This window comes from Cryobacterium sp. TMB1-7 (assembly GCF_004402435.1).
GTDB classification, from domain to species: Bacteria; Actinomycetota; Actinomycetes; order Actinomycetales; family Microbacteriaceae; genus Cryobacterium; species Cryobacterium zongtaii.
The window spans coordinates 1-54,452 of sequence record NZ_SOFZ01000034.1 but is presented as its reverse complement, the minus strand read 5'-3'; the positions used below and the strand labels follow the sequence as shown (position 1 = coordinate 54,452).

60 protein-coding genes (1 of these 60 running past the window's edge) are annotated in these 54,452 nt (G+C 68.4%); 29 read left to right on the top strand and 31 right to left on the bottom strand.

From position 1 onward, the window contains the following. The 3 genes from E3O60_RS18065 to E3O60_RS18060 all read left to right on the top strand — a co-directional run. Positions 1–648: the end of a catalase gene (locus tag E3O60_RS18065; RefSeq protein ID WP_103479666.1), read on the top strand. 855 nt of this gene lie to the left of the window's left edge; the window shows 648 of its 1,503 coding nt (coding positions 856–1,503); its start codon lies off the left edge, out of view; its stop codon occupies positions 646–648. Between the two features lie 120 nt (positions 649–768). After that, positions 769–936 carry a hypothetical protein gene (locus tag E3O60_RS18620; protein ID WP_165787969.1) on the top strand — a complete coding sequence of 56 codons (168 nt, stop codon included), beginning with the start codon at positions 769–771 and terminating at the stop codon, positions 934–936. Between the two features lie 70 nt (positions 937–1,006). Next, positions 1,007–1,945, top strand: a complete 939-nt coding sequence (locus tag E3O60_RS18060; protein WP_103479665.1) for a siderophore-interacting protein — start codon at positions 1,007–1,009, stop codon at positions 1,943–1,945. Here the strand turns inward: E3O60_RS18060 and E3O60_RS18055 are convergent. The 6 genes from E3O60_RS18055 to E3O60_RS18030 all read right to left on the bottom strand — a co-directional run bounded on the left by E3O60_RS18055 (position 1,905) and on the right by E3O60_RS18030 (position 7,029). Further along, a complete protein-coding gene (locus E3O60_RS18055) occupies positions 1,905–2,315 on the bottom strand; it encodes a Fe-S oxidoreductase (RefSeq protein ID WP_103479664.1) in 411 nt (136 codons plus the stop codon). The two genes, E3O60_RS18060 and E3O60_RS18055, sit on opposite strands and share 41 nt — an antisense overlap. Continuing rightward, the gene (locus tag E3O60_RS18050; protein ID WP_241993308.1) at positions 2,315–3,796 is read right to left on the bottom strand and encodes an NAD(P)/FAD-dependent oxidoreductase; all 1,482 of its coding nucleotides are present in this window, start codon (positions 3,794–3,796) and stop codon (positions 2,315–2,317) included. Before E3O60_RS18050 ends, E3O60_RS18055 begins: the two co-directional genes overlap by 1 nt. Positions 3,797–3,844: 48 nt before the next feature. After that, positions 3,845–4,636: a crotonase/enoyl-CoA hydratase family protein gene (locus tag E3O60_RS18045; protein WP_134498891.1), complete on the bottom strand. Its 792-nt coding sequence runs from the start codon at positions 4,634–4,636 to the stop codon at positions 3,845–3,847. 36 nt (positions 4,637–4,672) lie between these two features. Continuing rightward, positions 4,673–5,506 carry an arginase family protein gene (locus E3O60_RS18040; protein WP_134498889.1) on the bottom strand — a complete coding sequence of 278 codons (834 nt, stop codon included), beginning with the start codon at positions 5,504–5,506 and terminating at the stop codon, positions 4,673–4,675. Between the two features lie 58 nt (positions 5,507–5,564). Continuing rightward, complete coding sequence (locus E3O60_RS18035; protein ID WP_134498887.1) at positions 5,565–6,224, bottom strand: NADPH-dependent F420 reductase; 660 nt, start codon at positions 6,222–6,224, stop codon at positions 5,565–5,567. Positions 6,225–6,297: 73 nt separating this feature from the next. Further along, positions 6,298–7,029, bottom strand: a complete 732-nt coding sequence (locus E3O60_RS18030) for a PspA/IM30 family protein (protein WP_088455373.1) — start codon at positions 7,027–7,029, stop codon at positions 6,298–6,300. A gap of 104 nt (positions 7,030–7,133) precedes the next feature. On the opposite strand from E3O60_RS18030, the gene E3O60_RS18025 reads away from it, so the two are divergent. Genes E3O60_RS18025 through E3O60_RS18015 form a run of 3 tightly spaced genes read left to right on the top strand, consistent with a single transcriptional unit; the run spans position 7,134 to position 10,122 of the window. After that, complete coding sequence (locus E3O60_RS18025; RefSeq protein WP_166789028.1) at positions 7,134–7,685, top strand: alpha/beta hydrolase; 552 nt, start codon at positions 7,134–7,136, stop codon at positions 7,683–7,685. Beyond that, the gene (locus E3O60_RS18020) at positions 7,685–9,016 is read left to right on the top strand and encodes a M20/M25/M40 family metallo-hydrolase (RefSeq protein WP_088455374.1); all 1,332 of its coding nucleotides are present in this window, start codon (positions 7,685–7,687) and stop codon (positions 9,014–9,016) included. Before E3O60_RS18025 ends, E3O60_RS18020 begins: the two co-directional genes overlap by 1 nt. Continuing rightward, complete coding sequence (locus E3O60_RS18015; protein WP_134498886.1) at positions 9,013–10,122, top strand: FAD-dependent oxidoreductase; 1,110 nt, start codon at positions 9,013–9,015, stop codon at positions 10,120–10,122. Before E3O60_RS18020 ends, E3O60_RS18015 begins: the two co-directional genes overlap by 4 nt. Positions 10,123–10,271: 149 nt before the next feature. Here the strand turns inward: E3O60_RS18015 and E3O60_RS18010 are convergent, their stop codons facing one another. Continuing rightward, on the bottom strand, positions 10,272–12,371 hold the full coding sequence (locus E3O60_RS18010; protein ID WP_198415736.1) for a TPM domain-containing protein: 2,100 nt from the start codon (positions 12,369–12,371) through the stop codon (positions 10,272–10,274). Positions 12,372–12,581: 210 nt separating this feature from the next. Between E3O60_RS18010 and E3O60_RS18005 the strand changes: the two genes are divergently transcribed. Further along, positions 12,582–13,379, top strand: coding sequence for a gamma-glutamyl-gamma-aminobutyrate hydrolase family protein (locus E3O60_RS18005; protein WP_241983625.1), 798 nt, complete (start codon positions 12,582–12,584; stop codon positions 13,377–13,379). Positions 13,380–13,428: 49 nt separating this feature from the next. Here the strand turns inward: E3O60_RS18005 and E3O60_RS18000 are convergent, their stop codons facing one another. Then, positions 13,429–13,962, bottom strand: a complete 534-nt coding sequence (locus E3O60_RS18000; protein ID WP_134498882.1) for a TetR/AcrR family transcriptional regulator — start codon at positions 13,960–13,962, stop codon at positions 13,429–13,431. 105 nt (positions 13,963–14,067) lie between these two features. Here E3O60_RS18000 and E3O60_RS17995 point away from each other — a divergent pair, with 105 nt between their 5' ends. Beyond that, positions 14,068–15,612: an MFS transporter gene (locus tag E3O60_RS17995; protein ID WP_134498880.1), complete on the top strand. Its 1,545-nt coding sequence runs from the start codon at positions 14,068–14,070 to the stop codon at positions 15,610–15,612. 86 nt (positions 15,613–15,698) lie between these two features. Continuing rightward, positions 15,699–16,031: a hypothetical protein gene (locus E3O60_RS17990; protein ID WP_134498878.1), complete on the top strand. Its 333-nt coding sequence runs from the start codon at positions 15,699–15,701 to the stop codon at positions 16,029–16,031. Here the strand turns inward: E3O60_RS17990 and E3O60_RS17985 are convergent. Together E3O60_RS17985 and E3O60_RS17980 are read right to left on the bottom strand one after the other, a co-directional pair. Then, positions 16,028–18,235 (bottom strand): cation-translocating P-type ATPase, encoded by a 2,208-nt coding sequence (locus tag E3O60_RS17985; RefSeq protein ID WP_088457886.1) that lies wholly within the window; start codon positions 18,233–18,235, stop codon positions 16,028–16,030. The genes E3O60_RS17990 and E3O60_RS17985 overlap by 4 nt on opposite strands. Before the next feature lie 29 nt (positions 18,236–18,264). Next, on the bottom strand, positions 18,265–18,510 hold the full coding sequence (locus E3O60_RS17980) for a heavy-metal-associated domain-containing protein (RefSeq protein ID WP_088455380.1): 246 nt from the start codon (positions 18,508–18,510) through the stop codon (positions 18,265–18,267). A 134-nt stretch (positions 18,511–18,644) separates the two neighbouring features. Here E3O60_RS17980 and E3O60_RS17975 point away from each other — a divergent pair, with 134 nt between their 5' ends. Together E3O60_RS17975 and E3O60_RS17970 are read left to right on the top strand one after the other, a co-directional pair. Then, the gene (locus tag E3O60_RS17975; RefSeq protein WP_134498876.1) at positions 18,645–18,968 is read left to right on the top strand and encodes a metal-sensitive transcriptional regulator; all 324 of its coding nucleotides are present in this window, start codon (positions 18,645–18,647) and stop codon (positions 18,966–18,968) included. 59 nt (positions 18,969–19,027) lie between these two features. Next, the gene (locus tag E3O60_RS17970; protein WP_241993307.1) at positions 19,028–20,212 is read left to right on the top strand and encodes a low temperature requirement protein A; all 1,185 of its coding nucleotides are present in this window, start codon (positions 19,028–19,030) and stop codon (positions 20,210–20,212) included. Here the strand turns inward: E3O60_RS17970 and E3O60_RS17965 are convergent. Beyond that, positions 20,191–20,778, bottom strand: a complete 588-nt coding sequence (locus tag E3O60_RS17965) for a hypothetical protein (RefSeq protein ID WP_134498874.1) — start codon at positions 20,776–20,778, stop codon at positions 20,191–20,193. The genes E3O60_RS17970 and E3O60_RS17965 overlap by 22 nt on opposite strands. A gap of 83 nt (positions 20,779–20,861) precedes the next feature. Here E3O60_RS17965 and E3O60_RS17960 point away from each other — a divergent pair, with 83 nt between their 5' ends. Next, positions 20,862–21,848: a DMT family transporter gene (locus E3O60_RS17960; protein WP_240632387.1), complete on the top strand. Its 987-nt coding sequence runs from the start codon at positions 20,862–20,864 to the stop codon at positions 21,846–21,848. Between the two features lie 10 nt (positions 21,849–21,858). Continuing rightward, the gene (locus tag E3O60_RS17955; protein ID WP_088455385.1) at positions 21,859–22,644 is read left to right on the top strand and encodes a hypothetical protein; all 786 of its coding nucleotides are present in this window, start codon (positions 21,859–21,861) and stop codon (positions 22,642–22,644) included. 11 nt (positions 22,645–22,655) lie between these two features. Here E3O60_RS17955 and E3O60_RS17950 read toward each other — a convergent pair whose 3' ends face one another. Further along, entirely contained in the window at positions 22,656–23,444 is a 789-nt protein-coding gene (locus tag E3O60_RS17950; RefSeq protein WP_134408296.1) for a LysM domain-containing protein, read from the bottom strand. Between the two features lie 119 nt (positions 23,445–23,563). Between E3O60_RS17950 and E3O60_RS17945 the strand changes: the two genes are divergently transcribed. The 3 genes from E3O60_RS17945 to E3O60_RS17935 are packed head-to-tail and all read left to right on the top strand — an operon-like array spanning position 23,564 to position 26,570. Next, entirely contained in the window at positions 23,564–23,992 is a 429-nt protein-coding gene (locus E3O60_RS17945) for a hypothetical protein (RefSeq protein WP_134498872.1), read from the top strand. After that, positions 23,989–24,519: a GNAT family N-acetyltransferase gene (locus E3O60_RS17940; RefSeq protein ID WP_088455387.1), complete on the top strand. Its 531-nt coding sequence runs from the start codon at positions 23,989–23,991 to the stop codon at positions 24,517–24,519. The genes E3O60_RS17945 and E3O60_RS17940 overlap by 4 nt, the downstream gene beginning before the upstream one ends. 53 nt (positions 24,520–24,572) lie before the next feature. Next, positions 24,573–26,570: an AarF/ABC1/UbiB kinase family protein gene (locus tag E3O60_RS17935; protein ID WP_134498870.1), complete on the top strand. Its 1,998-nt coding sequence runs from the start codon at positions 24,573–24,575 to the stop codon at positions 26,568–26,570. A gap of 1 nt (position 26,571) precedes the next feature. Here E3O60_RS17935 and E3O60_RS17930 read toward each other — a convergent pair whose 3' ends face one another. Next, positions 26,572–27,120: a CGNR zinc finger domain-containing protein gene (locus tag E3O60_RS17930; RefSeq protein ID WP_134408293.1), complete on the bottom strand. Its 549-nt coding sequence runs from the start codon at positions 27,118–27,120 to the stop codon at positions 26,572–26,574. An 82-nt stretch (positions 27,121–27,202) separates the two neighbouring features. Here E3O60_RS17930 and E3O60_RS17925 point away from each other — a divergent pair, with 82 nt between their 5' ends. After that, a complete protein-coding gene (locus E3O60_RS17925) occupies positions 27,203–28,159 on the top strand; it encodes a DMT family transporter (RefSeq protein ID WP_134408292.1) in 957 nt (318 codons plus the stop codon). Here E3O60_RS17925 and E3O60_RS17920 read toward each other — a convergent pair. Continuing rightward, complete coding sequence (locus tag E3O60_RS17920) at positions 28,156–29,640, bottom strand: MFS transporter (protein ID WP_134498868.1); 1,485 nt, start codon at positions 29,638–29,640, stop codon at positions 28,156–28,158. The two genes, E3O60_RS17925 and E3O60_RS17920, sit on opposite strands and share 4 nt — an antisense overlap. A gap of 117 nt (positions 29,641–29,757) precedes the next feature. On the opposite strand from E3O60_RS17920, the gene E3O60_RS17915 reads away from it, so the two are divergent. Together E3O60_RS17915 and E3O60_RS17910 are read left to right on the top strand one after the other, a co-directional pair. Beyond that, positions 29,758–30,438 carry a TetR/AcrR family transcriptional regulator gene (locus E3O60_RS17915; protein WP_088455392.1) on the top strand — a complete coding sequence of 227 codons (681 nt, stop codon included), beginning with the start codon at positions 29,758–29,760 and terminating at the stop codon, positions 30,436–30,438. Positions 30,439–30,473: 35 nt separating this feature from the next. Then, positions 30,474–30,659 (top strand): DUF1508 domain-containing protein, encoded by a 186-nt coding sequence (locus tag E3O60_RS17910; protein WP_088455393.1) that lies wholly within the window; start codon positions 30,474–30,476, stop codon positions 30,657–30,659. Positions 30,660–30,663: 4 nt separating this feature from the next. Here E3O60_RS17910 and E3O60_RS17905 read toward each other — a convergent pair whose 3' ends face one another. Then, complete coding sequence (locus tag E3O60_RS17905) at positions 30,664–31,548, bottom strand: neutral zinc metallopeptidase (protein WP_134408290.1); 885 nt, start codon at positions 31,546–31,548, stop codon at positions 30,664–30,666. Positions 31,549–31,604: 56 nt separating this feature from the next. Between E3O60_RS17905 and E3O60_RS17900 the strand changes: the two genes are divergently transcribed. From E3O60_RS17900 to E3O60_RS18615, 4 genes are read left to right on the top strand one after another with little or no spacing between them, the layout of a single operon-like run. Continuing rightward, positions 31,605–32,264 (top strand): hypothetical protein, encoded by a 660-nt coding sequence (locus E3O60_RS17900; RefSeq protein ID WP_134498866.1) that lies wholly within the window; start codon positions 31,605–31,607, stop codon positions 32,262–32,264. A gap of 26 nt (positions 32,265–32,290) precedes the next feature. Further along, positions 32,291–32,956 carry a hypothetical protein gene (locus E3O60_RS17895; protein WP_134498864.1) on the top strand — a complete coding sequence of 222 codons (666 nt, stop codon included), beginning with the start codon at positions 32,291–32,293 and terminating at the stop codon, positions 32,954–32,956. A 40-nt stretch (positions 32,957–32,996) separates the two neighbouring features. Next, positions 32,997–33,662, top strand: coding sequence for an SUMF1/EgtB/PvdO family nonheme iron enzyme (locus E3O60_RS17890; RefSeq protein WP_088455397.1), 666 nt, complete (start codon positions 32,997–32,999; stop codon positions 33,660–33,662). Between the two features lie 48 nt (positions 33,663–33,710). Next, positions 33,711–33,875 carry a hypothetical protein gene (locus E3O60_RS18615; protein WP_165787966.1) on the top strand — a complete coding sequence of 55 codons (165 nt, stop codon included), beginning with the start codon at positions 33,711–33,713 and terminating at the stop codon, positions 33,873–33,875. Positions 33,876–34,009: 134 nt separating this feature from the next. Here E3O60_RS18615 and E3O60_RS17885 read toward each other — a convergent pair whose 3' ends face one another. Then, positions 34,010–34,945 (bottom strand): alpha/beta hydrolase fold domain-containing protein, encoded by a 936-nt coding sequence (locus E3O60_RS17885; RefSeq protein ID WP_134498862.1) that lies wholly within the window; start codon positions 34,943–34,945, stop codon positions 34,010–34,012. Positions 34,946–35,004: 59 nt separating this feature from the next. Here E3O60_RS17885 and E3O60_RS17880 point away from each other — a divergent pair, with 59 nt between their 5' ends. Further along, a complete protein-coding gene (locus E3O60_RS17880) occupies positions 35,005–35,202 on the top strand; it encodes a hypothetical protein (RefSeq protein WP_134408285.1) in 198 nt (65 codons plus the stop codon). Between the two features lie 143 nt (positions 35,203–35,345). Beyond that, a complete protein-coding gene (locus tag E3O60_RS17875) occupies positions 35,346–35,558 on the top strand; it encodes a hypothetical protein (RefSeq protein ID WP_134480475.1) in 213 nt (70 codons plus the stop codon). Between the two features lie 55 nt (positions 35,559–35,613). Here E3O60_RS17875 and trxA read toward each other — a convergent pair whose 3' ends face one another. The 11 genes from trxA to E3O60_RS17815 all read right to left on the bottom strand — a co-directional run bounded on the left by trxA (position 35,614) and on the right by E3O60_RS17815 (position 48,076). After that, complete coding sequence (trxA, locus tag E3O60_RS17870) at positions 35,614–35,997, bottom strand: thioredoxin (protein ID WP_103431475.1); 384 nt, start codon at positions 35,995–35,997, stop codon at positions 35,614–35,616. Positions 35,998–36,145: 148 nt separating this feature from the next. After that, positions 36,146–38,185, bottom strand: a complete 2,040-nt coding sequence (locus tag E3O60_RS17865) for a glucose PTS transporter subunit IIA (protein ID WP_134498860.1) — start codon at positions 38,183–38,185, stop codon at positions 36,146–36,148. Positions 38,186–38,386: 201 nt separating this feature from the next. Beyond that, positions 38,387–39,409 carry an NYN domain-containing protein gene (locus E3O60_RS17860; protein ID WP_088455403.1) on the bottom strand — a complete coding sequence of 341 codons (1,023 nt, stop codon included), beginning with the start codon at positions 39,407–39,409 and terminating at the stop codon, positions 38,387–38,389. A gap of 101 nt (positions 39,410–39,510) precedes the next feature. Then, on the bottom strand, positions 39,511–40,125 hold the full coding sequence (locus E3O60_RS17855) for a CueP family metal-binding protein (protein ID WP_134498858.1): 615 nt from the start codon (positions 40,123–40,125) through the stop codon (positions 39,511–39,513). A 72-nt stretch (positions 40,126–40,197) separates the two neighbouring features. Further along, on the bottom strand, positions 40,198–41,166 hold the full coding sequence (locus E3O60_RS17850) for a diacylglycerol kinase family protein (protein ID WP_166789027.1): 969 nt from the start codon (positions 41,164–41,166) through the stop codon (positions 40,198–40,200). Then, positions 41,163–41,612, bottom strand: coding sequence for a phosphatase PAP2 family protein (locus tag E3O60_RS17845; protein ID WP_166789026.1), 450 nt, complete (start codon positions 41,610–41,612; stop codon positions 41,163–41,165). The genes E3O60_RS17850 and E3O60_RS17845 overlap by 4 nt, the downstream gene beginning before the upstream one ends. A 101-nt stretch (positions 41,613–41,713) precedes the next feature. Beyond that, positions 41,714–42,352, bottom strand: coding sequence for a dihydrofolate reductase family protein (locus E3O60_RS17840; RefSeq protein ID WP_134498854.1), 639 nt, complete (start codon positions 42,350–42,352; stop codon positions 41,714–41,716). A gap of 58 nt (positions 42,353–42,410) precedes the next feature. Continuing rightward, entirely contained in the window at positions 42,411–43,067 is a 657-nt protein-coding gene (locus E3O60_RS17835; protein ID WP_134498852.1) for a YigZ family protein, read from the bottom strand. A gap of 23 nt (positions 43,068–43,090) precedes the next feature. Further along, positions 43,091–43,804 carry a GAF and ANTAR domain-containing protein gene (locus E3O60_RS17830; RefSeq protein ID WP_134498850.1) on the bottom strand — a complete coding sequence of 238 codons (714 nt, stop codon included), beginning with the start codon at positions 43,802–43,804 and terminating at the stop codon, positions 43,091–43,093. After that, the gene (locus tag E3O60_RS17825) at positions 43,797–44,561 is read right to left on the bottom strand and encodes a GAF and ANTAR domain-containing protein (protein WP_134408280.1); all 765 of its coding nucleotides are present in this window, start codon (positions 44,559–44,561) and stop codon (positions 43,797–43,799) included. Before E3O60_RS17825 ends, E3O60_RS17830 begins: the two co-directional genes overlap by 8 nt. A 116-nt stretch (positions 44,562–44,677) precedes the next feature. Next, complete coding sequence (locus tag E3O60_RS17815; RefSeq protein WP_134498849.1) at positions 44,678–48,076, bottom strand: BTAD domain-containing putative transcriptional regulator; 3,399 nt, start codon at positions 48,074–48,076, stop codon at positions 44,678–44,680. Positions 48,077–48,154: 78 nt separating this feature from the next. On the opposite strand from E3O60_RS17815, the gene E3O60_RS17810 reads away from it, so the two are divergent. Both E3O60_RS17810 and E3O60_RS17805 read left to right on the top strand, forming a co-directional pair. Beyond that, positions 48,155–48,943, top strand: coding sequence for a hypothetical protein (locus E3O60_RS17810; RefSeq protein ID WP_241980037.1), 789 nt, complete (start codon positions 48,155–48,157; stop codon positions 48,941–48,943). 50 nt (positions 48,944–48,993) lie between these two features. After that, the gene (locus E3O60_RS17805; RefSeq protein ID WP_134498914.1) at positions 48,994–50,049 is read left to right on the top strand and encodes a DNA polymerase IV; all 1,056 of its coding nucleotides are present in this window, start codon (positions 48,994–48,996) and stop codon (positions 50,047–50,049) included. Positions 50,050–50,085: 36 nt separating this feature from the next. Here the strand turns inward: E3O60_RS17805 and E3O60_RS17800 are convergent, their stop codons facing one another. Together E3O60_RS17800 and E3O60_RS17795 are read right to left on the bottom strand one after the other, a co-directional pair. Continuing rightward, positions 50,086–50,874, bottom strand: coding sequence for a hypothetical protein (locus E3O60_RS17800; protein WP_134498847.1), 789 nt, complete (start codon positions 50,872–50,874; stop codon positions 50,086–50,088). Between the two features lie 265 nt (positions 50,875–51,139). Then, entirely contained in the window at positions 51,140–51,829 is a 690-nt protein-coding gene (locus E3O60_RS17795) for a hypothetical protein (protein WP_134498845.1), read from the bottom strand. Positions 51,830–52,026: 197 nt separating this feature from the next. On the opposite strand from E3O60_RS17795, the gene E3O60_RS17790 reads away from it, so the two are divergent. Further along, the gene (locus tag E3O60_RS17790) at positions 52,027–52,683 is read left to right on the top strand and encodes a CatA-like O-acetyltransferase (protein WP_088457889.1); all 657 of its coding nucleotides are present in this window, start codon (positions 52,027–52,029) and stop codon (positions 52,681–52,683) included. Between the two features lie 442 nt (positions 52,684–53,125). On the opposite strand, the gene E3O60_RS17785 is transcribed toward E3O60_RS17790, so the two are convergent. Together E3O60_RS17785 and E3O60_RS17780 are read right to left on the bottom strand one after the other, a co-directional pair. Next, positions 53,126–53,431: a transcriptional regulator gene (locus E3O60_RS17785; RefSeq protein ID WP_103460721.1), complete on the bottom strand. Its 306-nt coding sequence runs from the start codon at positions 53,429–53,431 to the stop codon at positions 53,126–53,128. Then, positions 53,424–53,891, bottom strand: a complete 468-nt coding sequence (locus E3O60_RS17780; protein WP_134498912.1) for a hypothetical protein — start codon at positions 53,889–53,891, stop codon at positions 53,424–53,426. The genes E3O60_RS17785 and E3O60_RS17780 overlap by 8 nt, the downstream gene beginning before the upstream one ends. Before the next feature lie 169 nt (positions 53,892–54,060). Between E3O60_RS17780 and E3O60_RS17775 the strand changes: the two genes are divergently transcribed. Next, entirely contained in the window at positions 54,061–54,267 is a 207-nt protein-coding gene (locus E3O60_RS17775) for a hypothetical protein (protein WP_134498843.1), read from the top strand. Positions 54,268–54,452 lie beyond the last annotated feature (185 nt).

Sequence of the window (54,452 nt, the reverse complement as noted above, 5' to 3'; positions counted from 1 at the left end):
GACTTCCCGCTCATCAAGGTGGGCACGCACACCCTCAACCGCAACCCGGGCAACTTCTTCGCCGAGATCGAACAGGCCGCGTTCTCGCCGGCCAACTTCGTGCCCGGCATCGCCGCCAGCCCCGACAAGATGCTGATGGCTCGTATCTTCTCCTACCCGGATGCCCAGCGCTACCGCGTGGGCACCAACTACAACCAGCTGCCGGTGAACGCGCCCCAGGCCCCGGTGCACAACTACTCGCAGGATGGCGCCGCCCGGTACCACTTCAACGACGCCAGCGCCCCGGTCTACGCGCCCAACTCGCTCGGCGGCCCCGTCGCCGATCCGGCCCTCGCGGGCGACGGCAGCTGGGAGTTCGACGGTGCGCTGGTGCGCAGCGCCGCCACCCTCCGATCCGAGGACGACGACTTCGGCCAGGCCGGCACCCTCTACCGCGACGTCTTCGACGACGCGGCCAAGGCCCGGTTCCTGGAGACCATCACCGGTGCCGTCGGTGGCGTCACCCGCCCCGAGGTCAAGGAACGCGCCATCCAGTACTGGACGAACGTGGACACCACCCTCGGCGCGAGCCTCCGGCTGAACCTGGCCACCGACGCTGCGGCCGGCTCGGCCAACGTGGCCGCTGAGCCCGTCGGCGTCGGCGAGTAACACCCGCACCACCTCACTCGCGCGGCCGGCCCAGCCGGCCGGCCGCGCGATCACACACCACCACCAGCACGCGTCCAATGAAGCTCTGCGTCGAAACCAGCCCCACCCGACAGGAGCATCATGAATTCCTACATCAGCATCGCCGGCCCCCGCACCGATCGTTCAGCCGAGCCGGCCGGCTACGTGAGCAGCGGACAGCCCGCCGCGATCCCCACCGGCTACGTCAGCCCGGCCACGCGGCGCGGCGCGGGCAGCTACGTCGCCAGCGAGTGGGTCACCGCCGCGTAACGACCCACCTCGGAACCGTTCACCGGAAATCGCTAGGTGAAACATAGGTAAGGCATGCCATACTTAGGCCATGCTTACCTCGACAGTCGCTCCCGCGCCGGCCGCCGCACGCGTGCGGGCACCGCGCCCCAGCTACCGCCCGTTCGCCGTCTCGGTGGCCCGCGTGCAACGTCTGTCGACAAATTTCACCCGGGTGACCTTCACCGGCCCCGACCTGCACGAATTCGGCACCGCCGGCCTCGATCAGCGCATCAAGCTCGTCCTCCCGCTGCCCGGCGTCGGGGTCTCGTCCTTCCCGCAGAGCGACTCCTGGTACGAGACCTGGCGCGACCTGCCCGCGGAGCGCCGGAACCCCCTGCGCACCTACACCGTGCGGCACGCCCGCCCCGAGCACCGCGAGGTGGACATCGACTTCGTCACCCACGGCGACGCCGGCCCCGCATCGCGCTGGGTGCGCGCCGCGATCGTCGGCGACGAGGTCGCCATCGTGGGACCTGTCGCCGACGGCGACAACCCGATCGTGGGCATCGAGTGGGCCCCGGGCAACGCCAACACCGTGCTCATCGCCGGCGACGAGACCGCCGCTCCGGCGATCTGCGCCATCCTCTCGGCCCTGCCGCGCACCGCTCGGGGCTGCGCCTACATCGAGGTGCCCGAAGACGGCGACGCGCACGAGACCAACGCTCCCGACGGGGTCACCGTGACCTGGCTGGCCCGCAACGGCGCCGCCCACGGTTCCGCGCTCGAATCCGCCGTTCGGGGCTGGACGGCCCGCTTCCTGACCGCACACCACAGCGGTACCGAGCTGCCCGACATCGACATCGACGAGAGCATCCTCTGGGAGGTGCCGGACGGATCGGCTCTCGACGGCGAGCTCTACGCCTGGCTGGCCGGTGAAGCCGGTGTGATCAAGCGGCTGCGCCGCTTCCTCGTCTCCGAGGTCGGCATCAACCGTCGCCAGGTGGCCTTCATGGGGTACTGGCGTGACGGGCGCGCGGAGCACGCGTAGCCGCACGCTTCTGGCGTAGGTAGCCGCCTTTCTCCAGGCCCGCCTCGATCTCGAACCGGTTCTTCAACGGGTCCCGCCCGGCGAGCAGATACAGCAGCGGAAAAAGCATGCCGTAACGCTGCCACTGCACTTTGTGCACGGCCTCGTGCTCGAGCACATCTGCCGTCACGTTCTGGTTGGTGAGGTAGACGGCGCCCACGCAGGAGCCGCCGCGGCCGAACGACCAGGCGGGCAGCCCGCGGAACACGAACAGGCCGTTCCGGTGTTCGACGCGGCCGGTGCTCCAGATCGCACCCCAGACCAGGCCGACCGCGGTGGCGTACAGATACCCGGCCCGGCTGAGCGGGGAATCGAGCAGAAGCCGTCGCATCAGAGGCTCCGGTCGCTGCTGGCCGGCGGCCGGCCGTAGGCCTCGAGCAGCCGCAGCCAGACCTCGCTGAGGGTGGGGTAACTGGGCACAGCGTGCCAAAGCCGGCTGATCGGTACCTCGCCGACCACGGCGATGGTGGCCGCGTGCAGCAGCTCGCCGACACCGGCGCCCACGAAGGTGACACCCAGCAGCACCTCGGTGTCGAGGTCGACGATGGCGCGGGCCTGCCCGCTGTAGCCGTCGGCCAGCACGCTGGCGCCGGCGACCCCGGCCAGGTCGTAGTCGAGCACCCGAATGCGGTAGCCGGCCTGCTCGGCCGCGGCGGCGGTCAGCCCGACCGAGGCCACCTCGGGGTCGGTGAAGGTGACTTGCGGCACGGCGGCGTGATCGGCCGTGGCCACGTGGGTGCCCCATGGGGCGTCGTCGACCACCGTGCCCCTGGCGCGGGCGACGATGACGTCGCCGGCCGCACGGGCCTGGTACTTGCCCTGGTGGGTGAGCAGCGCCCGGTGGTTCACGTCGCCGGTGGCGTAGAGCCAGTCGCCGGCCAGGGCGGCGGAGTCGCCGGTGACCAGCAGGGTGTCGTCCACGTCGACCCAGTCGCCCGGGGTGAGGCCCACGTTCTCGAGGCCGAGGTCCTGGCTGCGCGGCGCCCGGCCGGTGGCCACGAGCACCTCGTCGGCCGTGATGGTGCGGCCGTCGGCGAGCACCAGGGCCACCTGGCCGGTATCGATGCGGCGGGCGGCGGTGGGGCTGGCGCCGGTGAGCACCTGGACACCCGAGTCGGCGAGGGCGGCGGCCACCAGCTCGCCGGCGAACGGTTCCTGGTCCCGCAGCAGGGAGCTGCGCACGAGCAGGGTCACCTCGGCGCCAAGCGACCGGTACGCGGCGGCCATCTCCACGGCGACGACACCACCGCCGATGATGGCGAGATGGCCGGGCAGGTTCGTCACCGAGGTGGCGTCCCGGCTGGTCCACGGTGACACGTCGGAGAGGCCGTCGATGTCGGGCAACAGGGCGCTGGACCCGGTGCTGAGGACCACGGCGTGCCTGGCAGTGACGACCACCGGCCCATCCGTCGTCTGCACGGTGACCTCGCGCACGCCGCTGAGCCTGGCGTGGCCGCGCAGCAGGTCGATGCCCGCGGAGGCCAGCCAGTCGGCCTGGCTGTCGTCGTTCCAGTCGTGCGTGAAGGTGGTGCGGCGCCCCAGCACGGCAGCCACGTCGAGCTGCCCGGTGACCGCCTCGGCCGCGCCGGCCACCCGGCGGGCCGCGGCGAGGGCGGCGCCGCTGCGCAGCAGCACCTTGGAGGGCATGCAGGCCCAGTATGAGCACTCGCCGCCGACGAGTTCGGCCTCCACGATGAGGGTGCGGAGGCCCCCCTGCACGGTGCGGTCGGCCACGTTCTCGCCCACGGCGCCGGCACCGATCACGATGACGTCATAGCTACGGGTGGCGGGCATCGCTGCAGAGTCGGTCATCGTCGCAGCCTACCGACCGTTCCCGGGAGGAATCCAGAGTTCGCCAGACTAGCGTCCCTGGAACGCAGCGGTCTGGCGCGAGAGGAACGCCTCCATGCCGATGCGGGCATCCGTCGACCCGGCCAGGCGCGCCAGGGCGGGCTGCAGCTCGGCCTCGGCCGCTGCGGGACCGTCACGGAGCGCCGTGCGGGCGCTGGCGAGGGTGGCCTGCACGGCCAGCGGCGCCTGCGCGGCGATGCGCTCGGCGAGCTCGATGGCCCGGTGCAGCTCGCGACCGTTCGGCACGATCTGCTGCACGAGGCCCATCCGGTGCGCCTCCCTGACGTCGAACATGTCCCCGGTGAGCAGCCAGCGCATGGCATTGCCCCAGCCGGCGGCGCGCGGGAACCGGATCGTGGCGCCGCCGAACGGCAGAATGCCCCGGCTCACCTCGATCTGGCCGAACCGGGTGGACTCGGCGGCGACGACGATGTCGCTGGCCAGCATCAGCTCGATGCCCAGGGTGAGGCAGGTGCCCTGCACGGCGATCACCACGGGCTTGGTCAGCGCGGTGCCGTCGACCTGCCAGGGGTTGATGCCGCCCGCAGGAACGATGTCGATACCGTCGGGGCCGAGCCGCGGGCCCACATCGGCCAGGTCGAGCCCGGCGGTGAAGTGCTCGCCGAGAGCGTGCACCACACCCACGCGCAGTTCCGGGTCACGCTCCAATTCCCCGTAGGCCAGCGCGAGCTGCTGCAACATGGCGAAGTCAGCCGCATTGCGCTTCTCGGGCCGGTTCAGCCCGATCAGCAGCAGGTGCCCGCGCCGCTCGGTCACGACTCTCAAGTCCTCCGTGGTCATGGTTGATCTCCTTCGATCAGGCAAGCGAAAAGGTCGTCAGCGGGTGATCGCGCTGATGATGCGCAGGATGCTGGGCAGGTCGTCGTTGGCAGCCTCGGGGGAGGACGGCGCGAAGCCGGCGATGGTGGCGCCGGCCAGCGGGAATTCGGCGCGGAGCGCCGTGATCGCGGCGGTGAGGCCCTCCACGGCCAGACCGAACGGGTAGATGTTCGACAGGCCGACGATCGTGGCAGGATCGAGCACGTCGAGGTCGATGTGCACATACACGTGCGCGGCGCCCGTGCGCTTGACCGCGGCCACGACCGCCGCCGGGGTGCCGAAATCCTCCACCGGCACCAGCGGGATGCCCTGCTCCGTGATGTAGACATCTTCGGCCGGGTCGATGTCGCGCACGCCGGCCAGCACCACCCGGTCCGGGCTGAGCCGGGCATCGGCGTCGAGCGCGAGACCGTCGACGCCGTCACCGAGGATGGCGCGCAGCACCATGCCACCGAAGCCACCGGACTGCGAGGATTCGCTGGTGTGCAGGTCGGGGTGGGCATCGAACCAGACCAGCGCGATGTCGTCGGGGTGCCGGCGGGAGGCGTGCTCGACGGCGCCGAAGGACACCCCGCAGTCGCCGCCGATCGTGAGCACCGGCTCCGAACCGGCTCGGAGCACGGCCAACTGCCGGTCACGCACCGTCAGCAGCGCCGAGAACCGGTGGATGCCGGTGTCCAGGGCATCGCCCGCTTCGGCGGGCACGTCGACGGGAAAGGTGACCGAGGAGGGCAGGTCGCCCTGGATCGCCTCCGCCCCGTCGACCAGGCGCATCGCGCGCGGAGAAACCGAACCTTGCCACTGCGGCACGACCACGTAGTTGGGGGACACCACCCCAGTATGCCCCTCGGCCCCGGCCGGGCGCATCTGCCAGTTCGGGGGCGTCGGCCTAGACCGCCTGCGGCATGTCCCGGTAACGGATGGCCGCGCTCACCGCCTCGCGCAGCTCGAATTCGTCCATCCGCGGGCCGTAGCCCGGGGTGTCGCGCTGGATCCGCCAGCCCTCGTTCAGCGGGCCGAGGTCCACGGTGTCGAAACCGAAGTCGTCCAGCAGCGCAGTGACGACCGCGCGGGCCTCGGGGTCGTTGCCGGCGATGACGAGGGCACGGCGATTCGCCGAGCCGGCCGGCTGGCCGTCGGTGGTGAGGTCCGCGGCGTAGATGTGGTTGAACGCCTTCACGACCCTGGCGTCCGGCAGCAGGTCCTGCAGCAGCTCGGCGGTCGTCGAGGTCTCCTCGTCGAGGGCCACGATGTTGCCGTCCCGCTGGGGGTAGTAGTTATTGGTGTCGATCACGAGCTTGCCGGCCAGTTCGGGCAGCGGCAATGTGTCGATGGCGTGCAGCGGGATCGTGACGATCACCAGATCACCGGCCGCGGCGGCCTCTGCGGGCAGGGCGGCGCGGGCCCGCGGCCCGAGTTCGGCCACCAGGCCGTCGAGGGTCGCGGGGCCGCGGGAGTTGCTCACCACGACGTCGTATCCGTTGGCCACGCCGAGGCGGGCGAGCTGGCTGCCGATATGACCGGCACCGATGATTCCGAGAGTAGTCATGGTGGTGACAATACAGAACGGCCCCGGGGTATTCCCGTGGCCGTTCCGGATTTACGCTGTGTGAGGCGGTGCGCTACTGCTCGATCGAGGAGGGCGAGCCGGCCTTGAGCGCGGCGAGGCGGGCATCCACCTCGGTGAGCTCACCGAGGTCGTCGAGGCTCTCGAACTGCGCGTCGAGGCTGGATGCGGCGAGTTCGCTGGCGCCACGCACCTTGGCCTCTTCGCGGCGGATCTTCTCCTCGAACCGGCTGACCTCGCTGGTGGGGTCCATCATGTCGATGCTCTTCACGGCATCCATCACCTGCGACTGCGCGGCAGCGGTCTTGGACCGGGCGATGAGTTCGCTGCGCTTGGCGGTGAGCTGGCCCAGCTTGGTCTTCATGGTGTTCAGGCCGGTCTTGAGCTGCTCTACGACGGCGGTCTGGCTCATGATCTGCGGTTCGGCGTCCTTCGCCTCCTTCTCGGACTGCAGCTGGCGGCCGAGGGCCACCTTGGCCAGGTTGTCGAACTTGTCGGCGTCGGCGGCGTTGCCATTCGTGCGCAGTTCGTCGGCCTTGCGGCTGGCGGCGAGGGCCTTGCGACCCCACTCGCCGGCGGCCTGCACGTCTTCGCGGTGGTCGTCTTCGAGCATGCGCAGGTTGCCGATGGTCTCGGCGATCGCGCTTTCGGCATCGGCGATGCTGTTGGTGAAGTCACGCACCATCTGGTCGAGCATCTTCTGGGGGTCTTCCGCGGAGTCCAGCATCGCGTTGATGTTCGCCCGGGTGAGCTGGGCGATGCGGCCGAAGATCGACTGCTTGGTCATGTGAGTGTCCTTTCGAAGGGTGTCAACGCTAAGAAGCTACCGCGTTCCCCTGCACCTTCGCCCGATTCATCGGCAGCGTCGCCGCGGCGGATAGTGTGTGTTGCATGCCGACCCCCCTGAGCCTGACGATCGTGCCGGGCATCAACGACTCCAACGAGAAGCACTGGCAGTCCCGCTGGCAGGCGACACAGACGGATGCCGTGCGCATCCGCCCGGCCTCGTGGGACGAGCCTGACCTCGAGAACTGGATCGCCGCCGTGGACGCGGCCGTCACCACGCCGGACACGATCCTGGTGGCGCACAGCCTGGGCTGCCTGGCCGCCGCGGCCTGGCTGGCTCAGAACCCCGGCCGCGTTCGCGGCGCCCTGCTGGTGGCGCCGCCGGATCGGTTCGGAGCAGGGTTCCCGCAGGCGGCGCCGAGCTTCCGTTCGGCCGAACCGGTCCTGCTCGGCGTCCCCGCCCTGGTGATTGCCAGTGCTGACGACCCGTATTGCGCTCTCGGCACCGCCCGTAACCTGGCGGCCGCATGGGGCGCCGGCTTCGTCGACGTGGGCAACGCCGGGCACCTCAACGCGGCCAGCAAGCTCGGCGCCTGGCCGGCCGGCCGGGCCATTCTGGACGAGTTCGCCCACAGCCTGGCGGGAATGGTGCGCTGATGACCGACCCGGATGTGCTCACCCGCCAGACCGTCGACCTGCTGCGCGATCTCATCCGCAACGCCTGTGTGAACGACGGCACCGCCGACTCCGGCGGCGAGATCCGCAGCGTGCGCACCCTCGAGGGGTTCTTCGCCGGCTCCGGGCTCGAGCTCGAGGTGGTGGAACCGCACCCCGGCCGGGCATCGCTGATCGCCCGCCTCCGCGGCACCGACAAGACCGCCCCGTCGCTCGCCCTGGTCGGCCACACCGATGTCGTACCGGTGGACCTGGACGGCTGGAGCCGCGACCCGTTCACCGCCGAGCTCGTCGACGGCGAGATTTGGGGCCGGGGCGCCCTGGACATGCTCTACCTCACCGCCAGCTACGCCGTCGTGATCCGCGACCTCGCCATGGGCCCGTTCCGGCCGCGCGGGGACCTGGTCTTCGCGGCCGTCGCCGACGAGGAGAGCGGCAGCCGGCACGGAGTGGGCTGGCTTACCGAGCACCGCCTCGACCTCATCGACGCCGACTTTGTGCTCACCGAATCCGGCGGCGCGCCCGTGGGCGTGCGGCCGTCGATCACCACCACGGTGGGGGAGAAGGGCATTGCCGGCCGACGCCTGGTCGTGCACGGCACCCCCGGCCACGGCTCGGCGCCCTGGGGTGCCCGCAACGCCGCCGTGATCGCCGCCGAGGCTGTGAGCCGGTTGGCCCGGTTCGAAGCGCCCGTGCAGATCACCGCGGACTGGCGGCACTACGTGTCGGTGCTCGGCCTGCCCGCCGAGCTGGCCGAGCGGCTCACCGACCCGGCCCGCATCGACGACGCCGTGCACGAGCTGGGCACCCTGGCCGGCTTCGCTCACGCCTCAAGCCACACCACCATCTCGCCCAACATCGTGCGCGCCGGCACCAAGGAAAACGTCATCCCGTCGCTGGCCACCGTCGACCTCGACATCCGGGTGCTGCCCGGCACCGACGCCGGCCACGTGGACGCCTACCTGCGCCACGCCCTCGGCGAGCTGATGGTCGACATCGACATCGTCGGCGACAGGTTCGAGGCCGCCACCCGCTCCTCGGTGGACACCCCGTTGTTCGCCGCGCTGAGCTCCGCGGTCGCCCGCGCCTACCCGAACGCCGACCTGCTGCCGGTGCTCAGCGTCGGCGGCTCCGACGCCCGGTTCTACCGGCGCCGCGGCATCCCCGCCTACGGCTTCGGCCTGCTCAGCCCGCGCTGGGACTACGGCACCTTCCGGATGCTGTTCCACGGCAACGACGAACGCATCGACGTGGCCTCGATCGCCCTCACCGTCGCCGCCCTCGACTTCACAGTGCGCCAGGTGCTCGGATGACCACCTGTGTCGACACCCTGGTGCTCGGCGGCGGCGCAATGGGCTCAGCGGCCGCCTGGGAGCTGTCCCGCCGCGGCCGCGAGGTGACCCTGCTGGAACGCTTCGACCGGGGGCACACCACCGGCGCCTCGCACGGCGCCTCCCGCAACTTCAACCTCAGCTACTCCGACCCCACCTACGTGGCCATGCTGGTAGAGGCGCTGCGGCTCTGGCGGGAGCTCGAGGACGACACCGACACCACGCTGCTCGAGCAGGTGGGCCTGGTCAACCACGGCCAGGGTCAACCGTTCGCGGCGGTGCACGCGGCCCTCACCTCGGTGGGGTTCGACCCCGAACTGCTGGCCGTCGACGCCGCGCGGGAACGCTGGCCGGGCATCCGCTTCGACACCGAGGTGCTCTACACGCCGGAGGCCGGCCGCCTGAACGCGGATGCGTCGGTCGACGCACTGCAGACCGCTGCGGCCGCCCACGGCGCGCGCATCGAGCACGGTATGCCGGCCACCCGGCTGACGGTGATCGGCGATGACAGGGTGCTGGTAGACACCGACACCGAACAGTTCGAGGCCAAACGGGTGATCGTCACGCTCGGCGCCTGGACGGACACCCTGCTCGCCGGGCTGCTGCCGTTGCCGCGCCTGGTGGTCACCCAGGAGCAGCCGGCGCACTTCGCCGTGCTCGACACCAGCTTCACCTGGCCGGGCTTCAATCACGGCTACCGGCCCGGCACGCCCGGTTACGGGTACTGGCGGTCCCCGGTCTACGGAATGCACACACCGGGGGAGGGCATCAAGGCCGGCTGGCACGGCGTGGGCCCCGTCGTCGACCCCGACCACCGGGACTTCACCGCCGAGCCCGAGCAGCTGCTGGCCCTGCGCCGTTACGCCCGAGAATGGCTGCCTGGCGCCGACCCCGACGACTTCGCCGCGATCAGCTGCACCTACACGACCACGCCGGACTCGAACTTCGTGCTCGACCGGCTCGGCCCGGTGATCGTGGGCGCCGGCTTCTCCGGCCACGGTTTCAAGTTCACCCCCACCGTCGGCCGGATCCTCGCCGACCTGACGGTCGACATCCCGGCCCCGCCCCTGTTCGCGCTCGGGCGGTAGGAGTCTCGCGCAGTTGCGGCACAGTGCCCCTTCCGGCTCGTTGAAAGGGTCTGTTGCGGCATGCCGACGGCGAGTCGCCACTTCAGGCCGCTTCCTGAGCATCTAAGGGGCCTCAACTGTCATCTCGCGGCGGGAGGTTCAGGCGAGTTCTAGAAGCGGCCGCCACCGCCCCGCCGGCCGCGGGTGCCGCTGCCGCCGAAGCTGCCGGGGCGTCCGCCACCGCCGAAGCCGCCGCCACTGCTGCGACGACCGCCACCGCCCATCCCTCCGAAGCCGCCACCGCCGCCGCCACCGAACATGCCGCCGCCCCCACCGCCGCCGCCGAGGATCTGGCCGATCAGGATGCCGCCGAGCACGGCTCCCATCGAGCCGTTGCTGCCGCCGCGCCGGCTGGCCCCGCCACCGCCGAAGAAGTCGCCGAAGTCATCGTCATTGGTCGAGAAACTGTCCACGTCGCGCCGGGCCATGGCCGTCGCCTCCGCGGCCAGCGAGCCGGCCCGCTGGGACACGGCCAGCGCGGCGGCCGGGTCACTGGCAACGAGGGAATCGGCCTGCGCGGTCAACCGGCCGGCCTCGGCCAGGCGGGTGCGCGCCTCGGCGCCGACCGCACCGCGCCGGGCCGTGATGAAGTCCTCCGCCGCCGACACCTGACTGCGCGCGGACTGCAGGCTCTGGGCCAACGCCGCCTGCAGGCGCTGCGCCTGCAACTGGGCGTTCTGCACCCCCTGCAGCGCGGCATCCATGGCGGCATTCGCGGCCTCGAGGGTGCGTAGCAGCTCGATCGGGTTGATCGGCGGCGCGGCCAGGCTGGCGCGCACCTCGGCCAGCGTCTGCTCGGTGCGGGCGATCACCCCGGGAACCGCGGCCGACGCCTCGCCCGCAGCGGGCAGCGAGCGGGCGGCGACCAGATCGGTGTCGAGGTCGGCGAGCATCGCAGGGATGCCGGCCTCCGCCCGCTGCAGGTCGGCGGCCAGCCTGTCGACGGCGTCGACCAACAGCTTGGCCTGGTCGATGGCCTCCTCAGCCGCGCGGATGTCCACGGCCGCGGCGCCCGGTTCGCCGGCGGCGAGCTGGGTGCGGGCTTCGGCCAGCGCGTTGATGGCGAAGGTGAGCCGTTCGGCGGTCTGCTCGGGGTTGTCGGCGACGGTGTCGATCGCGGCGGGGGCGTACCGAGTGGCGAGTTCGGCCACCCGGGCCTCGGCCTGGTCGAGGAGGGCATCGACGGCAGCCAGCTCGGTGTCGAGCTCGGCCGCGGCGGCCGGGGCGTTAGCCTCCAGCTGGCGCAACTCGTCGAAGGCGGCGGCCTGCTCGTCGAGGGCACGGTTGGCCTCGGCGCACAGGGCGATGATCTGGCGGTACCAGGACCGCACCTGCTCCTCGGTGTCGGGTTCGGCGTCGTCGAGGCGCTGCTGCAAAGTGAACGCCTGACTGAGCTTGCCGGCCGCGCCGCTCACGGCGGCCTGGAAGGGTTCCGCGGCGGCAGCCCCGTACGAGGCGAGCGCGAAGCCCACCTCTTGGCCGCTGGTCTTGATGGCGTCGTCAGTCTCGATCAGCGCGCTCGACGCCTCCCGTTTCAGCTCGGCCGTCGGCACCTCGTCAGTGGGCTTGCCCTGGCCGGTGACGGGGGCGGTGCCGCGCCGCCGCAGCACCACGATCACGATCGCGACGATGCCACCAACCACGGCGAGCACCAGCAACACGGCGATCCAGAGCGGAAAACCGCCGCCGGAGCCGCCGGAACTCGGGCCGGCCTCGCCAGGAGTGATGACGGGGGCGCTGAGGGGCTCGCCGGCCACACTCTGCTCCATGGCTGCGGCACCGTTGATGGCGGCGCCGGCCCAATCGTTCTCCCGCAGCGACGGTTCGATGGCGGTGTTCTGCACCTCGGCGAGCTGGGCCTCGTCGAGCACGAAGTCGGTGGCGACCGACAGCTGGTACTGCCGGTCATCCGTGGCCACGGCCAGCAGCACATCGTTGTCGCCGAACCCGTTGTCCACGGCGGTCTGGTCGGCCCAGGTCGACGTGTCGTCCACCCCGTCGAAGCTCGACACGTAGGCCACGAACAGGTCGATCTGGGTGCCGGCGAAGAGCTCATCGAGGGCGGCGACCACCTCGGGCTCCCGGTCGCCGAGCGCTCCGACGGTGTCGACGATGTGACTCTGATCGAACGTCACCGGGTCATCCGCCCTGGCGGGTTGCGGTTCGCCGACTCCTACCCCGAGCACGGCGAGGACGGCCCCGAGCACCACGGCCGCGCCTATCCGGGGGAGTGCCGGTCGTTTGCGCGTACGGCTGGGCTGCATTGATGATCTCCCTCGGATGCGGTGACGTGTCGAGCATAGAACCCCCGGCACTGTTGCGCCCTGTTACCGCGAACCGGATGCCGATGGCGCGGCTCAGGCACACTGGAACCCGCACCATCCGCACCCCACCACCCGATCCCGTCACGGAGGCGAGTCATGACCACCACCCAGCTCGCCACCATGACCGCCCTGCCCGCGCCGTCGCTGCCCGAACGGCCCACCCTCGCCGTCATCGAGGTCACCCGCAGCCGGCCCGATCGCCCGGAGTACCACGCCAAGGTGCAGACCCTCAACGCCACGGTCGTCGACGCCGGCACCGACGGCGGCTGGACCGTCGTACGCCTGGCCGCCGCCGACCTCGACGCCCCCGCGCTGCTGGACCTCACCGACTCGGCCGATGCCGTCGTGATCGTCGGCGGCGAAGACATCGACCCGCGCTTCTACGGTGCACGGGCCGGCTACCCGGGCGAGACGCCGCACTTCATCGACGCCGACGAGGGCCAGATCGCGCTCGTGCAGCGCGCCGCCGACCGGGGCACCCCGGTGCTCGGCATCTGCCGCGGACTGCAGATCATCAACGTCGCCCTCGGTGGCGACCTCGTCCAGCACATCGACGACGGCATCCACCGCAACATCGGCGTGCCCATCGACGAGATCCTCTCCACCCACGCCGTCGTCCTCCGCTCCACCAGCACCCTCGCCGCGGCGCTCGGCGACACCCGCATCTCGGTGCAGAGTGCCCACCACCAGAGCGTCGGCCGGCTCGGCGCCGGCCTCACTCCCGTGGCGACCGCCCCCGACGGTCTGGTCGAGGCCGTCGAGCACCGCACCCTCCCGATCACCGGCGTGCAGTGGCACCCCGAGGCACCGGATGCGCCCGCCAGCCAGCTGCCCCTGCTGCTGGCGTCCCTCTACCGGGCGGTCGCCGCCGCCGAGGTCGCCGAGGCCGCCTGACCCTCTCGCGAGCCGTGAGTCAGGTCCCGAAAACCGGCGGTTCGGGTGCTTAGCTCACCGTTCGCGGGGCGAGGCGGGCCAGGAACGCGGGGATGTCCAGCTCGTGTTCGAAGGGCTCGCCGATCGTCGTGGCGTCGTAGTAGAGCCCGTCGGCCAGAAGCATCGTGGCCCGGGCCAGGTCGGGGTCGCGCAGATCCTCGTTGAGGATGTCGAAGTAGCGCCGCCGCATGTCCACGATCACGGCGTGGGCGCGCGGGTTGCGGCGGGCCAGGGATCCGCCGGCCAGGGTCGCCCGGTCCAGCGGGCTGTTCACGTACTCTGCCATCGCCACGTAGGACGCGGCGGCGCCGGCCGGGGCGGCGCGCATCCGTTCGTATTCGGCGTCGGCCAGCCTCTCGAGCCTGTCGATGAGCGCCGTCTCCAGGCCGTCCCGGGAACCGAAGTGGTAGAGCAGCCCGCCCTTGGTGACGCCGGCTGCACGGGCGACGGCGTCCAGCGACGCGCCGGACCCGCTGGTGTCGATGAGCAGTTCCTGGAACGCGGTGAGGATGCTCTCGCGGGCGTTGTCGCGGTGTTGGGCCATGACCGCCACTTTACTGTACTTGATGGTATAGTCTAAATCTGCTGTACCCGATGGTGCAGTAAAACTCGCCGTTCCCCGGAACCCCGAATCTTCAGCCAGGTAGACATGAGCACCACAGACGACATCCGCACCTCCGACCTCTCCACCGCCGTACCCCGCGCCGGCCGCCGCGAATGGGCGGGCCTGGTGCTGCTGATGCTGCCGGTGCTGCTGATCTCGGTGGACAACACCGTGCTCAGCTTCGCCCTGCCGGCGATCAGCCTGGACCTGCGCCCGAGCAGCACGACTCTGCTCTGGATCGTCGACATCTACCCCTTGGTGCTCGCCGGGCTGCTGGTGGCCATGGGCACACTCGGCGACCGGGTCGGCCGGCGCAAGCTGCTGCTGATCGGCGCGACCGGGTTCGGCGTGGTCTCGGCCCTGGCCGCGTTCGCGCCCACCGCCGAGATGCTCATCGTGGCCCGCGCGGTGATGGGCTTCTTCGGCGCCATGATCATGCCCTCCACGCTGTCGCTGCTGCGCAGCCTGTTCCTGGATGCCCGTCAGCGCACCCTGGCGATCGCGGTGTGGGCCGGCGCCTTCGCGGCCGGCTCCAGCCTCGGCCCCATCGTCGGCGGTGTGGTGCTCCAGCACTTCCACTGGGGTGCGGTGTTCCTCATCGCGGTGCCGTTCCTGCTGCCGCTCGTCGCCCTCGCCGGGGTGCTCATCCCCGAGTCGAAGGACCCGGCGCCGCTCCGCATCGACCTGTTCAGCGTGGCCCTGTCGCTGCTCACCCTCGCCCCGCTGGTCTTCGCGATCAAAACCCTTACTCACGACGGTGTCGGGGTGCTCGGTGTCGGCGCGCTGCTGTTGGGCCTGCTGGCCGGGGCGATGTTCCTGCGCCGCCAGCTGCGGATCGACAACCCGCTGCTGGACCTCACCCTGTTCCAGCACGCCCCGTTCGCCGGGTCGGTGCTGGCCAACTTCCTCGCCGTGTTCAGCCTGGTCGGCTTCCTGTTCTTCGTGTCGCAGCACCTGCAGCTGGTGCTCGGCCTCGACCCGCTCGCCGCTGGCCTGCTGCTGTTGCCCGGGGCCGTGTTGTCGGTCGTGGCCGGCCTGGCCTCGGCCTACGTGGTGCGGCGGGTGCCGCCGCGCCTGGTGATCGTGGGCGGCATCCTGCTCTCCGCGGTGGGCTTCGGCCTGATCGTGCTGCTGCGGGAGAACCTCACCGCCGCCGTCGTGGTTCTGGCCTTCGGCATCCTTTCGGTGGGCGTCGGCGCGGCGGAGACGATCTCCAACGACACCATCCTCAGCTCGGTGCCGCCGGACAAGGCCGGTGCCGCGGCCGGGGTCTCCGAGACCGCCTACGAGCTGGGTGCCGTGCTCGGCACGGCCGTGCTCGGCGCGATCCTCGCGGCGTCCTACCGGGCCAGCGTGGTGCTGCCCGACGGGCTCGGCCGGGGCGCGGCCGCCCAGGCCGGCGAGACCCTCGGTGGTGCGCTCGGCGTGGCCGGCGAGCTGCCCGCCGCCTACGCTCACGCGCTCACCGAATCGGCCAAGGCCGCGTTCGACAGCGGGGTGGGTGTCACGTCGATCATTGCCGTGGTGCTGATGCTGATCGCCGCGGTGGCGGTACAGCTGAGCATGCGCACCCGCCGTCCCCGCGGCTAGGGGTCGCCGGATGCGTGCTGTGCCGCCGTGCCGTACCGTGCTCGCCGCCCCTCGCGCTCAACCGGCCGCCGGACGATACTCGGGGGATGCTGGCCCCTAACGGTTCGCTCCTGATGGCCGATTCCGCGGCCCTCGAGGGCACCGTGTTCGAGACCTGGCTGCTGCCCGGCGCCGCCCTCGCGTTGTTCGTGGGCCTCGGTTTCGCGGTCACGGCCGTCTGGCAGTGGCGCCGCGGGCCCCACGCCCGCCTGCTCTCGCTGGCCGCCGGCGTGGGCCTGGTGCTCTTCGAGATCGTGCAGTTCTCGCTGATCGGGTTCCACCCGCTGCAGGTCGTGTTCGGCATCGTCGGCCTGGTCACGGCCGTGCTGGCCTGGCGACTGCCGGCCGCCCGGCACGGCACGGCCGGCGGAGCGCGCTAGCTCGACGCTCGGAACCCGCGCAGGCGCAGGCTGTTGGTGACCACGAACACCGACGACAGCGCCATCGCCGCGCCCGCGATCAGCGGGTTGAGCAGGCCCAGAGCGGCGAGCGGGATCGCGGCCACGTTGTAGGCGAACGCCCAGAACAGGTTGGCCTTGATGGTGCCCAGAGTACGCCGTGAGAGTCGGATGGCGTCGACCACGGCGAGCAGGTCGGCCCGCACGAGGGTGATGTCGCTGGCCTCGATGGCCACGTCGGTGCCGGTGCCCATCGCGATGCCGAGGTCGGCGGCGGCCAGAGCCGCGGCATCGTTCACCCCGTCCCCGACCATCGCCACAACGTGGCCGGCGGCTTGCAGGGCACGCACCCGCTCCACCTTCTCCGCGGGCAGCACTCCCGCGAAGACCTCGCCGATTCCCACCTGGTCGGCCACGGAGCGCGCCACGGTGGGATTGTCCCCGGTGAGCAGCACCGGGCTGAGGCCCAGGGCCACCAGCTGTGCGACGGCCGCGGCGCTGGAGGGCTTGACCTCGTCGGCGACGGTCAGGATGCCCCGGGCCTCGCCATCCCAAGCCACGACCACGGCCGTCTGGCCGGCACCCTCGACGGTGTCGAGCGTGGCTTGCAGGTCGTTCGGCAGGGTGATCTGCCACTCGTCGGCGAGCCAGCGTGGCCGCCCCACGAGCACCAGGTGCCCGTCGACGACGGCCTGCACGCCGAAGCCCTGCGCCGAGGCGAAGTCGGTGGCCGCCGGCAGCACGCCGACCCGAGCTGCGGCTCCGGTCACGACGGCAACGCCGATCGGATGCTCGGAGCCGGCCTCGGCCGCGCCCGCGAACCGCAGGAGTTCGGTCTCGCCGGCGTCGGCGGACACCGCCGCCGTGACGTGCACGCCGAGCAGTGCCATCCGCCCCGTCGTGACGGTGCCGGTCTTGTCAAGCACAATGGTGTCCACCTGGCGGGTGGACTCCAGGATCTGCGGCCCGCGGATGAGGATGCCCAGCTGGGCGCCCCGGCCGGTGCCCACCAGCAACGCCGTGGGAGTGGCCAGGCCCAACGCGCACGGGCAGGCGATGATCAGGGTGGCCACGGCGGCCGTGAAGGCCTGCTCGGCGCTGGCGCCGAGCACCAGCCAGGTGGCCAGGGTGCCTAGCGCGATGACGAAGACGATGGGCACGAACACCGCCGACACCCTGTCCGCGAGCCGCTGCACCGGCGCCTTGCCGGTCTGGGCCTGCTCGACCAGGCGGCCGATGCGGGCCAGTTCGGTGTCGGCGCCGACCCGGGTGGCGCGCACCGTGAGACGGCCGCCGGCGTTGACCGTGGCACCCACCACGGTGTCGCCCTGGCCCACCTCCACGGGCACGGTCTCGCCGGTGAGCAGGCTGGTGTCGATGGCCGAGGCGCCGTCGACGACGATGCCGTCGGTGGCGACCTTCTCGCCGGGGCGCACCACGAACACGTCGCCGACGACGAGTTCGGCTATCGGGATGCGCTGTTCCAGCGTTCCGCGGAGCACCGCGACGTCCTTGGCGCCCAGGTTCACCAGCGCCGTCAGGGCCGCGCCGGAGCGGGTCTTGGCGCGGGCCTCGACGTAGCGCCCGGCGAGGATGAACACGGTCACGGCGGCGGCGACCTCGAGGTAGATCTCGGCGGACCCCGACCCCGTCATGCTCAGGTCCATCTGCATGGTCATGCCGGCCATTCCGGCATCGCCGAGGAACAGGGCATAGAGCGACCAGCCGAACGCGGCGAGCACACCCACGCTGATCAGGGTGTCCATGCTCGCGGCACCGTGCCGGGCGTTCAGTGCGGCGGCACGGTGGAACGGCCAGGCGCCCCAGACGGCCACCGGGGCGGCAAGCGTGAGCGCAAGCCACTGCCAGTTGGTGAACTGCAGGGCCGGCACCATCGAGAGCACCGCCACCGGGATCGCCAGGATCGTCGAGATCAGCAGCCGCCGGCGGAGGGTGAGGGTGTCGGCATCCAGCTCGATCGGCTCGGCGGCCGGGGCGGCGACGGGCGGTGCGGGCAGCCGCGCCGAGTAGCCGGTGGCCACGATCGTGGCGATGGCGTCGTGGATGCTGGTGCCCTGCGGCAGGCGCACGGTGGCCTTGTCGGTGGCGTAGTTCACGGTGGCCACCACGCCGGGCAGCCGGTTGAGCTTCTTCTCGATGCGGGCGGCGCAGGACGCGCAGGTCATGCCGCCGACCACGAGGTCGACGGGCTCGTTCACGCGGCGGCGCCCGTGGTGGTCTGCAGTTCGTAGCCGGCCTCGTCGATGGCGGCGCGGATGTCGGACCGAGCGGGGGCGGTTGCGCTCGTGACGTGCACGGTGCTGGCGGCGCCGACAGCGAGGTCAACGGTCACCGCGCTGACCCCCGGCACCAGGGACACCTCTTCGATGACACTGGCGACGCAGTGGCCGCAGGTCATGCCGGTGACGAGGTAGTCGGTGACGGTTTCTGTCTGAGCCATGATGCGAACCTTCTCTTACGATACGGATGTTGCGTACGGATGTTGCGGAATGGGGATACCCCCTATGGGTACTCTAGCGCACCATCGTGATACCGTGAGGGGGTATAAGGTCAGCCGACAGCCAGGAGCGCACAATGACGACCGCAGACCACCCCGCAGACCACCCCCACGACGGCCCGCACGGCTACATCTCCAACAAGGACGACTACCTCAAGCGCCTGCGCCGTATCGAGGGCCAGGCCCGCGGGTTGCAGGGCATGGTCACCGACGACAAGTACTGCATCGACATCCTCACCCAGGTCTCGGCCATGACCAGCGCCCTGCAGTCGGTGGCTCTGGGCCTGCTCAACGACCACCTCAGCCACTGCGTCGTCGACGCCGTGGCCGTCGGCGGCGATGAGGCCCAGGCCAAGCTCAAGGAAGCCGGCGACGCCATCGCCCGGCTGGTGCGTTCGTAACGCCCAGTCAATATGCTGTGCGCATGACGGATGCGGGCGGCTTCAGACTCCACCGGCGCATGAGCGCCCGCGACACCGGCGAGGCACACCGGGCGGCGAGCCCGCTCGAGCTGCTCTTCGACCTCACCTTCGTCGTTGCGGTGGCTCAGCTTGTGGTGCAGCTCGCGCACGGCATCGAGGGCGGCCACGGCTTCGAAGAGGTCGGCCCGTTCCTGATGGTGTTCTTCGCCATTTGGTGGGCCTGGATGAACTTCACCTGGTTCGCGTCGGCCTACGACACCGACGATGTGCCATACCGGCTGCTCACCATGCTGCAGATGGGTGGGGTGCTCGTACTCGCCGCCGGGGTGCCCGCAGCGTTCACCGAGCAGGACTTTCGCGCGATCACGCTGGGCTACCTCATCATGCGCATCGGCCTGGTGGCCCAGTGGCTGCGCGCCGGCTTCGAGCATCCGGCGAGCCGGGTGACGGCCTGGCGATATGCGGCGGGGGTCAGCCTCGTGCAACTGGGCTGGCTGGCCCGGTTGGCCCTGCCTGAAGAGGTCGGCGTGCTCTCATTCCTCGTCTTCGCGGCGCTCGACCTGGCCGTGCCGCTCTGGGCGGAACGCACCGGCATGACCTTCTGGCACCCGCACCACATCAGTGAGCGATACGGCTTGTTCACCATCATCCTGCTCGGCGAGAGCGTGCTGGCGGCCACCTACGGCGTCCAGGACGCCCTGAGCGAGGGCGGCGTGAGCGGCGACCTGGTTCTCGTGTCCGCTGCGGCACTGGTGACACTGTTCGCGATCTGGTGGCTCTACTTCCTCGAGCCCGCGGGGGAGGGGCTCTCCGTCAAACGCAGCCGCTCCTTCCTGTGGGGGTACGGCCACTACGGCGTGTTCGCCGCGCTCGCGGCCCTCGGTGCCGGACTCGAGGTGGCGGTGGCCGAGGCCGGTCATCACCTGGAGGTGTCACCGGTGGCGCTGGGCTATGCGGTGGCCCTGCCGGCGGGCGTCTTCCTGGTGCTGCTGTGGGCCGTGCACGCGGTTCTGGTGTCCAGGTCGCAGATCCAGCCCCTGGTGATCCTGCCCGCGGCGGCGCTGGTGCTGCTGGTGCCGCTACTCGCCTCGGTCACGGGAGTCACCGTTGTGGTGGTCCTGGTCGCGACAGTCTGTGTGCTCGTCGTAGCAATCACCCTGGCCGACCGGGCGCGCCGGTCCCGGTCGGCCGCCGAGGCCGGTCAGTCCTTCGGCACCCAGTAGCCCACCGCCCCCAGCAGCCGGGTCTCCCGGTCCGCATCTTCGGGCACCGGCACCGCGGGCGGGAACACCCCCATTTCTCGGAAACCGTCGATCTGCGGGCCGATGACCTCCTCGAGGGTCTCCACCAACGCGGCCGGCAACGCGAAGTCCCAGCCGAGGTGGCGGGCGATGGACCAGGCCTGGAACGCCCGGTAGATGCTGATGTGCTCGAGATACTCCCGAAGAGTGAAGTCGCCATAGCTCAGGTGCACGACCTTCTCCGGGTTGAGGTCTTCCTGCACGGCCGCGGTGGCCGTGTCGTTGAGCCGGTCGTAGGCGGCGATCGCGTCGTCGCCGAGCAGGTCGCCGTCGTAGGTGCCGCCGGCATCCTCGATTGTTCTGCCGAGCAGCACATCGGGCACCCAGGCCTCGTCGCGGGCGTGCGCGGCCACAACGTCGCGTACGGTGGGGTTTGACGTCACCGCCCAGTCGGCCGGTGCGGGCCGCATCAGCTCGTCAGGGGTGATCCGGTCGATGACGGAGCGCAACGCGGCATCCGCCTGGAGGAAGAGCTCTCTCTGCTTCATGGGGGCACGCTAACACCTACCGCCGACCAGGCGGAGACCCGCCCGAATCGACGGCGGCAGCCGCACTGAAATAAGGTCTGGATGTGCTCGTGCCCGTAATGCCCACCGAAGCCACCGATGCGATGGTGTCGTTTCTCGACCCGGTCGCCCGCAAGAACCTCGGCATCGCCGTCGCGCTCGCCGGCACGGTGTTCCTGGCCCTCGGCGCTCAGCTGCAGCACCGAGGCGTGGGCAAGACTTCCAGGATGCGCCCCGGCGACCAGCAGAAGATGAGTATCGGCCAGCTGCTGGCCCTGTTGCGACGACCGTCCTGGCTGCTCGGCACGCTGCTGCTGGGCTTCGCCATTTTGCTGCAGCTGACCAGCCTCGGCCTGGCTCCGCTGCTCGTTGTGCAGCCGCTCGGGGTGGCCGCCCTGGTGCTGTCCACCGTGGTGGACTCCCGGCTCGCGCACACCAGGCTTGACGGAACCGTGTTGCGTTCGGTGGCCCTGTCCGTGGGCGGCATCGTGATCTTCGTCTCCATCGCTGCCGTGTACGCCACCGATCGGCCCATCCAGCCGCCCCAGGTGGCGATCATCCTGATCCTGCTCGGCGTCGTCCTGATCGTCTGCGGCCTGATCTTCACGCTGCTCCGCGCCCGCCTCACCGCCGTGGCCTACGTGCTCGGTGCCGGGGTGCTCTACGCCTTCGTCGCAACCCTGGCCAAACTCACGATCACCCAGCTGGTGGCCGGCGACCTGTCGCTGCTCACCCTGCTGTGTGTCGGCGGCATTCTCACGGCGGCGGTCGTGGGCGGTGTGTTCGTGCAGGTCGCGTACTCCACGGGTCCGCCCAACCTGGTGATCGCCGGTCTCACGGTGGTGGATCCCTTGGTGGCGGTCGGCATCGGCATCGTCGTGCTCGGTGAGGCGTCCGAGGCCCCGCCCTACGCCCTGATCGCCTTTGTCATCGCCGGCGCGATCGCGGCCTACGGTGTTGTCGGGCTCTCCAGGCACCGCCCGCAGTCCACGCTGGCAATCGCCTCCGAAAGCGGGCCCGAAACACGGAGGCCCCCCAGACAACGTCGGTAGCATCATCCTGATGTCAACCGTTCACTCGAAAACCAGGACCGCCGGTCGGTATTTCGTCGTCGCCGGGTTCCTGGCCCTTGCTCTCTCCGGGTGCGCGGCATCCGGCGCGGCCCAGACCAGCGCCGTGACGCCGGCCGAGCCCGGCGACTCCGCGGATGCGACACCAGATTCGTCGGTCGACCCCGCCGTCGCCATGCCCACGGGCTGTCCTGCCACGGCCGAGTCGATGCCGGCCGAGGCGGTCAGCGCTGAGATCGCCGACGTCGACGGCGACGGCGAGAACGACACCGAGTGGTACGACGAGACGACCTCACCGTTCACCTTCGGCATCAGCACGGCCTCCGGCGCCACCGTCACCCTCGCCGACGACCTGGCCGGCCCCGGCGGGCACAACGGCTGGACGGCGACACTGCACAATGGTGTGGTCGTGACGGTGCTCGACGACAGCCGCAGTGCCACCCTGCACGCGCTGGTGGACTGCGAGTTCGTGACCCCCATCGGTGTGGACGCCCGGCCGTACACCTTCGACATGCAGAACACCCACGACAACGGCACCGGGGTGGGATGCCTCGACGTCGAAGGCGGTGTCGAGTTGAACGGTCTCCAGGTCACCCAAAACCGCGACGACAGCTATTCCCTGATGGCCACGGGCATCACGGTGTCGACAGACGGGCTCACCGCCATCAATGGATACACCGCCGTGTCGGGCGCCCTGCCAGAGGACGACCCTCGAGTCGCCGAGGCGCAGACCTCCTCCTGCGGCGGAGCCCCGGTGGTCAGCACCAGCGGACGCTAGCTAGCCGGCGCTCAACGGCCGCGTTCATACAGGCTCAGATTGAGGGTCTCCCCGGCCCGTGCCATTCCATAGCCTCGCATCGGGTTCAGCCAGAGAATGTCGTGCTCGGTGATGCCGAACCGGATGGCGATGGTCTCCAGCGCGTCGAGGGGTGCCACGACGTAGGCCGACGGGTTGCCGGCGCTGTCGTAGTGCACCTCGCCCCTGGCCAGGTCCCCAGCGCCGGCGTCCGTCACGGTCAGGTCGGGGTCTTGGTCGGGCAGAGTCCAGGTGAGCGGGGCAGTGGCCAGCGCACGACCGAGAGTGCCGATGCCGTCGACCCGTTCCCAGATCACGGCCGTGCGCATCCAGCTGGGGTCCGTGGTCACCATCTCGGTGTCGTAGCCGAGGTCGAAGGTCTGCGTCGTGGCCGTGGTGACCTCGCTGTCGCCCAGGTAGCTCGTCGCGACCCTGAATTCACCGCTGGTCGCGTTGCCGTCGAGGGCATTCAGCTCGAGGATGGTGGTGTTCGCCACCGGGCCGACGTCGAGGTCGAGCAGGCTCACCATCAACCGACCGTTGTGCGTGGACACCTCGATCGTGCCCTGCACCTCGGGGCGGGGCGCGGTGGTGCCGCTACCGTCGACGAACCCTGTGAAGGTGCCCGTCGCGACGACGATGCCGGGGGCCAGGCCGCGCCGATCGGCAGCGGCGCCGGGCGTGGGAGTGGCGGTCGGCTCGCGCACACCGACTGCCGTGCATCCGCTCAACATCGCCACGGTCAGCAGCGCAGCCGCGACCCGGCCTGTTTTGATCGTCATCATCAACCCCCGCTGCAATCTAGCAGCGCACCCGCCGCGAATTGCGCAGATCATCGACACCTGAAATCGTAGGTACCGGGGAATGTGAGAGACGGCAGCACGCTGGGGGGAGCGCGATCATGCAACGTGAGAATAGGGCTGACCGGTCGATCGACGACTGCGTCAGTGAGTCCACGTCATCGTCGGCGGTGCTCGTGCGCCTCCTGCCCGACTACGCCGGCACGGTGCTCTGGTGCCCGCACCCCGTCGCGTACGCTGCCACGCAGCTCGATGCCGCCCTGGTCACCGATCTGATCCGCTGGGAGATCGACTACTACGACGCGCTGACCGAGGACTTCGGCTGGCGCACCCCGGAGCTGGCCGCCGAGTTCACCGCCACCGGCATCCGCCTGGCGATGCGGTTGGCCGTGCAGCTGGGGTCGGGTTTCGACATCGAGTTCGCATCCTACGAGGCCGGGGTGGCCACCCGCCGCTTCCGCAGCGAGTGCCCGGCCGACAACCCGCGTGCCACCGCGGCGTTCACCCTGCTGGCCCGGAGCGCCGCGTGACGCTGCGGCTGCCCGTTGTGCCCGGCGACGGCGTCACCCTCCGTGCCTTCAGGGCCACGGATGCGCCGCTGATCCAAGAGGCATCGGGGGACGAGCTGATTCCGCTGATCACCAGCGTGCCTGCCACCAATGATCACGCTGCCGCGCTGGCCTTCATCGACCGGCAGCACGAACGGTCCCGCACCGGGGAGGGCTACTCGTTCGCCATCGCCGATCCGGCCGACCGGGCCGTCGGCCAGATCGGACTCTGGCCGCGCGTCGACCCCGGCTCCGCCAGCGTGGGCTACTGGATCCGCCCCACCGCCCGCCGTCAGGGCCATGCGGCCGCGGCGCTCGGAGCGCTGGTCGACTGGGCCGGCACCCTGCCGGCGCTGGCGCGGCTCGAACTCTACGTGGAGCCCTGGAACATGGGCTCCGCCCGCACCGCCGAGCGTGCCGGTTTCGAGCGCGCCGAGCTGATGCCGGCCTGGCGGTCTGTGGGCGGAACACCCCGGGACATGGTGCGGTATGCACTCCTGCTGCACTGACTTCAACAGCGCGGTAGCCTGAGCCCCAACGGCGAGAGATTGCGGGGCACGGGTTGTTGGAATCGTTTTGGACGTGGGTCGTCATCATCCTGGTCGCCTTCGTTTTTTCCGTCGCCATCGGATTCGCCACCCGCTCCCTGCTCGGCACCACGGTGGGCTGGCTGCGCACCTTCCTGGTGGGCCTGCTGGTCTTCGTCGGGTGCTGGCCGTTCGCCTACTTCGTCTCGATTCAGGCCCAGGTGATCGCCGCCGACGGCACGCCCACGGTGCCGATCGTGGTCGTGCTGCTCTTCGTGGCCCTCGCGTTCGGCTGGGTCTTCGCGCTCGGCATGGCCATGCTGGTGGCCACCGAGGCGCTCTGGCCCACCACGGCCGCCAACCCGATCGACGCATTCCGGGCGGCCCTGCACCGGCGCCGGCGCACCAAGCGTTACCTGCAGATCCTCACGCTGCTCTCCAAACACGGCATCGGCTGGATCCTCAACGAGAGGCCGGGCGGCGCTCCCCGCGAAGGTAAGAAGGGCGGGCGCACCCCGGATGCCCTCGTCTCGGCCATCAACGAGGCCGGTGTCACCTTCGTGAAACTCGGCCAGTTGCTCTCCACCCGGCGCGATCTGTTGCCGGCCAGCTACACCCGGGCGCTCGCCTCGCTGCAGTCCGGCGCGGCGACGCTGCCGTGGCCGGCTATCCGTCAGGTGATCGAGGCCGAGATCGGCGGCCCGCTGGAGACCGTGTTCAGTCAGGTCGACGCACTGCCGCTCGCGGCGGCATCCGTCGCTCAGGTACACGCCGGAACCCTGCTGGACGGCACCCGAGTGGTGCTCAAGGTGCAACGACCGGCCGCGGCGGCTCAGGTCGCCGCGGACATCGACATCATCGTCAGGCTCGCGCAGCGCATTGAGAACCAGACCAGCTGGGGGCGCGACTTCGGCGTGGTGACCCTGGCCGAGGGCTTCGGCCGGTCGCTGCGAGACGAGCTGGACTACCGCATCGAGTTCAGCAGCACCCAACAGATCGGCAGCGTGGTGGCGTCGTCGGCGGAGAACGAGGTTCTCGTGGTGCCCCGCGTGTACGCCGAGGCCAGCTCCCGCCGGTTGCTGACCATGGACCTCATCGACGGTCTCCCGCTGAACGCCGCGGGCGAGCGGTTGAGCCGGATGGACCCCGAGGATCGTGGGGCGCTCGCCGCGGCCCTGCTGGATGCGGTTCTCGAGCAGGTGATCGTGACGGGCATCTTCCACGCCGACCTGCACCCCGGCAATCTGATGCTGCGGGCCGACGGCATGCTGGGCATGATCGACTTCGGCAACGTGGGCGTGCTGGAGCGCAGCATGCGGGAGGGCCTGGTGACGCTGCTGCTCGCGGCGACGAACGACGACGATATCGCCACGACGGATGCCCTGCTGCTGGTGGTGGAGGCGCCGCCGGATGCCGACATCCTCTCGCTGCAACGCGACCTGGGCCGCGTGCTGACGTTGAACCGGCACAGCGCCAACGGCTCGATCTTCGCCGCGATGCTCGACACCATCCGCGACCACCACCTGGCCGTGCCGACCTCGCTGGGCCAGGCACTGCGGTCCCTGATCACCCTGGAACGCTGCCTGGACATCCTCGACCCCGACTTCGACATGGTGGAAACGGCGCTGGCCAGGGTGCCGCATTTTCTGCGGCGGCTCGTCACTCCCAAGAGCCTTCTCGGTTCGCTCCAGGCGCAGGCCGCCGTGTTGCAGGCCACGGCGCGTCGGCTGCCGCGTCGGCTGGAGACCATCAGCTCTTCCCTGGCCAAGGGCACCTTCAGCCTGCGCATCCGCGCCTTCGCCGAGCCCGATGACAGGTGGTGGATCGGCTCGGTCGTCACCGAAGCCATTGGAGTACTGATCGGCATCACCGCCGTCAGCCTGGGCATCGTGCTGGTGGTCTCCGACACCGGTCCTGACCTCGTGGCGGGCGTGCGGCTGTTCGCTTTCCTCGGTGCCTCGATCGGCCTCGTCGGGTTCATCCTGCTCATCCGGGCCCTGCGCCAGCTGTTCCTGCGTCGGCCGCACCCCTGACCTAGCCCGCGGCCCGCTGCCGGAACGCGATGGTATTCATCCGGTTGCCGCAGCGGATGCTGCAGAACCGCTTCGAGCCGTTGCGGGAGAGATCCACCAGAACGCCGGCGCAGTCCTGAGCCGCGCAGGCGCGCAGCCGGCCGGTCTCGTCGGTGCGGATCACATCGACCAAGGCCAGGGCCACCTCCACCCGGATGCGTTCGGCCAGCGGGGCAGCCGGGTCGGTGGCGTGCAGGTGCCAGTCGAGTCCGTCGTGGCGCATCAACCGGGGCAGGGCCCTGGCGCTTCGCAACATGGCGTTCAGCTCCACGGCCGCGTCGTCGCGGCCGAGGAGCCAGATGTGGCGCAACAGCTCACGGGTGGCGCGCACCTCGGCCAGTTCGGCCTCGGTCCCATCGAGGCGGCCGGAGAACCGGTGGGCCACAAAGAGCGCCGTCAATTGGACGGGCGTGACGAGCTCGTCGAGACCGCTTTTGGTGGCGCCGGCGACGGTATTGGCGAGGTCGACCGTGAACGCCAGACTCGCCTCGGTGTCAGGGGCAAAATGCAAATTGACTCCTTACTCACGACCACACTATCTTCGTGATCAACACCCCTTCAATTCCGTCGTCTGTCTGTCTGTGTGGAGCCCCATGACTCGCCCGTCCACCTCGCTCGGCCTGGTCATCGCCCTCATCGCCGCGGCCACGTTCGGCCTCTCCGGCGCCCTGGCCAAGCCGCTGCTCGAGAGTGGCTGGAGTCCCGCCGCGGCCGTGACCCTGCGGGTGCTCATCGGCGGCATCGTGCTCGCCCCGGTGGCCGTCATCGCGCTACACGGCCGCTGGGCGACGCTCTGGCGTGCCCGGTGGCGGGTGCTCGCGATGGCGGTCATCGGCGTGGCCGGCACCCAGCTCGCCTATTTCGCTGCGATCGAACGTATCCCGGTCGGCACCGCGGTGCTCATCGAATACATGGCCCCGCTGCTGCTCGTCGTCTGGGCCTGGGCGTGCAGCCGGCGGATGCCCAAGCGCGTCGTGCTCGTCGGCTCGATCGTGGCGCTGGCCGGCCTGATCCTCGTGGTGAACCCGACCGGGTCGGTGCGGCTGGACGTGCTCGGCCTCACTCTGGCGCTGACCGCCATGGTGGGCTGCGCCATCTACTACCTCGTGGCGGCGCAGCCCAGCGAGGGGTTGCCGGCCGTGGCGCTGGCCGGATTCGGTCTGCTGCTCGGCGGCGTGCTGCTGGGTGCCGTGGGGCTGAGCGGCCTGGTGCCCTTCACCACCTCCACCGCGGATGTGGCGATGTTCGGCGGAACGGTGCCGTGGTGGCTGCCGCTCATCATCATCGGCGTGGTGGCCACGGCCATCGCCTACTCCACCAGCATCGCCGCGAGCGAAATGCTCGGCTCCAGGCTCGCCTCGTTCGTAGGTCTACTCGAGGTGGTGGCCGCCACCTTCTACGCCTGGCTCCTGCTGGGCGAACAGCTCACCGGTCCGCAGTTGGTCGGCGGGCTGCTGATCCTGATCGGTATCGGCTTCGTGCGCTCCGAGAAGACGGATGCCGCGCTCGAGCCGGCGTCCGTTCCCCTGCTCGAGAGCAACCGACCCTAGCGGGCGACCACCGGCTCGGTCTCGGCGGCGAGGTGCGCGTTGGACAGGGACAGGCCGTGGCCCATCCGGCGGAAGAGCAGCGCCGCGATGATGCCGCCGACGGCGAAGAAACCGGCGCCCCACCAGTACGCGACGGCGTAGCTGGTCACCGCGGCCTGTGCGGCCACCTCGGCCGTGGCGGGCAGGTGCGAGGCCACATAGTCGGCCGCCGCGGTGGCCGCCAGGGTGTTCAGCAGGGCCGTGCCGATCGAGCCGCCGACCTGCTGGCTGGTGTTCACCATCGCCGACGCGACGCCGGCGAACTGGCGGTCGACGCCGAGGGTGGCGGTCTGCATCGAGGCGGGCATGATCGAGCCCATCGCGAAGCCGAGAATCATCAGCGGCGGCAACACATTGGCCGCATAGGTGCTGTCGAGGTTGAGATTGGTGAGCAGGATCATGCCGGTCGCACCCAGCGCCATGCCGAACGGCACCATGACCTTGGGGCCGAACCGCGGCACGAAGATGTTCGTCGACAGCTGCGCAGCGAGCACGAGCATCGCGATCATCGGCAGGAACGAGAAACCGGTCTGCATTGGTGTGAAGCCGAGCGACGTCTGCAGGTAATACGTGACGAACAGGAAGATGCCGAACATGCCCGCACCGGCGATCATCACCGAGAGGTAGGCGGCACCGCGGTTGCGGTCGAGCACGATCTGCAGCGGCAGCAGCGGATGCGCGGCCTTGCGCTGCCAGAGCACAAACGCGACGAGCAGCACCACGGCGCCCGCGAGCATGCCCCAGGTCAGCGGCGAGTCCCAGCCATCCGTCTCGGCGTTGGAAAAGCCGAAGACCAGGCCGAACAGCGCGGCCGAGACCAGGATCGTGCCGGGGATGTCGAGCTTGGGCCGCGGTCCGGTGCGCTGCAGGTGGTCGACGAAGATCGCGGCGCCGACGACCCCGACAATGGCGATGACCACGTTGATGTAGAGGTTCCAGCGCCAGTCGAAGTACTCGGTGAGAAAGCCACCGAGCAGCAGTCCGACGGCGCCGCCCGCACCGGCGATCGCGCCGAAGACGCCGAAGGCCCGCGCCCGCTCCTTGGGGATGGTGAAGGTCGTGGTGAGCACGGCCAGGGCCGTCGGGGCCAGCAGTGCGCCGAATGCGCCCTGCAGGGCCCGGGCGGCGACCAGCCAGCCGAAGGTTCCGGCCGCGCCGCCGAGCGCGGAGGCGATCGCGAAGCCGATCAGGCCGATGATGAAGGTGCGCTTGCGCCCGATCAAGTCGGAGAGCCGGCCACCCAGCAGCAGCAGGCTGGCGAAGGCGAGCGAGTACGCGGTGACGATCCACTGGCGGTCGCCGTTGGAGAAGCCGAGGTCGGCCTGGGCGGAGGGGAGGGCGATGTTCACGACCGTGGAGTCGAGCACGACCATGAGCTGGGCGAGGGCGACCACGCTGAGGGTCCACCACCGGCGGGAACTGGGCACATTGGTTCGAGACATAAACGCGACTCTATACGATACTGTGGAGTTCCGGATCTTAACAGTTCCTGAATTTACGCCCCAGTAACATGTGGAGGCATACAGGATTGATCCGTCACCGAAAAGGAGGTCGACGCAATGACGCAGCTCGAACCCGCCGGGGCGGCCGAGACTACCGCGGCCGAGACCAAACTGGGTCGCAAGCGTGACCACACCCGTGACCCGGAGATCTTGGCCGCGGCGCTCGAGGTGCTCGCCGAGACCGGCTTCGACGGCATGACCATCGACATGGTCGCCACCAGGGCCAAGGCCGGCAAGGCCACGCTGTACCGGCGCTGGCCCTCGAAAAACGAACTCGTCATCGACGCCGTCGCCTGCATGAAGCAGGGCGACCTGGATCAGGCCAGCCTGCCCGACACCGGAACCCTGCGCGGAGACTTCGTGGCGATGATCAAGCCACGCTCCATCGAAGACGGCGAGAAGAAGATGCAGATCATGGCCGGGCTGATGTCGATGCTCTCGGCGACGCCCGAGATGGCCGACGCGGCGAACAACGCCATCGTCAAACCGCGGGCGGCGGCCAACCGATTTCTCATGCAGCGGGCCATCGACCGCGGCGAGATCTCGCCCGAGTGCGACATCGACACCCTCTGCCTGGTCACCCCGTCGATGGCCGCCTACCGCACCCTCATCGAACGCAAGCCCGTTGACCGGGACTTCCTCATCACGCTCATCGACGGGGTGCTGCTGCCGGCGCTCGGCCTGCGCGGCGATACCGCACCGGCTGGGCGCGGTAAGGTTGCGCCACCGGCCTCGTAGCCGGCGGAGTTCCATCTCGACGAAGAGAGCGTGTCATGTCCGGCAAGTATGAATTGACTGCAGACCGATCCGGTGGCTATGTCTTCAAGCTCAAGACCCACAGCGGTGAAGTGCTGATGACCTCGGAGAGCTACCAGACCAAAGCAGCCGCGCTCAAGGGCATCGAAGTCGTCAAGGCCGACGCCAAGGGCAAGGTCGTCGATCTCACCGAGCCGCAGTAGTGGCCTAGAGCTCGGCGTCGGCCACGGCGAAGGTGTCGCAGGCCTCTGCCCCGTTGGTGTAGCCCGTCTGGAACCACCTCTGGCGCATCTCGCTGGAGCCGTGCGTCCAGGTCTCCGGGTTCACCTGGCCCTGGGCCTTCTCCTGGATGCGGTCGTCTCCGATGGCGGACGCCGCGTTGAGCGCATCCGCGATCTGGGCGTCGGTGATCGGTTCGAGCAGGCGGGTGCCGTCGGCATCCGTGGTCTCGGCCGCTGAGCCGAGCCAGGCGCCCGCGAAGCAGTCGGCCTGCACCTCGACGCGGACGGCGTCGGAGCTGGGGCCGGCCTCGGACGTGTCAGTGCTGGCGAACGTGCCGGCGCGGTTCTGGATATGGTGGCCCCACTCGTGTCCGACGACGTAGAGCTGGGACAGCGGACCCGCCGTGGCGTCGAACTCGGTGCGCAGTGTGTCGTAGAACGCGGTGTCGAGGTAGATCTGCTGGTCGGCCGGGCAGTAGAACGGCCCGACGGCGCTCGTGGCTGCGCCGCAGCCGGTGTCCACCCCGCCGGAGAACAGCTGGATGACGGGCGAGGAGTAACTGATCCCCATGGCGGGCGCCTGCTCGGCCCAGTAGTCCTCGAGCGAGTCGCGGGTGAAACCCACCCGGCATTCCACGTCCGCGTTGGCGTCGGCGCCGAAGTCACAATTCGTCAGCGCAGTGGTGTCACCCTCGTCGCCGCCACCGGCCGTGCCGCCGCCCAGCAAGCCGGACAGGTCCACCCCGAGCAGCTGGGAGAGCAGCACGATGGCGACGAGGCCCAGGCCTCCACCGCCGACGGCGAGGCCGGTGCGGCGGCCCGATTTGCGCACACCCTGGCCGGAGTACTTGGCGTCGTCGTTAAAAGTCATTCCTCGACCATAAATGATTGCTGGCGCCTGTCGTGCCCGCCTGCCACACTGCGGTTATGAGAATCTCGGGGCTCCTCGTGCTCGCCGGCGTCACCGTCACCCTGCTCACCGTCGGCGGATGCGCCGGCAGTGACGCGCGGGGGCCTCGGTCCTCCGCGGTCCCGGGGCAGTTTCCCCGCCCCGCGGCCGCAGGTGAGGTCTTCGCGCAGGCCACGGTTCTGCAGAAGGACGGCGAGGCCCCTCAACTCTGCTTGGGCGCGGTCGCCCAGTCACTCCCGCCCCAGTGCGGCGGACCACCAATCCTCGGCTGGGACTGGGCGACTGTCGACCAGTCCGAGACGCAGTCCGGCGTCACCTGGGGCAGCTACGCCGTCACCGGAACCTGGGACGCCGCCGCGTTCACGGTGACCCGGCCGCCCATCCCGCTGTCACTCTACGACCCGCTCGCACAGATCGATCCCCGGCTCGACGAGGCCACGCCCGGCCCGAGCGAGGAGAGTACCCTGCTGCGCCTGCAGGACGAGTTGAACGCCGCCGAATACAGCCCGGCCACAGCCTCGGACTGGTCCGAGATGCCGATCCTCTCCAACTGGACCCAAAACGGCTACCTCTGGATTTCGGTCATCTACGACGACGGCTCGATCCAGCGGTTCTTCGACGACCAGTGGGGTGCGGGCGTGGTCGCCGTGCAGTCCGCCCTGACTGACGCCGAGTGATCATCCGGCCGCCGTAGGATCGGTTCATGGCCCTCCTTCACCAAGCTGACATCACCCCGACGAAGATCGACATGCTCAGCCGCTGGGCGCCCACCCAGCCCTGGTTCGTCGGCGATGCCGGCGGGAGCGTGACGAACCTCGCCGCCTACAGGTTCGACGATCCGGACGGACAGGTCGGCATCGAGACCATCCTTATCACGGCCGGCGCCGGCCCGGTACTGCAGATTCCCGTCACCTACCGGGATGCCCCGCTCGCCGGCGCTGAGACCTCACTCATCACCACCATGCAGCACTCGGTGCTGGGGGAGCGGTGGGTCTACGACGCCACCGGCGACCCGGCCTACCTCGCGGCCGTCGCTACCGCCGCGATCACCGGAGGCCACCAGGCCGAGCTCACCATCGAGATCGACGGGCAGATGGTGGTGCGTGAGCCCACCGCCGTCGTCGCAGGCAGCGGCACGCCAGGCGGTGCCGCCGTGACACCGCCCGCGGTGGCCGAGATCAGCATCCGGCAGGAGCCCGGCGCCACCGTCGTGACTGCCGGTACGCTGCGGATAATCGTGGCACGGGTACTCGGCGACGACGACGTCCTGGCGAACCAGGCTCCGGATTCGGCCCATGAGGTGCTCGCCGGAACGTGGTCGGATCAGCCCACCCTGCGCGCCCTGGTCCTCGTCGCCACCCCGGCGTAACACAGCGGTGCCCTGGCGCGCGGGCCGGTACCGTGCAGGTATGCCGACGGATGCCGCCCCCAGCCTGGTCGCTGTTCCTTCGGGGACCGTGACCATGACGGATGCGCGCACCCGCCGCAGCTGGAGCGCCGATGTCGCCGCGATCGAGATCGCAGCCTATCCGCTGACCCAGGAGGAGTACGCCCAGGTCACCGGTCTTCGGCCTGCCGCGACCCTGGGCGCACGGCTGCCCGTCGAGGGAGTGTCGTGGTGGGACGCGATCCGCTTCTGCAACGCCCTATCGGAGCGGGCCGGCCTCACCCCGGTGTATCGGCTGGGCGCCGACGAAGCCATCGTTTGGGACCCCGCAGCGGAGGGCTACAGGCTGCCGACCGAGGCGGAATGGGAGCACTCCTGCCGTGCCGGAACCGCCGGACCTCGCTACGGGGACCTCGACGAGATCGCCTGGTACCGCGGCAACTCAGACGAACACCCGCACGACGTCGGCGGCAAGCAGCCGAACGCCTGGGGTCTGTACGACACGTTGGGCAGTGTCTGGGAGTGGTGCTGGGACTTCGCCGACCCCGAGCGGTACGGCACCTACCGCGCGCTGCGCGGCGGCGGCTGGTTCGACCAGCACTGGAGCTGCCGTGCTTCCGTGCGGCGGGGCAGCTACCCGGGCCTCCAGATCGACGACGTCGGTTTCCGGATCGCCCGGAACTCCTGATCGGCCTGGTCGACTGGCGACGGTAGGCATGCGAGGCTTAGCTCACCTATGGACGACGACGGATTCGATTTCGACGAGCCCGGCCCGCTCTGCCCGGCCTGCGGCATCGAGATGAGCCCCGACGGCGTCGACACGGCCGAGGGTCTCGAGTCCTGCCACCGCTGCCCGCGTTGCAAGCTCGCGATCGTCGTGCCGGGTCTCTGGCCCAACTGATCCGCCGTTCACCGCCGGGCCGGGTGTAGTTCACGGCGATGTAACAGGATGGGCCCCTGCGATGGTGGGCTTTGTCGTGATCGGAGAGGTCGCTGCGCTGGGCCTCCTCCCCGCGCTTGGCGCATTCACCCTGGCTATCGGGGCGCAGGTGGCGTCTCGCCGACGCTGAGCGGTGTGGTCACTCCCCGGCGCAGCGCGTGCACGATCGTCGCACGGGCATCGCCGCCGATCGTCGTGGGCAGCAACGGGTACACATGCAGCTGCCCCACGGCCTCGTGGAAATCCAGGTCAACCCCCGCTGCTGCGGCCTTACCGACGAGTAGGTGCGCATCCGGATTCAGCACGTCCCTGGAGCCGCTGAACAGGGTGAGCGGTCCCAGCCCGGCCAGGTCGCCCATCAACGGACTCACCACGGGGTCCAGGATGTCCCGGTCGCCCTTCCAGAGGCGGGCCAGAACTTCTCCGCCGGGAGTGGCGAGCCAGGGGTCGCTCGGCTGCACGGCCGGTATGCGCGGGTTGCTCCAGCTGAGATCGAGGGCGGGTGAGACCAAGACGGTCTGGGGGAGCGTGATGCCGTGCTCATCCCGCAGTGCGAGCGCGGTGGACAGGGCAATCTGGCCGCCGGCGGAATCCCCGGCGATGCAGGTGGCGCCGTACCACTGCAGGTTGTCCAGCACGAGGTCGACGATTCCGGCGGCCACGACGGCTGCGGTCCCGAAGGGCACGAGTGGGTAGATCGGCACCGTGACGACGGTGTTCGCCTCCGCGGCGATCTGGGCGGCCAGATGCCAGTGCTGCCCAGCGATCTGATTCAGCCAGCCGCCGCCGTGCACGTACACCACACTTCCGGTCGGGGTGCTGCCGAAGGGGGTGATGGTGTAGACCGGCCAGCCCCGATTGGAAACGTCTATCCGTACATCTCGGCGCATTCTGCTCGGTGGCCCGTATGGGGTCGGCCGGAGTTCGAGCTCGCGCACCCGGCGGCGCGCCCCGTCGGCCGTGGCGAACAAGCGGTTCGCGCGCATGAGACGCAGAGCGGGGGCGATGAGGCTGCTCGGAACGGTGACCATGCCATCCATTCTGCATGCCACACTGAAAACGGGACCTGCACCAGGCGAAGGGACCTCCCATGACCGACAGCACCGGGTACCCGCCCGAGCCCTGGTATCTCGGCGGTTCCCTGAACGTGTCGGTGTTCCTCGTACCGGCGGCCGGCCTGCCTGCCGGGTTCGAGCCGCCGAGCGGGCGGCGCGCGCTGCGTCTGGGTTCACGGGTCGTCGTGGGGGTCGGCGCTGTGCGTTATCTGCCCGGCGGGGTGCTCGATTAGGACGAGCTGCTGGTGGCGGTGCCGAGCCTCGGGCGCGACCTCTGGGGCATCCCCAAACACCTGGCCGTGTTTCGGCAGAGCGACCGCAGGGGTGTCACGAGTATGACCATGTCGGTCGACGGTGCCGCGGTCGCGGGCCGGGGATGCGCCCGCTCACGCTGCCGGTTCTGGAAGACCTCGACGGTAGGGTGACGCTGTCACACAACCGGGTCATCGGCCGGATGGCGGGTTTGCGTGCGGCATGGCATTTTCCCGAAAACGGCCCGCTGGGCTACCTGAGCGGGCGCCGGCCGGTGCTCAACATTGCCGTGCACGATGCGGCGATCATCTTCGGCATGGATGTGAGGCGGTCATGACAGGCCTGGGCGGTGACCCGGCGGCTCGCGCCGCCCACCAGTCCAGCCCGCGGGGTCAGGCCTGTGCGGTCTGCTGGGCGGCCTTCTGCTCCGCCACCTGACGGTGCACATCGTTCATGTCCAACGCCTTGACCGCGGTCACGACCTGCTCGAGTGCCGCCGGCGGCAGCGCTCCGGGCTGGGAGAACACCAACACGCCCTCACGGAAGGCCATCAACGTGGGGATCGACTGGATGCCGGCGGCCGCGGACAGCTGCTGCTCGGCTTCGGTGTCGACCTTGGCGAACACCACGTCGGGGTGCTGCTCGGAGGACGCCGCATAGGTCGGGGCGAACTGCTTGCACGGGCCGCACCAGTCGGCCCAGAAGTCCACCAGAACAATGTCGTTGGCTGACAGGGTCTCGCCGAAGGTCGTTTCGGTCACGTCGATGGTGCTCATGTAGGTCTCCTTGCTGAAGTTGTCGCGGACGAATTGATTACAACCGTGGGCACCTCCCCGGTATTCCATGGGAGGCGGCGACCCGCGCCGGCGGGTACGACAAAGGTGGGCAGAGAAATCTCTGCCCACCTTTGATCGTGCGGGGGTGTTACTTGGCGGTCACCGTGAGAAGCGGGCTTCCGACGCTCACCTGGCCGGAAGCGGCCTGGTCAATCGAGCCGAACTTCTTCGGGTTGGTCACCAGGACCGGAGTGACCAGCGAGTAGCCGGCTTCCTCGATCACGGCACGGTCGAAGGTCACCAGCGGGGTACCCGCCTCGACCCTGTCGCCGGCCTTGACCTTGACGTCGAAGCCCTTACCGGCGAGGTTGACGGTGTCGATGCCCACGTGAATGAGCATTTCGATGCCGCCGTCCAGTATCAGTCCGAAGGCGTGTCCGGTCGGCTGAGCGACCAGGACCTTGCCCGCGGCGGGTGCGTACACGGTGTTCTCGGTCGGGTCGACGCCAACGCCGAGTCCGACGATGCCCTTGCTGAACACGGGGTCCGGCACGTCGGCCAGCGGGACGACGATGCCGGCGACCGGGGAGCCGATCGTGGCCAGGACGGTGGCGACCATGGTCGCCGTGCCGCCGGCGGCAGGTGCGGCGGTAGCAGCAGCGGCGACCGGTGCGGCGACCGGGGCGACGGGTGCGTGCTTGGCTTCTTCGGCTGCCGTGTCGGCGGCGAGCTGAGCGGCCGCTTCGGCCTTCTGCTCGGGCGACAGGTAACCGGAGAGGATCACGAGGATCATCGCGGTGAAGAACGACGCGGCAACGGCCAGTGCGTACAACGGGATGTTGTTGAACGCCGGGATGGTCAGCAGCGAGGTGAACACGAACGCGTTGGTCGTGACGCCACCGCCGAGGCCGATGATGACACCACCGACGAGGCAACCGACGAGCATGCGCGGGTAGATGCGCTTGAACCGCAGGTGGATGCCGTACAGCGACGGTTCGGAGATACCACCGAGGAGACCGGCGGCAAGTGCACCCGTCGCGGTCTGCTTCATCTGGCTGTTCTTGGCGCGGATGGCGAGGAAGAGCACACCGGCAGTCGCACCGAAGCAGGCGAAGTTCCAGGCGCCCATCGGGCCCTGGATGAAGTCATAGCCCAAGGACTGGATGTTCAGCAGCATGACGGCGTTCAGCGGCCAGTGCAGGCCCAGCGGAACCATGAACGGGTAGGCCAGCGGGATGACAATGGCGAAGATGAGCGGTGAGAAGTCGTTGATGGACTTGAGGAACTCGCCGATGGCCGCTCCGCCGAAGACACCGATCGGGCCGATGAGGAAGGCCGTGACGGGGATCATGACGAGCATGCTCAGGAACGGAACGAAGATCAGCTGGACGCTGGCCGGGATGATCTTCTTCAGGCCCTTGGTGAGGAGACCGAGAGCGGCAGCCATCAACAGCGGCGGGAAGACCTGCGAGCTGTAGTCGGTGACGGTCAGCGGCAGGCCGAAGATCGAGACGATAGCGGCCTTGCCGTCGAAGACGGTCTGGGCTCCGTCGGAGGCGGCCAGGGCGGAGAAGCCCGGCAGCATGACGACGGCCATGATGCCGAAGCCGACCCACGGGTCGGCGCCGAGGCGCTTGGAGGCGTTGTAGGCGACCATGAGCGGCAGGAAGACGAACACGCCCTGCCACATCAGGTTGATGAAAGCCCAGCCCGGTTCCAGGGTGACGCCCGGCGCGTTCCATGCGGGGATGACACCGAGGGTGGCCATCAGCGCCATGAAGGTGATGAACAGCGAAGCGCCCAGCAGCGCGCCCAGGATCGGGCGGAAGGAGTCGGAGAGGACCTCGAAGAAGGTATCGAGCCCGGCGAACTTGCCGCGGGGGCCCTTGGCACGCTCGGCGGCCTTGATGTCGTCGGCGCTTTCGCCGGTTCCGACCTTCTTCATCTCGGGCAGAGCCAGGATCTCGTTGTACACGGTCTCGACCGCGCCGCCGATGACGACCTGGAAGCGGTCTCCGGACTGGGGAACGGCACCCAGGACTGCGGGGATTCCCTCAACAGTCGGCAGGTCGATTCCCGATGCGTCCTTCAGCGTGAAGCGCAGTCGGGTGGCACAGTGAGTGAGCGCGACGACATTCGCGGCCCCTCCGATGCTCTCAATAATGTCTTTAGCGGGCGAGGACGCCACCTGAATCTCCTTACGGTGTGGATGCCAAACGCGTGGTTCCCGCTTGGTACACAGCTCAGTCGAACCGGGTTAGCCGACTGAGTTTCTCCTGTTAAATTTCACACAACAGTTGAATTTACACGCTCAACGCGGCTCGCGCTGGGTCGTTAGTCCCGCAAGGTGGGGGTATGGGCCCGCCGCGGGGCCCGAAACGCCGGCGGCTCAGTGTCCGGCGTTCGCCTCCGGGCGCAGCCGGATGAGGCGCTGCGAGCCGTCCTCGGCCAGCTCGGCCAGGTCGCTGCGTGAGGAGAGGAAGTCGGTGAAGGAGCGGAAGCCGAGCGGCTTCTCGTTGAAAGACGGGTCCATCCGGCGCATCTGGTTCTTGACCGTGCCCGTGTTCAGCCACTCGTCGTCATCGCCCTTGGCGTGACCGATCTGCAGCGCACGAACGAGGAGCTCCGTTGCGAGCGACTGCGGGTCGACGTCTTCGGCCGCTTCCGGCTCGTCGTAGGGGGAATCGTCGGTGTGCGAGAACATCGGGATTGTCGTGAGCTTGCGGGCCGTGCTGGCCGGCGGTGCGGGCTCCACCTCAACGGGTTCGGCCGCTCGGCGGCCACCCTTGGGCTTGTCCGCACGGGCGGTGTCGGCATCCGCGCTCGCGGCGACCTTCACGATTCCCGGAAGCGAGTCGTAGTCCTCGAACTCGTCGCAGGCGGCCGCGAGCGAGGTGCTGGTCGACCCGGCGACGCCGATGCCGACGACGAAGCGGCCCAGCCGCTTCGACTTCTGGGCCAGGGCGATGTAGTCGGAGTCGCCGGCGATGATGATGACGTGGGTGAGGTCGGGCAGTCGAAAGAGATCTTCGACCACGTCGACGGCCAGACGGATGTCGGCGCCGTTCTTCGTTCCCCGGGTGGTGGTGGTGAACAGCTGGGTGAGGTCCACCGCGCGGGACATCAGCTGGCGCTGATAGCTCGCGTTCACGGGCACCGACCAGTCGGCGTATGCGCGGTTGACGACCAGTGTGCCGAAGGATGCGGCGAAGTCGATGATGGCGTTGAAGTCGACCGTCGCGGCGGCCAGCCGGGCGGCGACCTCGGGGTCGGCATCCCGGCTCGTCTTGTCGAAGTTGCGGATGCCGTCGCGCTGGAAGGCGTTGCGGCCGTGCAGCTGCTGATAGCGCGAGATGACGATGTTGTCGAAGTCGATGTACAGGCCTACGCGTGCGTCGTTCGGTTCGGTCATGGTGAGCTCCTTAGCCACAGGCGGAAAACTCAATAGCGATCCGGTGCTTCCAGTCTGGTGCGCGTGGTGCGGCGAGAGCAACTCGGAGCGCGCACGGACGGTCAACTCAGTTGCACGGTGGTGACACAGGTGGGATCGTCCGTGCCGGTGCCGACCGGCACCTCCGCGGTGTTCTCACCGTCGTCGATGCGTATCGTGAGCTCGCGCCCGGCCGGGAGCCACACATCGAAGAAACCGTTCTCAAACGTGGTGACGGTCTCGTCGAGGAACACCTCGTTGTTGGCGTCGTCGGTGATCGTCACCTGCAGCTCCTGGTCGGCGAGTTCCCCGACGCAGGTCGTCAGCGAGTGGAAGTAGCAGTCGTGGGTGTCGTTCAGATAGGGCGCGACGGAGAGGTGGAAGTCGTCGGTCGGGAGGGGGACGCCCACCTCGTCGTCCCCGCTGGAGAGCAGTAGCTCGTTGACCCGCACGGAGGCCATCAGGCCGGCCGGGCGCTCGGCCAGTGGCTGCGACTGGAGCTGCTCGATGAGGTCCTCCACGTTGGCGGGCGCCGCGATGTCGAACTCGGCGAGCATCGACTCGGCATCCACGCCCAGCCCGACCGGGCTGTCCGGAGCGGTCGGTGTGGGGGTGCTCTCGCCGCCGCTGGAGCAGGCCGCGACGGAGACAAGGAGGACTAGCGTGCCAAGGCTCGCTGCGAATCGTGAACGGATCATGTCTCCAGCGTGCTGCCGACCGGTCGCCGGTCCCAGCGACAAAGGTCCTAGTGGCGCGGATACTCAGCGTTCTCACGGGCGGTAGATCTCGATTGCCGCCGGTAGTACGCGCACGGTCACCGCGCGCGTACCGCCGGGGATGAACGGTGGCGCCTTCTGAACTTCCCCGTCATGCGCGTAGAACTGGGCGCTGTCGGTGTTGGACCGCAGGGTGATTGCCGTTCGCGTGAACACGAGGCTGTGCCGTGGAGCGTGGAACATCGGCTCCGGACCGTGGTCGGTGCGACTGCGGGTCCGGCTGGACAGTAGGGAGAGGAACCCACGTCCGCGGGATCGGGCTGTGGAGCGCAGGATCCGGACATCCAGGACCCCGTCGTCGAATCCCTGCCGTTTCAGTGGGGCGCCTCGGGGCGGGGCGTAGCGCCCGACTCCGATGAACATCGACCAGACGCGAAGTTCCTGGCCGTCAAGACTGCCGTCGAGGGGCGCGGCAGTGAATGCGGCACGTAGCGCGGCAGCGAGTGTCGCCAACGGCCGGCCGATGGTGGGCTCCATCCTGGTGCGGAACTGGACGAACCGGGGGTACACGCCCACGCTGAGGGTGTTGAGCGCGAGGACCCTGCCGCGATCGCCGAAGTCGATTTCTGCGAGGTCAACCGCGGATCCGGTTCCTGCTTGCGCGGCAGCGATGCCCGTCGCCAGATCGGGAATCCCGACCGTGAGCGCGAAGTGGTTGAGAGTGCCACCCGGCAACACGAGCAGGGGCAGGTGGGTCTCGAACGCGACCTCTGCCGCTGCGGCGACGGAACCATCGCCGCCGTACACGCCCAGGATGGTGGGCGGGGTGGTCGAGCCCACGGCAGCACGCATCACGTCGGAGATGCGCTCGCCCTTGCCGAGGACATGCACAACGGCGTCGGGCATTTCGCTGTCCAGGATTGGTTTCGGGTCCGGCCGTCGCTTGGTTTGGCCGGAGTGCGGATTGATCACGAGGAACAGGCCGGCGCCGGTGGGCGCAGGTCGGAGCCCCTCGCCGGTCACAACGCTGCCCGACGGCGGTGGAGGGCGGCGTCGGCCGCCGCGATGGCCGTCCCCAGCAGGGCTCCACCGACCACGTCGGAAAACCAGTGTGAGCCGGTGTGTAGACGGGAATACGCCACGGCCACGGCCATCGGCACGAACACCATGGCGAGCCTGGGGTCATCAAGCGACGCCCCCACCGCGAAGGCGAAGGCGCTGGCGCTGTGGCCGGAGGGGAACGTCGCCGAGGTAGGTGGCCGCGGAAGCCGACGACGACGGGGAACACGACTGAGCAGGGGGCGTGATCCGCCGAAAAACTGCTTGCCGAAGAGGTTGGCGGTGAGGCTCGCGATACTGAGCGCTGTGATGCCGCGCGCGGCGGCGGACCGGTGGCCGGTTGCCACCAGGACGGCGCCGGCTGCCGCCCAGAGCTTTCCGTGATCGGCAAGCGAGGACAGGCCGACCATGGATCGATCGAACCGGGCCGACGTGGGCCGGCCCACACGATCGAACATCGTGTGGTCAAGGGCCCGGATGGCGCGCGCTGGTCGCACCCTTGCCGCTGGCATCAGGTGTCGAGATCCTCTCGGCTCATGTCGCCCGTCGCCGGCACCGAACCCGTCGGACCGTACCGGAGGAGAACCGCTCCCTTCTCCGAGGCCGGCTCGGCGCCGAGCAGCTCCAGGGCCATCGGGGGTCCGTCGTCGGGGAACAGTCTCTTGCCAGCCCCGACCACGATCGGATATACCCACAGGTTCAGCTGGTCGAACAGGCCATCGGCGACCAGGGTGCGGGCGAAATCGATGCTTCCGATCACGTGGATTTCCCGGTGCCGCTTGCGCAGCGCGGTCAGCTCCCGGGCGAGATCGCGGCCGAGCAGGTGCGAGTCGCGCCAGCCGAGTTCCGGCGAGCCCCGCGACGCCACGTACTTGGGGATCGAGTCGAACGTGCGGGCGATTCCGGCGGCGGGCCCGTCGAGTTGATGAGGCCAGTACGCCGCGAAGATGTCGTAGGTACGCCGCCCAAGTAGCAGCGCGTCCATGGCCTGGATCCCGGCGCCGACCTGGGCGCCGACGGTGTCGTCGAGCAGGGGCGCCTGCCACCCGCCGAACGCGAATTCGCTATCCGTGTCTTCGTCGGGACCGCCGGGAGCCTGGGCGACCCCGTCGAGGGTGGTGAAGTGGTCGATGTGAATCCGACCGGACATATGATCTCCCTTCGGCGCGATGCAGCCCACTGTAGGCCTCTGTTGCCCCGGCGGGGTGTCAGGCGGGTTCGACGTCGACCCATTCGTGGCCGAGGCTTTCCAGGTGTTCGCTTCCGGCCGTTACGTGGGCGACGATCGCGGCGAGCCGCTCGGCGTCATCATCGGCGATGTGCAGCACGGCGTCCTGCCCATAGTCCGTGCCCAGGATGAGCACACCGCGCTGGCGCAACTCGGCCTCGATGCGGCCCGCATCCGTATGGGGGAGGGTGAGCGTGAACAACTCACGGCGTTCGCGTTCCACGAGCGCTCCGAGGGACTGGGCCCGATCGATGGTGGTGGTCACGGCGTCCGAGTAGGCGCGCACCAGACCGCCGGCACCGAGGAGCGTGCCACCGAAGTACCGAGTGACGACAGCCAGGCAGTCGACCAATCCGCGTCCCGACAGCGCCTCCAGCATGGGGCGCCCCGCGGTTCCGGATGGTTCCCCGTCGTCATTCGAGCGGCGCACCTGATCGGGTGTGCCCCACGGCCCGATCACGAATGCCGAGCAGTGGTGGCGAGCGCCCCAATGCTTCTTGCGCGCTTCGTCGATCGCCGCACGCGCGGCATCCTCGGTGTCGATTCTGACGAGACTGCAGAGGAATCTGGATCGTTTGACGTCGATTTCGGCCTCAACATGGCTGCCGAGGCCGCCGCGCAGAGTGAGATCAGACATGTGCCCAGTCTCGCGCAGTTGGATCAGAGGCTGAGCTCCCGGGTGACGAGACTTTGTGCGACCAGGGTCAGGGACGTCTGGTGCGAACGGGCGTGTCGGCGAATGAGGTCAAAAGCCGCCTCAATCGACACGTTGGCGGTTTCCGCGACGACGCCCTTGGCCTGCTCGATGATGATCCGGCTTGAGAGGGCTTTCTGCAGCTGATCGCGAAGCGTTGAGGCATCACGGATGGTGCGCTCCTGCAGGATGCCGATGGTCGCCACGTCGGCGAGGGCCTGTGCGGCCCGGATATCGTACTGATTGAGCTCTCCTCGGTCGTTCCGCATGAGATTCAACGTGCCGATTGTCGTCTCCCGGAGTCGCAGGGGGATGGCATAGACCGAGTGGATGCCCTGCGAGCGGGCGGTTTCGCAGAACGCTGCCCAGCGGGAGGAACCGACGTCGATGTCCGGCAAGGACACCACGGCACGGGTGCGGAAGCACTCCAGGCAGGGCCCCGCGTCAGCGTCGATTTGCATCACTTCCACGAGGGTGTTCGCCTCGCTGGTGGAGGCGACGACCTCGAGCTTGTCTGCGGCATTGGCCAGGAGAATTCCGGCGGAATCGACGTCGAGGAGATCGCGGCAGGTCTCCACCAGGGTTTGCAAGAGCTCGAGGACGTCATATCCGACAACGAGGGTGTCCGCGAAGGTGGCGAAGGCATCAAAGAGCAATTCGAGGCGGGTCGTTTCATTCATGAGATCGGCCCGTGTTGGTCAGCGCGGTGAAGCGGATCCGCCGTTCGATGACGTCCTGGGCGATCTGGCGCATCGGACGATTCTCGGCGAAGGCCCGCGCCTGGATGATCAGGTGTGCGTCCTCGGCGGTCGTTCCGAGTTGGGCGAGGACCATGCCCGTCGCCTGATGGATGAGTCGCCGTGAGAATGTCGTCGTATCGTCGGGGATGCTGTCGGTGCTGATGGCGTGGCGCAGGATAATCCGGCTGACCAGGGCTGAGAGGGCGAGCGTCTGCCCCTGTTGCTCGGGGGTGAGGGAGACCGGGGCTATGGAGTACAGGTCAACGGCGCCGATCTCCAGCGGGCCGAAGAGAAGCGGAAAGGCGAAGATCGCCCCGATCTCCTCCTCACGAATGGCGTCTAGGAAGGTCGGCCAGGAGACGCTGGTCGTGGAGGCAAGGTCGGGTTCGAGAACAGGTTCCCGGTTGACCAATGCGTCCCAGCACGGACCTTCACCGAGGTCGAATTGCAGTTCATCCACACGCCCGGCGCGGGCATCCGTGGCTGAAATCGTTTCGGCGCCAAGAAACGATCCGAAGGTCGAGATCGAGGCGCCAGAAATGGGCAGAAACCGCAGGAATGGACGGGCAAGCTCGGAGATCCGGGCTCCGCTATCGGACAGGGCATCCGATGCCATCAGGAACGGATCATTCGCCATCACTGCTATTCCTCCTGTTTTTTGCCAGAGTACGCGGCAGAGATCGGCTAGCCAACCCATTGCATTCTGGCGCGGTTAGTCGTAGATGACGGCAATACCCTGACGCTCCAGCTCAGCTGGCCGTCCCGCATGGCTTGCAGCTGTTCGGGTGTGTGTCCGACCCAGTCCGTGAGGGATCAATCGCGGCATGCCGGCGTGTAGGGCCGAGCGCCCAGGAGCTCCCCCCACTCCTGTTCGGTCAGTACCCGTCCCGCGACCTGACACGCGCGTTCCTCCCAGGCCGCCGGGTCGGCGATGACCACCTGCGTACTCCCATCGGATCGTTCAAGAGCCAGGGTGCGTTCGCTGCTCTCCGCACCGGCCGACCTCCGCACGACGAACTGGTCGGTGCGAAAACCCGCCGACCAGTCGCCGAGGTCCCACGTGATGATCGCGCCGTCCTCCCCGGCGGCCACCAGCTCACCGGTCGGCCGGTACTCGACCGCGGTGACCGCGCCTTCGTGATTACGAAGCGACTCCGCAACGTCTCCGGTCTCGGTCTTGAACACCACCACGCCGGTGCCGGCGGCGACAGCGAGGTGACTGCCGTCAGGGCTGAAATCGGCCACCGATGGAAAGTCAGTCAGCGGGACGGTGACGGGCGCTGCGCCCCCGGTCGAGTCGACGATGCGCGCCGCGAGTAAGCCATCCCGGACCGCGATCCGACGGCCGTCCGGGCTGACGGCCAGAATCCCGGCTCCGGCGATCCGATCCAGCACGGCACCCGATGCCGTCTCGTACACCACGGTCGGTCCGAATCGGCTGGCGTACAGCCGCGAACCGTCCGGCGAGAATTTCACCGCGCCGAACTGGCCGACCCACCCGATTGGGGCGGCGAGCTCTGACCCGCTCACGTCCAAACTCAGGATTGTTGGGCCGGACGGGTTCTCTGCTCCGCCTCGCCACAGGGCGACACTCCCAGACGGCTCGAACGGGCGTGTCGCCGCGAGCGCCGCGAACAGGGATCCGTCGGCGGAGTACTCGACATCCGCCGCTGTCCCAGCCAGGCCTGCGTAGGTCGTCACGGACGAGCGTCCTTCGTCCGCGAGATCCACCGTTCCCGTTCGCCCACTAGGGCAGGGGAGGACGCTACACAGGTCCGATGTCGCGCTGTACGCGACGGTGCCCGAAGCGGGGTCGACGGCCGATGACACCACGTTCCCGCCGAAGGGGCCGTACTCGCCGAGCTGCGAGCGGCTGTCAAGATCGAAGAGGCGCACATCGTCATCGCTATCGATCACCGCTGCTCGAGTCCCGTTCTCCGCGACCGACATGCTCTTCGCAGCCACACCGTCTTCCTGGATACGAATGATGCTCGTCAAGCGGGGCGCGCGCGCGAAGACCCGCACAAGATTGACACGTGTTTCGGAACTGTCCCAGAGTTGGATGGCCTCGACCGCGAGCAGCAGCGCGCGATCGAAGTGCGGCTCCTCGAGCGCCGACGCGGCGACGCGGCGTGCCTCCCCAACCGTCGCACGCTCGCCCGCGAGGTTCGTCTGGAAGCCCGCGATGAGGCCCGCCGTGACAGCGAGGATCGCGAGACCCGCAGCGCCGGCCGACACCCATTTCAGACGTCGCACCATCCGGCGCTCTGTCCGCAGTTGCCTTTGGGCGGCCTCGAGTCCGGCGGACTCCTGCTCAGCCGCCGCGTTGAGGAAGTCTCGCTCGACCGGCGTGAGTGCGGGATCGGCCGCGTCCCGCCAGTGCTGGGTCGCCGTCAGCCGCCCGCCGCGATAGAGCTCGCTTTCGGGTCGTCCCATCGCATCCCAGGCGGCGGCCGCGGCTCCAAGGTGTCGCATGATCCGCTGGCCCTCGACATCGTCCGCGAGCCAGTCCTTCAACCGGGGCCATTCCCGTGCGAGTGCTTCGTGCGACAACTGCACCGATTCCTCGTCGGTGGTGAGCAGGCGCGCATCGACCAACCGATCGACAATCCTCGCGTGGGCGTCGTCGATCGAAATCCGTGAGCGTTCAATCCGACGAGCTACGACCGCACCGTCCGCGGATGCTTCGACGAGTCGGAGGAGGATGTCGCGCAGCAAATGCCTGTCCTCAGCCGGGAGCGCGGCGATGACCTCTTCAGCCGTCTTCGCGACGGCGCCCTTGATCTCACCGGAAGCCCGATAGGCGTCGACGGTCAGGACGCGGCCCTCACGCCGTGCCCACACCTGGCGCAGGGCGTGGGACAGCAGCGGAAGGTTTCGCCCATCGGCGTCGCGGACGAGGATCTCGACGAGGCCCGGCTCCAGGATGAGCCCGGCCTGCTCCGCGGGCTTTTCGATCACGGCCCGGAGCCCGTCGGGGCCGAGCGCGGTGAGCATGAGCATGTGCGACTGAATGATCCCGGCAAAGCCGTCGTGATCGGCCAAGTCGCCGAGACGGTCTGCGCGGATCGCGATGACGAGCAGGCCACGGTAGACCATGCGCTGCAGGGCGCCGAAGAACTCCCGAATCTCGGCGGGGTCGTCCGCGGCGAACGCGTGCTCGCATTGATCAACGATGAGCAGTGAGTTTCCGGGCGTGAGACCAACATCGCGCAGTGCATCGATCGGATGCTCGCCGGGCGTCACGATGGCGACTTCTCTGCCGCGGGCGATCATCTCCGCGCCGATCCCCGCCCTGACGAACGAGGATTTACCGACACCCGATGAGCCGGTGACGAGCAGCACGCCGTGGTCGTCGAGCGCTCGCAGCGCCCCGGACAGCTCCCGCTCGCGACCGAAGTACCGCTCGGCGTCCTCCACGCGCGCGTGAGGCAGACCGAAGTACGGACACTCGGTACTCCCGGGCCGGAAAACTCGGTCGGACAGTAGGGATGGATCTTGCCGGAGGATAGCTTGTTCCAGCTCAGCGAGCTCCGTGCACGGATCCAGCCCCAGCTCGGAAGCGAGAAGCCCTCGCGCCCTGCGTACGGTGGCGATGGCCTCCGCCTGCCGCCCCTGGCGATATTGCGCCACGCTCAGCACCACCCAGCGTCGCTCCCGCAGTGGAGCTTCGGCGACGCGGGCGCGCGCCAATGCGGCGACCTCCTGAACCTCGCCGGCCTGGAGCCGTGCGTCGAGGAGAAGCTCCTCGACCCCCAACCGCATCTCCTCGAGACGACCGGACTCGATTTCTGCCGGCGCCCAGTCAATGAGGTCGACGAAGGGCTCACCTCGCCACAACGCGAGCGCCTCCGAAAACGTATGCGTGGCACGCTCGGGTTCACCGAGCTCCAGTTGCTGAGTGCCCCGCGCAACGAGTCGCTCGAACTGATCGGCGTCGACCGTGAGGTGCTCTGCGGACAGCCGGTATCCGAGGGCGGTGGTCTCGATCTGTGCCGGTGCGATCAGCCGGCGCAACCGCATGATGCATCCAGGAATGATGTGCGACCACGACGCGGGCAAGTTGTCGCCCCAGAGCGCCGCCGCGAGGGACTCGACCGACAGGGATTCACCGAGGCGGACCGTGAGCGCACTCATCACCGCACGATCGCGCGGAGCAAGAGGAATCCGACCGTCGTCAAGAGTCAGCGATCCAAGGACGCGTATCTCCATGACGCCACTGTGCGCTCGCCTCCGACATCAGTCAAGACGGCCGATATCGGGCCGATACCGGCCGGCTGGGCTTCCGGTATGCAGCTGATATCGGCGCGTCCTTTACTGACTTTGCAGCCATCTCGCTGCACGGTCCGAACGGAAGGATCAGACATGTGGACATCATCCCGGCGCTCAGGCGCCACTCATCCGACGCGTTCGCCGCTGGCGGGTGTCGTGGTCGCCCTGCTGGCGTGCGCCGGTTTCGCGGCCTGCACCGCAGCGGCCGAGAGGCCCACCCCCGCACCGACCGCGGAGACTGAAACGACCAAACCGCTGCCGGCGACCGGTGCCATCGACGCCGGCACCTACGTCGTCTACGGCTTCACAGCACCCTTCGAGGTCACCGTTCCAGACGGCTGGGAATCCTTCGGCTGGGGTGTCCTGAAGGATTGGGAGGTCTTCGTGAATTTCCTGAGCCCCGGCTATGTGCCGACGGATGCCTGCGCCTGGCAGGACGCGCTCGTCGCCGTGGACCCGTCGCCTGAGGCCTTTGTCGCTGCGATGACCGCGCAGGCTTCAACGGAGACCACACCGCCGGTTGAGGTCGTGATGGGCGACTATTCAGGCTTTGAGTTCGACTACTCCGTCGAGAGCGGCATCAACATCAACGACTGCGGCAAGGAACACGTCTGCCTCTGGTCGGAACAGGCCACCGACTGCACACGCGGGTACTCAATGGTGACCGAACGCGAGACCGAGCGGGTGCTCGACCTGAATGGTGAGCTCGCTCTCTTTGCGGTGGGTGAGTTCCAATCGGTCACTGACGAGTTGACGGAAGAGGCGCGCGCCGTCTTCGATTCGATCGAGTTCGTCCGTGAAGAGTGACACTCTCGACGAGGTCGGGGCAGACTGGCGGCGTGAGCGGAATCCCCTGGATACTGCACGTCGATCTTGACCAGTTCATTGCGGCGGTCGAAGTGCTCCGACGACCGGAACTTGCGGGCCGGCCGGTCATCGTCGGCGGTCGGGGTGACCCCACGGAACGAGCGGTGGTGTCGACCGCCTCTTACGAAGCCAGGGCGTTTGGAGTGGTCTCCGGGATGCCCCTGCGTATTGCGGCCCGCAAGGTGCCCGACGCCGTGATCCTGCCGGTTGATCAGGAGGCGTACCTCGCGGCGTCGGAAACTGTGATGGCTGCCCTGCGTGCGCAGCCCGGAGCCACCGTGCAGGTGTTGGGTTGGGATGAAGCCTTTGTCGGCATAAAGACCGAGAATCCGGAAATCTACGCCCGGCAGGTGCAGGCCGCTGTACTGGAGCGGACCCTGCTGCAGTGCAGTGTGGGCATCGGCGACACTCTGGTCCGCGCCAAGGTCGCCACCGGTTTTGCCAAGCCGGCCGGCGTCTTCCGTCTCACGGCCGGGAACTGGCTCGGTGTCTTGGGCAGCCGGCCCACCAAGGATCTGTGGGGCGTGGGAAGCAAAGTGTCTGGCCGGCTGGCGAAACTCGGTATCAACACCGTCGCCGAACTCGCCGCGACCGACCCCCAGGACCTGGTCCTGGAGTTCGGGCCCAAGATGGGGCCGTGGTACGCGGAACTCGGACGCGGGGACGGTGCCAGTGTTGTGGATGACACCCCGTGGGTCGCCCGCGGGCAAAGCCGGGAGACCACCTTCCAACGCGACCTGACCGACCCTGCCCAGGTGGACGACGCCGTGCGTGAGCTGACGGCGCGGGTGCTCGAGGATGTCCTGGCCGAAGGGCGGCCCGTCATCGGGCTGACCCTCAAGATTCGCTATGCGCCGTTCGTCACCACGACCCGCGCGAGGAAGATCCAGGGCACATCCGATGGCAACGAAATCCTCGCGGGGGCCCTGGACCTTGCGACCGGAATCGAAGCGGGCCGTCCGATCCGGCTCCTGGGGCTGCGGGCCGAAATGGCCATGCCAGACGACGCCCGACAGGGCCATACTCCGACGCGTGGCGGTTGGTGACGGCGACACTCCCTTGCCTGTCAGCGCGGATGAAGGTCACTCCATGCTGGAGACCGGTGCGTACGGATCGAGGGTCTCGCCGTAATTGCGCTCGACCAAGCCGTAAGTCTCCCAGAGGGGTTCGCTGAGCGTTCCGCCGACGAGGCAGTACGATGCGCCGGCTTCGGAGATGTCCGCTGCCGCGCTGTGATCGGTCAGATCCGAATAGACGAAGAAGTAGCCGTCTCCCCGGTCGATCACTGTGGAGTCGGCCAAGGGTGCGTTCTCGTAGTCGGCGCGGGTGCGGGGTGCACCAGTGACGGTGGAGGAAGTGTTGAACTCGATCTGATTCTGGGCTGAGGCATCCATGCACAGCCGGTAAGCGCCGTCGGCGGTGAGGGTGCCGGGTTCTGCGAGCGGTGTTGGTGCCGGCGTCGTCAAGGGGAACTCATCGTCGGCAGGCAGGCCTGTGTCCGGCGTCGGCGTCGAGCTGGCAGTCGGCGCCGCGGTTTTGACCGTCGCCGGGGCGTTCGACGGGGCGCACCCGGCGAGCACAACAGCGAGGATTGGCACGATGAGGAGCGGACGGATGACGTTGCTGCGCTGGAACATCCTTGGCCGAATTACCATTCGCCGGCCGAGAGGTAGCGGGGGATGGCGTACACCGCTGAGGAAGTAGGACAGCACCAAGGCGACGATCGCCAGGGTGTTCGTTTTCCCGGACGGGGCGAGTGGGGCAACATGCGGCTGTTCCGCTTGCCGTTTGTTGCGGCGAAGCTGCGTAGTTATGAGGGTCGCGACAACTGCGATCAGCAGTACGAGCATCGCTATGGTCAACAGATCCACGATCTCACCCCTATCAGCGGATGTGGGCAACCCCAATCCGGATAGCCAAGATGGTCGGGCCTGGAACACCGCTAGACCCGCTCCAGGGAGTCCACCTGAAACCTACTGGGGAACCAGCGACCACCCTCGCCCCAGAACAGGGGCAATGGGCCGTTTGCGTTGATTATCCGTCCACTCCACTGTCTCGAAATCCACGGGATGGGGGCAGGTGGCTCGAGAGACCACACAGGGGCTATGCCATTGCTGTCGGGTGGTGCGGTTTGTCTTAGAGGAATTTCTTGGCGGACGTGACCGTGGGGGTTTCGACCTCGTCTGGCATTCGCCACTCGAGACACACTGCCGCAGCCAATGTCCCGAGGGTGACGGCGACGGCCGAGAGACTGCCAGGCTGAATGAGCGCAGCCGCGATGAACAGTGCCATTGCCACTCGGAATCCGGCGGTGCGTAACCGTGGTCGAGGAATAAGCCCGGCTGCCAGGATGACGATCACGGCAGTGACTAAGACTGCCGTCACGGGCAGAAGGGGCTGGACCCAGTAGTTGGCGCCCGGCGCCTGATCGATAGGACGGGTGCTTGTCGCGTACCAGGTGGACCAGCTGAACATGGCGATGGGCAAAATTGAGATGCCTGCCATGAGCCGCGACTGTATTCCCGACGACTTCAAGTCCGCCATGGCGATACCGAGAGCGATCAGCAGAATAACGCCATACACGCCATACGTGGCCACTCCAACACCGATGTAACCGATGCCGTCTGCGCAATAGAACGAGCCAGGATCATCGCTGCCCATGTGATGGAAACTGCACTGGAAATGTAGGTCCTCCCGCACCAGTCCCAGCAGAAAGCCACTTCCCGCAAAAACGGATGCAACGAAGCCGACGCTCAGACTCAGTATCGCGCTGCCCCTCGGATTCACGGCATCCTGCTCATGTCGTCCCGCTAACAACACCGTCACAGTTCATCCGCCCACCCTATTGCGCCCTGGCGTCACCTGCCCAGAGTGCTGCGGGCCGGCACACACTCCCCTTGCGCGGCGTTGGCCGCCGGGTGCGGAGAAAGAGAGAGCCCTCAACAGCCAGACGAAGGCCGGCCCGACGCTGCCGACCACGTAGCGGACCGGTGGAGCTGCCTACCCGACTTAGGCTCGAGAGCATGACACATACACGTGCAATCGATATGCACAATTGGCCTCGGCGGGAGCACTTCGAGCACTACCTCACCCGCGTCGAGTGCACTTATGCCATCACGGTCGAACTCGACGTCACAGAGTTGGTAGCGGCGCTTCGTGTCCGTCCATGGAAGAGCTATATCGCGCAGGTATGGGCCATCGCCTCAGTAGTGAATAGACACGTCGAGTTCCGGATGGCTCTCACCGATGAGAAGATCCCCGCGACCTGGGACATCGTTCACCCTGCATTCACCGTCTTCAACCCGGAGCGAGAGACGTTCTCCAACGTCTGGTCTCCTTTTCACGCCGACTTCTTTACCTTCCATGAACACGCGGCCGACGTCTTGGCCAGATACCGCACCTCCACGTCGTTTCAGCCGCAACCAGACATGCCCGCAAATGTGTTTGATATATCAAGCGTTCCGTGGACGTCGTTCACGGGGTTCAGCCTGCAGATACGCGACGGCTGGAAGCATCTTCTGCCGATATTCACCCTGGGTCGGTACAGGGAGTCTGGGGGGCGAACCATGATGCCCGTCGCCATTCAGGTGCATCATGCGGCCGCTGACGGTTTCCACACCGCTCGCCTTGTCCAAGAGCTGCAAGAACTCTTTTCCGACCCCTCGTGGCTCGCCAACTAACGGACCTGAGCCCGATGCCGGACGTCATACGCACGAGCTTGAGCACGTCATCCTGTGTCTCGAAACCCTATTGATCGTTCCTAGACCTGATGACCGACGAGGTCGTTGAGCTGCAGGGTCGACATGGGCGTCAGTAGTCGGATCGCGTGCAAACGCACTGGGCTCAATCACGCGCGAGCAAAGGTGTTGGTTACGATGTGCAGCATGAGCGGCGCGCATGACCTTGGACCCTTGCCTGCCCGTGTCACTGTCGACAGCGAACTAGTGCAGCGGCTCATCGCAACCCAATTTCCCCAGTGGTCCGCCCTCCCTGTCACGCCGGTAGCCCGCTGAAGTCGATCGTTGCGCGTTCGTTGGCTCCGGAGAACTCCCAGCGTGATCCGTCGCGGGTTACCTGGTATTGGCGGGTACAGGCGGCGGTGCCCAATTTCAACATTCGATGTCAGATGGACGGTGTCGCGATCTCCTGAAGAGCGCGGACGTGTGCGTCGAACGCAGTTCGTCCCGCACGGGTGAGGGCCAACCAAGTGATTCGGCGCGCGTCGTCGCGACCTGCCGATACGGCCTTGCGCGAGGTGACGTATCCGCTTGTGGCGAGGGTCTTCAGGTGTTTGGAGAGTGTGGCGTCGGACACGCTTAGTGTGTCGCGGAGCACGGCGAAGTCGAGATGGTCGACCGGGCGCAGGAGCCCGCAGATCCGAAGTCGTACGGGTGCGTGGATGATTTCGTCGAAGCGCGTCTCAGCCATGGCGCACGTGCTCCACCGCTGATCGATAAGCGACACTGGCCAGCCAGGTCGTCGTCGCAAAGGCGACCAAACTGGTGGGGGCGACGGCCCAGTGCATTCCGAACGATACGAAGCCGAGTGACACGCTAAAGAGTAGGAGACAAGCGGCGATGATTCCGACTATCGCCCAGCCTGCACGCGCGCCCATCCTTCGAAAGCGGACGCCGGTCTCACGTTGGATCAGATACACGACGATGAGCGTTCCGACGAGGGCTAACCAACTCGATGAGGGCGGTTCGTAGTTCGCACCTGGGTTGGTGGCCGCTGCTGCCGAAACCCACCACGCACCGACACCTCCGAAGGCGGCTAACAATGTCCAGGGCGCGTGCACGCTCGCCGCGAGGTGCTCCCGGTCGGACGACAGCGCGTTCAGGGCAGCCGCGGCTTCCTCTCGTGAGGGATCTCGAAAGTGATTTTCCATATTGGGAAGCGTAACGATTTCTTTCCATGACGGCAAGTGATTTGCTCGTTGGACAATGCACGGAAATTGACGACCATTGTCGCTTCTCGCACTCGTCTGCACGAGTCCTCACACTCGCGGGCACGGTGGCTCTTTGGCCGTGAGTTGTAGGGGCAATAGGCTCAATCACATGACTACTCGTCGGATCGTCATCGTGCTTGCGGGTGGCGCTTTTCTGTTTGCAATTGCCACCGCCGCGGTGGCCGTACCGGTGTTTTTCGCTTCAGGCGGGGTGGATGCCGCACGAACAAACCTGGTGGTGGTGTTCGCTCTGTTCACAGTGCTACTGAACCTTGCCGCGCTCATTGTCCGTCGCAGAGAGAAATCACACTTGTAGCTGAAATTAAGAGGTGACTGGACTGCTGAGGGTCAGTCACCCCACCCGGCCACGACCAAGGGAACCTTCCCGTCAGCGTCCTATATCCCATGGGATATGAGGCACTCAGGTTATGAGGCACCCTAGCGGCATCGGCTCATACAGTCGCGGCGAGACTTCAGAACCCTCGCTGGCCCCGCTCAATG

Bases quoted from the DNA above. Each gene is read 5' to 3' on its own strand.
- E3O60_RS18620 (WP_165787969.1), top strand. From the start codon at position 769: ATGAATTCCTACATCAGCATCGCCGGCCCCCGCACCGATCGTTCAGCC.
- E3O60_RS18060 (WP_103479665.1), top strand. From the start codon at position 1,007: ATGCTTACCTCGACAGTCGCTCCCGCGCCGGCCGCCGCACGCGTGCGG.
- E3O60_RS18055 (WP_103479664.1), bottom strand. From the start codon at position 2,315: ATGCGACGGCTTCTGCTCGATTCCCCGCTCAGCCGGGCCGGGTATCTG.
- E3O60_RS18050 (WP_241993308.1), bottom strand. From the start codon at position 3,796: ATGACCGACTCTGCAGCGATGCCCGCCACCCGTAGCTATGACGTCATC.
- E3O60_RS18045 (WP_134498891.1), bottom strand. From the start codon at position 4,636: ATGACCACGGAGGACTTGAGAGTCGTGACCGAGCGGCGCGGGCACCTG.
- E3O60_RS18035 (WP_134498887.1), bottom strand. From the start codon at position 6,224: ATGACTACTCTCGGAATCATCGGTGCCGGTCATATCGGCAGCCAGCTC.
- E3O60_RS18030 (WP_088455373.1), bottom strand. From the start codon at position 7,029: ATGACCAAGCAGTCGATCTTCGGCCGCATCGCCCAGCTCACCCGGGCG.
- E3O60_RS18025 (WP_166789028.1), top strand. From the start codon at position 7,134: ATGCCGACCCCCCTGAGCCTGACGATCGTGCCGGGCATCAACGACTCC.
- E3O60_RS18020 (WP_088455374.1), top strand. From the start codon at position 7,685: ATGACCGACCCGGATGTGCTCACCCGCCAGACCGTCGACCTGCTGCGC.
- E3O60_RS18015 (WP_134498886.1), top strand. From the start codon at position 9,013: ATGACCACCTGTGTCGACACCCTGGTGCTCGGCGGCGGCGCAATGGGC.
- E3O60_RS18005 (WP_241983625.1), top strand. From the start codon at position 12,582: ATGACCACCACCCAGCTCGCCACCATGACCGCCCTGCCCGCGCCGTCG.
- E3O60_RS18000 (WP_134498882.1), bottom strand. From the start codon at position 13,962: ATGGCCCAACACCGCGACAACGCCCGCGAGAGCATCCTCACCGCGTTC.
- E3O60_RS17995 (WP_134498880.1), top strand. From the start codon at position 14,068: ATGAGCACCACAGACGACATCCGCACCTCCGACCTCTCCACCGCCGTA.
- E3O60_RS17990 (WP_134498878.1), top strand. From the start codon at position 15,699: ATGCTGGCCCCTAACGGTTCGCTCCTGATGGCCGATTCCGCGGCCCTC.
- E3O60_RS17985 (WP_088457886.1), bottom strand. From the start codon at position 18,235: ATGACCTGCGCGTCCTGCGCCGCCCGCATCGAGAAGAAGCTCAACCGG.
- E3O60_RS17980 (WP_088455380.1), bottom strand. From the start codon at position 18,510: ATGGCTCAGACAGAAACCGTCACCGACTACCTCGTCACCGGCATGACC.
- E3O60_RS17975 (WP_134498876.1), top strand. From the start codon at position 18,645: ATGACGACCGCAGACCACCCCGCAGACCACCCCCACGACGGCCCGCAC.
- E3O60_RS17970 (WP_241993307.1), top strand. From the start codon at position 19,028: ATGAGCGCCCGCGACACCGGCGAGGCACACCGGGCGGCGAGCCCGCTC.
- E3O60_RS17965 (WP_134498874.1), bottom strand. From the start codon at position 20,778: ATGAAGCAGAGAGAGCTCTTCCTCCAGGCGGATGCCGCGTTGCGCTCC.
- E3O60_RS17955 (WP_088455385.1), top strand. From the start codon at position 21,859: ATGTCAACCGTTCACTCGAAAACCAGGACCGCCGGTCGGTATTTCGTC.
- E3O60_RS17950 (WP_134408296.1), bottom strand. From the start codon at position 23,444: ATGACGATCAAAACAGGCCGGGTCGCGGCTGCGCTGCTGACCGTGGCG.
- E3O60_RS17945 (WP_134498872.1), top strand. From the start codon at position 23,564: ATGCAACGTGAGAATAGGGCTGACCGGTCGATCGACGACTGCGTCAGT.
- E3O60_RS17925 (WP_134408292.1), top strand. From the start codon at position 27,203: ATGACTCGCCCGTCCACCTCGCTCGGCCTGGTCATCGCCCTCATCGCC.
- E3O60_RS17920 (WP_134498868.1), bottom strand. From the start codon at position 29,640: ATGTCTCGAACCAATGTGCCCAGTTCCCGCCGGTGGTGGACCCTCAGC.
- E3O60_RS17915 (WP_088455392.1), top strand. From the start codon at position 29,758: ATGACGCAGCTCGAACCCGCCGGGGCGGCCGAGACTACCGCGGCCGAG.
- E3O60_RS17910 (WP_088455393.1), top strand. From the start codon at position 30,474: ATGTCCGGCAAGTATGAATTGACTGCAGACCGATCCGGTGGCTATGTC.
- E3O60_RS17905 (WP_134408290.1), bottom strand. From the start codon at position 31,548: ATGACTTTTAACGACGACGCCAAGTACTCCGGCCAGGGTGTGCGCAAA.
- E3O60_RS17900 (WP_134498866.1), top strand. From the start codon at position 31,605: ATGAGAATCTCGGGGCTCCTCGTGCTCGCCGGCGTCACCGTCACCCTG.
- E3O60_RS17895 (WP_134498864.1), top strand. From the start codon at position 32,291: ATGGCCCTCCTTCACCAAGCTGACATCACCCCGACGAAGATCGACATG.
- E3O60_RS17890 (WP_088455397.1), top strand. From the start codon at position 32,997: ATGCCGACGGATGCCGCCCCCAGCCTGGTCGCTGTTCCTTCGGGGACC.
- E3O60_RS18615 (WP_165787966.1), top strand. From the start codon at position 33,711: ATGGACGACGACGGATTCGATTTCGACGAGCCCGGCCCGCTCTGCCCG.
- E3O60_RS17885 (WP_134498862.1), bottom strand. From the start codon at position 34,945: ATGGTCACCGTTCCGAGCAGCCTCATCGCCCCCGCTCTGCGTCTCATG.
- E3O60_RS17880 (WP_134408285.1), top strand. From the start codon at position 35,005: ATGACCGACAGCACCGGGTACCCGCCCGAGCCCTGGTATCTCGGCGGT.
- E3O60_RS17875 (WP_134480475.1), top strand. From the start codon at position 35,346: ATGCGCCCGCTCACGCTGCCGGTTCTGGAAGACCTCGACGGTAGGGTG.
- trxA (WP_103431475.1), bottom strand. From the start codon at position 35,997: ATGAGCACCATCGACGTGACCGAAACGACCTTCGGCGAGACCCTGTCA.
- E3O60_RS17860 (WP_088455403.1), bottom strand. From the start codon at position 39,409: ATGACCGAACCGAACGACGCACGCGTAGGCCTGTACATCGACTTCGAC.
- E3O60_RS17855 (WP_134498858.1), bottom strand. From the start codon at position 40,125: ATGATCCGTTCACGATTCGCAGCGAGCCTTGGCACGCTAGTCCTCCTT.
- E3O60_RS17845 (WP_166789026.1), bottom strand. From the start codon at position 41,612: ATGGTCGGCCTGTCCTCGCTTGCCGATCACGGAAAGCTCTGGGCGGCA.
- E3O60_RS17840 (WP_134498854.1), bottom strand. From the start codon at position 42,352: ATGTCCGGTCGGATTCACATCGACCACTTCACCACCCTCGACGGGGTC.
- E3O60_RS17835 (WP_134498852.1), bottom strand. From the start codon at position 43,067: ATGTCTGATCTCACTCTGCGCGGCGGCCTCGGCAGCCATGTTGAGGCC.
- E3O60_RS17830 (WP_134498850.1), bottom strand. From the start codon at position 43,804: ATGAATGAAACGACCCGCCTCGAATTGCTCTTTGATGCCTTCGCCACC.
- E3O60_RS17825 (WP_134408280.1), bottom strand. From the start codon at position 44,561: ATGGGTTGGCTAGCCGATCTCTGCCGCGTACTCTGGCAAAAAACAGGA.
- E3O60_RS17815 (WP_134498849.1), bottom strand. From the start codon at position 48,076: ATGGAGATACGCGTCCTTGGATCGCTGACTCTTGACGACGGTCGGATT.
- E3O60_RS17810 (WP_241980037.1), top strand. From the start codon at position 48,155: ATGCAGCTGATATCGGCGCGTCCTTTACTGACTTTGCAGCCATCTCGC.
- E3O60_RS17790 (WP_088457889.1), top strand. From the start codon at position 52,027: ATGACACATACACGTGCAATCGATATGCACAATTGGCCTCGGCGGGAG.
- E3O60_RS17785 (WP_103460721.1), bottom strand. From the start codon at position 53,431: ATGGCTGAGACGCGCTTCGACGAAATCATCCACGCACCCGTACGACTT.
- E3O60_RS17780 (WP_134498912.1), bottom strand. From the start codon at position 53,891: ATGGAAAATCACTTTCGAGATCCCTCACGAGAGGAAGCCGCGGCTGCC.
- E3O60_RS17775 (WP_134498843.1), top strand. From the start codon at position 54,061: ATGACTACTCGTCGGATCGTCATCGTGCTTGCGGGTGGCGCTTTTCTG.